The organism is Leisingera daeponensis, from assembly GCF_019801465.1.
GTDB lineage: Bacteria > Pseudomonadota > Alphaproteobacteria > Rhodobacterales > Rhodobacteraceae > Leisingera > Leisingera daeponensis_A.
Genome location: NZ_JAHVJA010000001.1, coordinates 838,361 through 892,774, shown reverse-complemented (window position 1 = coordinate 892,774; position 54,414 = coordinate 838,361). Strand labels below are relative to the sequence as shown.

The 54,414-nt window shown below is 63.6% G+C and carries 59 protein-coding genes (2 of these 59 only partly in view); 32 read left to right on the top strand and 27 right to left on the bottom strand.

Features of this window, described 5'->3' with window-relative positions; genetic code table 11:
- The 5 genes from clpX to KUV26_RS04370 form a co-directional block, all read left to right on the top strand.
- A protein-coding gene (clpX, locus tag KUV26_RS04390; protein WP_222507445.1) for an ATP-dependent Clp protease ATP-binding subunit ClpX crosses the window boundary here: on the top strand, nt 1-547 show its final stretch. It extends 722 nt beyond the left edge of the window; only the last 547 of its 1,269 coding nucleotides appear in the window; its start codon lies beyond the left edge, outside the window; the stop codon is at nt 545-547.
- 66 nt (nt 548-613) lie between these two features.
- Nucleotides 614-979, top strand: a complete 366-nt coding sequence (locus KUV26_RS04385) for a RidA family protein (RefSeq protein ID WP_222507444.1) — start codon at nt 614-616, stop codon at nt 977-979.
- Between the two features lie 132 nt (nt 980-1,111).
- Entirely contained in the window at nt 1,112-1,498 is a 387-nt protein-coding gene (locus tag KUV26_RS04380) for an NADH:ubiquinone oxidoreductase subunit NDUFA12 (protein ID WP_222507443.1), read from the top strand.
- 25 nt (nt 1,499-1,523) lie between these two features.
- Nucleotides 1,524-1,979, top strand: a complete 456-nt coding sequence (mlaD, locus tag KUV26_RS04375) for an outer membrane lipid asymmetry maintenance protein MlaD (protein ID WP_222502975.1) — start codon at nt 1,524-1,526, stop codon at nt 1,977-1,979.
- Complete coding sequence (locus tag KUV26_RS04370) at nt 1,976-2,338, top strand: DUF2155 domain-containing protein (RefSeq protein ID WP_222507442.1); 363 nt, start codon at nt 1,976-1,978, stop codon at nt 2,336-2,338. Before mlaD ends, KUV26_RS04370 begins: the two co-directional genes overlap by 4 nt.
- Here the strand turns inward: KUV26_RS04370 and aat are convergent.
- From aat to KUV26_RS04350, 4 genes are all read right to left on the bottom strand, one after another.
- Complete coding sequence (aat, locus tag KUV26_RS04365; RefSeq protein ID WP_222507441.1) at nt 2,302-2,934, bottom strand: leucyl/phenylalanyl-tRNA--protein transferase; 633 nt, start codon at nt 2,932-2,934, stop codon at nt 2,302-2,304. The genes KUV26_RS04370 and aat overlap by 37 nt on opposite strands.
- A 74-nt stretch (nt 2,935-3,008) precedes the next feature.
- Nucleotides 3,009-4,358 (bottom strand): acetyl-CoA carboxylase biotin carboxylase subunit, encoded by a 1,350-nt coding sequence (gene accC / locus KUV26_RS04360; RefSeq protein ID WP_222507440.1) that lies wholly within the window; start codon nt 4,356-4,358, stop codon nt 3,009-3,011.
- 9 nt (nt 4,359-4,367) lie between these two features.
- On the bottom strand, nt 4,368-4,865 hold the full coding sequence (accB, locus tag KUV26_RS04355) for an acetyl-CoA carboxylase biotin carboxyl carrier protein (RefSeq protein WP_222502979.1): 498 nt from the start codon (nt 4,863-4,865) through the stop codon (nt 4,368-4,370).
- A 157-nt stretch (nt 4,866-5,022) separates the two neighbouring features.
- On the bottom strand, nt 5,023-5,559 hold the full coding sequence (locus KUV26_RS04350) for a LuxR C-terminal-related transcriptional regulator (protein ID WP_222507439.1): 537 nt from the start codon (nt 5,557-5,559) through the stop codon (nt 5,023-5,025).
- A 95-nt stretch (nt 5,560-5,654) separates the two neighbouring features.
- Here KUV26_RS04350 and KUV26_RS04345 point away from each other — a divergent pair, with 95 nt between their 5' ends.
- Nucleotides 5,655-7,157, top strand: coding sequence for a class I adenylate-forming enzyme family protein (locus KUV26_RS04345; RefSeq protein ID WP_222507438.1), 1,503 nt, complete (start codon nt 5,655-5,657; stop codon nt 7,155-7,157).
- Nucleotides 7,158-7,316: 159 nt separating this feature from the next.
- On the opposite strand, the gene KUV26_RS04340 is transcribed toward KUV26_RS04345, so the two are convergent.
- The 5 genes from KUV26_RS04340 to KUV26_RS04320 form a co-directional block, all read right to left on the bottom strand.
- A complete protein-coding gene (locus tag KUV26_RS04340) occupies nt 7,317-8,072 on the bottom strand; it encodes an ABC transporter ATP-binding protein (RefSeq protein ID WP_222507437.1) in 756 nt (251 codons plus the stop codon).
- A gap of 12 nt (nt 8,073-8,084) precedes the next feature.
- A complete protein-coding gene (locus KUV26_RS04335) occupies nt 8,085-8,840 on the bottom strand; it encodes an ABC transporter ATP-binding protein (protein ID WP_222507436.1) in 756 nt (251 codons plus the stop codon).
- A gap of 12 nt (nt 8,841-8,852) precedes the next feature.
- Entirely contained in the window at nt 8,853-10,058 is a 1,206-nt protein-coding gene (locus tag KUV26_RS04330; RefSeq protein ID WP_222507435.1) for a branched-chain amino acid ABC transporter permease, read from the bottom strand.
- A 4-nt stretch (nt 10,059-10,062) separates the two neighbouring features.
- Nucleotides 10,063-11,085, bottom strand: a complete 1,023-nt coding sequence (locus KUV26_RS04325; RefSeq protein WP_222507434.1) for a branched-chain amino acid ABC transporter permease — start codon at nt 11,083-11,085, stop codon at nt 10,063-10,065.
- 126 nt (nt 11,086-11,211) lie between these two features.
- On the bottom strand, nt 11,212-12,558 hold the full coding sequence (locus KUV26_RS04320) for a substrate-binding protein (RefSeq protein WP_222507433.1): 1,347 nt from the start codon (nt 12,556-12,558) through the stop codon (nt 11,212-11,214).
- A gap of 231 nt (nt 12,559-12,789) precedes the next feature.
- Here KUV26_RS04320 and KUV26_RS04315 point away from each other — a divergent pair, with 231 nt between their 5' ends.
- The 5 genes from KUV26_RS04315 (at nt 12,790) to KUV26_RS04295 (ending at nt 18,989) form a co-directional block, all read left to right on the top strand.
- Nucleotides 12,790-14,088: a helix-turn-helix transcriptional regulator gene (locus tag KUV26_RS04315; protein ID WP_222507432.1), complete on the top strand. Its 1,299-nt coding sequence runs from the start codon at nt 12,790-12,792 to the stop codon at nt 14,086-14,088.
- A 92-nt stretch (nt 14,089-14,180) separates the two neighbouring features.
- Nucleotides 14,181-14,561, top strand: coding sequence for a response regulator transcription factor (locus KUV26_RS04310; protein WP_222507431.1), 381 nt, complete (start codon nt 14,181-14,183; stop codon nt 14,559-14,561).
- A 7-nt stretch (nt 14,562-14,568) separates the two neighbouring features.
- Nucleotides 14,569-14,886, top strand: coding sequence for a hypothetical protein (locus KUV26_RS04305; RefSeq protein WP_222507430.1), 318 nt, complete (start codon nt 14,569-14,571; stop codon nt 14,884-14,886).
- Nucleotides 14,886-17,564 (top strand): ATP-binding protein, encoded by a 2,679-nt coding sequence (locus tag KUV26_RS04300; RefSeq protein WP_222507429.1) that lies wholly within the window; start codon nt 14,886-14,888, stop codon nt 17,562-17,564. Before KUV26_RS04305 ends, KUV26_RS04300 begins: the two co-directional genes overlap by 1 nt.
- 84 nt (nt 17,565-17,648) lie before the next feature.
- Entirely contained in the window at nt 17,649-18,989 is a 1,341-nt protein-coding gene (locus KUV26_RS04295) for a FliM/FliN family flagellar motor C-terminal domain-containing protein (protein ID WP_222507428.1), read from the top strand.
- A 270-nt stretch (nt 18,990-19,259) separates the two neighbouring features.
- Here KUV26_RS04295 and KUV26_RS04290 read toward each other — a convergent pair whose 3' ends face one another.
- The 4 genes from KUV26_RS04290 to KUV26_RS04275 are packed head-to-tail and all read right to left on the bottom strand — an operon-like array spanning nt 19,260 to nt 21,446.
- A complete protein-coding gene (locus tag KUV26_RS04290; RefSeq protein ID WP_222507427.1) occupies nt 19,260-19,685 on the bottom strand; it encodes a TIGR01244 family sulfur transferase in 426 nt (141 codons plus the stop codon).
- A 10-nt stretch (nt 19,686-19,695) separates the two neighbouring features.
- The gene (locus KUV26_RS04285; protein ID WP_222502993.1) at nt 19,696-20,130 is read right to left on the bottom strand and encodes a DUF6691 family protein; all 435 of its coding nucleotides are present in this window, start codon (nt 20,128-20,130) and stop codon (nt 19,696-19,698) included.
- Nucleotides 20,130-20,558, bottom strand: coding sequence for a YeeE/YedE family protein (locus tag KUV26_RS04280; protein WP_222502994.1), 429 nt, complete (start codon nt 20,556-20,558; stop codon nt 20,130-20,132). The genes KUV26_RS04285 and KUV26_RS04280 overlap by 1 nt, the downstream gene beginning before the upstream one ends.
- A 24-nt stretch (nt 20,559-20,582) precedes the next feature.
- Nucleotides 20,583-21,446: an MBL fold metallo-hydrolase gene (locus KUV26_RS04275; RefSeq protein ID WP_222507426.1), complete on the bottom strand. Its 864-nt coding sequence runs from the start codon at nt 21,444-21,446 to the stop codon at nt 20,583-20,585.
- Between the two features lie 291 nt (nt 21,447-21,737).
- Here KUV26_RS04275 and KUV26_RS04270 point away from each other — a divergent pair, with 291 nt between their 5' ends.
- A complete protein-coding gene (locus tag KUV26_RS04270) occupies nt 21,738-21,953 on the top strand; it encodes a hypothetical protein (protein ID WP_222502996.1) in 216 nt (71 codons plus the stop codon).
- Nucleotides 21,954-21,980: 27 nt separating this feature from the next.
- Here KUV26_RS04270 and KUV26_RS04265 read toward each other — a convergent pair whose 3' ends face one another.
- Nucleotides 21,981-22,199, bottom strand: a complete 219-nt coding sequence (locus KUV26_RS04265; protein ID WP_222507425.1) for a hypothetical protein — start codon at nt 22,197-22,199, stop codon at nt 21,981-21,983.
- A 203-nt stretch (nt 22,200-22,402) separates the two neighbouring features.
- Between KUV26_RS04265 and KUV26_RS04260 the strand changes: the two genes are divergently transcribed.
- Both KUV26_RS04260 and KUV26_RS04255 read left to right on the top strand, forming a co-directional pair.
- Nucleotides 22,403-22,666 carry a DUF2312 domain-containing protein gene (locus KUV26_RS04260; protein ID WP_008553759.1) on the top strand — a complete coding sequence of 88 codons (264 nt, stop codon included), beginning with the start codon at nt 22,403-22,405 and terminating at the stop codon, nt 22,664-22,666.
- Nucleotides 22,667-22,820: 154 nt separating this feature from the next.
- A complete protein-coding gene (locus tag KUV26_RS04255) occupies nt 22,821-23,219 on the top strand; it encodes a RidA family protein (RefSeq protein WP_222507424.1) in 399 nt (132 codons plus the stop codon).
- Here KUV26_RS04255 and KUV26_RS04250 read toward each other — a convergent pair.
- Nucleotides 23,197-23,472, bottom strand: coding sequence for a hypothetical protein (locus KUV26_RS04250; RefSeq protein WP_222507423.1), 276 nt, complete (start codon nt 23,470-23,472; stop codon nt 23,197-23,199). The genes KUV26_RS04255 and KUV26_RS04250 overlap by 23 nt on opposite strands.
- 39 nt (nt 23,473-23,511) lie before the next feature.
- On the opposite strand from KUV26_RS04250, the gene KUV26_RS04245 reads away from it, so the two are divergent.
- Complete coding sequence (locus KUV26_RS04245) at nt 23,512-24,846, top strand: NAD(P)-dependent oxidoreductase (RefSeq protein ID WP_222507422.1); 1,335 nt, start codon at nt 23,512-23,514, stop codon at nt 24,844-24,846.
- Between the two features lie 54 nt (nt 24,847-24,900).
- Nucleotides 24,901-26,205, top strand: coding sequence for an NAD-dependent dihydropyrimidine dehydrogenase subunit PreA (gene preA / locus KUV26_RS04240; RefSeq protein ID WP_222507421.1), 1,305 nt, complete (start codon nt 24,901-24,903; stop codon nt 26,203-26,205).
- Between the two features lie 89 nt (nt 26,206-26,294).
- On the opposite strand, the gene KUV26_RS04235 is transcribed toward preA, so the two are convergent.
- Nucleotides 26,295-26,909, bottom strand: coding sequence for a TetR family transcriptional regulator C-terminal domain-containing protein (locus KUV26_RS04235; RefSeq protein WP_222507420.1), 615 nt, complete (start codon nt 26,907-26,909; stop codon nt 26,295-26,297).
- 269 nt (nt 26,910-27,178) lie between these two features.
- On the opposite strand from KUV26_RS04235, the gene KUV26_RS04230 reads away from it, so the two are divergent.
- From KUV26_RS04230 to KUV26_RS04190, 9 genes are all read left to right on the top strand, one after another.
- The gene (locus tag KUV26_RS04230) at nt 27,179-28,429 is read left to right on the top strand and encodes a Zn-dependent hydrolase (RefSeq protein ID WP_222507419.1); all 1,251 of its coding nucleotides are present in this window, start codon (nt 27,179-27,181) and stop codon (nt 28,427-28,429) included.
- Between the two features lie 131 nt (nt 28,430-28,560).
- Nucleotides 28,561-30,015, top strand: a complete 1,455-nt coding sequence (gene hydA, locus KUV26_RS04225; protein WP_222503004.1) for a dihydropyrimidinase — start codon at nt 28,561-28,563, stop codon at nt 30,013-30,015.
- Between the two features lie 60 nt (nt 30,016-30,075).
- Nucleotides 30,076-30,915: an ABC transporter ATP-binding protein gene (locus KUV26_RS04220; RefSeq protein WP_222507418.1), complete on the top strand. Its 840-nt coding sequence runs from the start codon at nt 30,076-30,078 to the stop codon at nt 30,913-30,915.
- A gap of 100 nt (nt 30,916-31,015) precedes the next feature.
- Nucleotides 31,016-31,273 (top strand): hypothetical protein, encoded by a 258-nt coding sequence (locus KUV26_RS04215; RefSeq protein ID WP_222507417.1) that lies wholly within the window; start codon nt 31,016-31,018, stop codon nt 31,271-31,273.
- A complete protein-coding gene (locus tag KUV26_RS04210) occupies nt 31,270-31,449 on the top strand; it encodes a hypothetical protein (protein ID WP_222507416.1) in 180 nt (59 codons plus the stop codon). The genes KUV26_RS04215 and KUV26_RS04210 overlap by 4 nt, the downstream gene beginning before the upstream one ends.
- On the top strand, nt 31,446-32,363 hold the full coding sequence (locus KUV26_RS04205) for an ABC transporter permease (protein ID WP_222507415.1): 918 nt from the start codon (nt 31,446-31,448) through the stop codon (nt 32,361-32,363). Before KUV26_RS04210 ends, KUV26_RS04205 begins: the two co-directional genes overlap by 4 nt.
- The gene (locus KUV26_RS04200; RefSeq protein ID WP_222507414.1) at nt 32,360-33,205 is read left to right on the top strand and encodes an ABC transporter permease; all 846 of its coding nucleotides are present in this window, start codon (nt 32,360-32,362) and stop codon (nt 33,203-33,205) included. The genes KUV26_RS04205 and KUV26_RS04200 overlap by 4 nt, the downstream gene beginning before the upstream one ends.
- 149 nt (nt 33,206-33,354) lie before the next feature.
- Nucleotides 33,355-34,341, top strand: a complete 987-nt coding sequence (locus KUV26_RS04195; protein WP_222507413.1) for an ABC transporter substrate-binding protein — start codon at nt 33,355-33,357, stop codon at nt 34,339-34,341.
- Between the two features lie 285 nt (nt 34,342-34,626).
- Nucleotides 34,627-35,523: a 4Fe-4S dicluster domain-containing protein gene (locus KUV26_RS04190; protein ID WP_261399718.1), complete on the top strand. Its 897-nt coding sequence runs from the start codon at nt 34,627-34,629 to the stop codon at nt 35,521-35,523.
- Here the strand turns inward: KUV26_RS04190 and KUV26_RS04185 are convergent.
- The 8 genes from KUV26_RS04185 to acs form a co-directional block, all read right to left on the bottom strand.
- The gene (locus KUV26_RS04185; protein ID WP_222507412.1) at nt 35,483-35,983 is read right to left on the bottom strand and encodes a flavin reductase family protein; all 501 of its coding nucleotides are present in this window, start codon (nt 35,981-35,983) and stop codon (nt 35,483-35,485) included. The two genes, KUV26_RS04190 and KUV26_RS04185, sit on opposite strands and share 41 nt — an antisense overlap.
- A gap of 74 nt (nt 35,984-36,057) precedes the next feature.
- Nucleotides 36,058-37,467, bottom strand: a complete 1,410-nt coding sequence (locus KUV26_RS04180; protein WP_222507411.1) for an exonuclease domain-containing protein — start codon at nt 37,465-37,467, stop codon at nt 36,058-36,060.
- A 2-nt stretch (nt 37,468-37,469) separates the two neighbouring features.
- The gene (locus KUV26_RS04175; RefSeq protein WP_222507410.1) at nt 37,470-37,988 is read right to left on the bottom strand and encodes a hypothetical protein; all 519 of its coding nucleotides are present in this window, start codon (nt 37,986-37,988) and stop codon (nt 37,470-37,472) included.
- Nucleotides 37,989-38,073: 85 nt separating this feature from the next.
- Entirely contained in the window at nt 38,074-39,897 is a 1,824-nt protein-coding gene (locus tag KUV26_RS04170) for a DUF294 nucleotidyltransferase-like domain-containing protein (RefSeq protein ID WP_222507409.1), read from the bottom strand.
- A 106-nt stretch (nt 39,898-40,003) separates the two neighbouring features.
- Nucleotides 40,004-41,788: a sodium:solute symporter family protein gene (locus KUV26_RS04165; protein WP_222503015.1), complete on the bottom strand. Its 1,785-nt coding sequence runs from the start codon at nt 41,786-41,788 to the stop codon at nt 40,004-40,006.
- 1 nt (nt 41,789) lies between these two features.
- Nucleotides 41,790-42,074, bottom strand: coding sequence for a DUF4212 domain-containing protein (locus KUV26_RS04160; RefSeq protein ID WP_222507408.1), 285 nt, complete (start codon nt 42,072-42,074; stop codon nt 41,790-41,792).
- A gap of 186 nt (nt 42,075-42,260) precedes the next feature.
- The gene (locus tag KUV26_RS04155; RefSeq protein ID WP_222503017.1) at nt 42,261-42,944 is read right to left on the bottom strand and encodes an adenylate kinase; all 684 of its coding nucleotides are present in this window, start codon (nt 42,942-42,944) and stop codon (nt 42,261-42,263) included.
- A 7-nt stretch (nt 42,945-42,951) separates the two neighbouring features.
- Nucleotides 42,952-44,913: an acetate--CoA ligase gene (acs, locus tag KUV26_RS04150; protein WP_222507407.1), complete on the bottom strand. Its 1,962-nt coding sequence runs from the start codon at nt 44,911-44,913 to the stop codon at nt 42,952-42,954.
- Between the two features lie 494 nt (nt 44,914-45,407).
- On the opposite strand from acs, the gene KUV26_RS04145 reads away from it, so the two are divergent.
- From KUV26_RS04145 to KUV26_RS04120, 6 genes are all read left to right on the top strand, one after another.
- Nucleotides 45,408-46,424 (top strand): C4-dicarboxylate TRAP transporter substrate-binding protein, encoded by a 1,017-nt coding sequence (locus tag KUV26_RS04145; protein ID WP_222507406.1) that lies wholly within the window; start codon nt 45,408-45,410, stop codon nt 46,422-46,424.
- Nucleotides 46,425-46,497: 73 nt separating this feature from the next.
- A complete protein-coding gene (locus KUV26_RS04140) occupies nt 46,498-47,148 on the top strand; it encodes a TRAP transporter small permease subunit (RefSeq protein WP_222507405.1) in 651 nt (216 codons plus the stop codon).
- 5 nt (nt 47,149-47,153) lie between these two features.
- Nucleotides 47,154-48,557 carry a TRAP transporter large permease gene (locus tag KUV26_RS04135; protein ID WP_222507404.1) on the top strand — a complete coding sequence of 468 codons (1,404 nt, stop codon included), beginning with the start codon at nt 47,154-47,156 and terminating at the stop codon, nt 48,555-48,557.
- 162 nt (nt 48,558-48,719) lie between these two features.
- Entirely contained in the window at nt 48,720-49,721 is a 1,002-nt protein-coding gene (gene dusA, locus KUV26_RS04130) for a tRNA dihydrouridine(20/20a) synthase DusA (protein ID WP_222507403.1), read from the top strand.
- Between the two features lie 86 nt (nt 49,722-49,807).
- A complete protein-coding gene (locus KUV26_RS04125; protein WP_222507402.1) occupies nt 49,808-50,662 on the top strand; it encodes a sulfite exporter TauE/SafE family protein in 855 nt (284 codons plus the stop codon).
- A 10-nt stretch (nt 50,663-50,672) separates the two neighbouring features.
- Entirely contained in the window at nt 50,673-51,470 is a 798-nt protein-coding gene (locus KUV26_RS04120; protein ID WP_222507401.1) for a hypothetical protein, read from the top strand.
- Nucleotides 51,471-52,050: 580 nt separating this feature from the next.
- On the opposite strand, the gene KUV26_RS04115 is transcribed toward KUV26_RS04120, so the two are convergent.
- Genes KUV26_RS04115 through ccmI form a run of 3 tightly spaced genes read right to left on the bottom strand, consistent with a single transcriptional unit; the run spans nt 52,051 to nt 53,996 of the window.
- Nucleotides 52,051-52,284 (bottom strand): DUF1289 domain-containing protein, encoded by a 234-nt coding sequence (locus KUV26_RS04115; protein WP_039169861.1) that lies wholly within the window; start codon nt 52,282-52,284, stop codon nt 52,051-52,053.
- A 3-nt stretch (nt 52,285-52,287) separates the two neighbouring features.
- Complete coding sequence (gene ruvX, locus KUV26_RS04110; protein WP_222503027.1) at nt 52,288-52,761, bottom strand: Holliday junction resolvase RuvX; 474 nt, start codon at nt 52,759-52,761, stop codon at nt 52,288-52,290.
- On the bottom strand, nt 52,758-53,996 hold the full coding sequence (ccmI, locus tag KUV26_RS04105) for a c-type cytochrome biogenesis protein CcmI (RefSeq protein ID WP_222507400.1): 1,239 nt from the start codon (nt 53,994-53,996) through the stop codon (nt 52,758-52,760). Before ccmI ends, ruvX begins: the two co-directional genes overlap by 4 nt.
- A gap of 188 nt (nt 53,997-54,184) precedes the next feature.
- Here ccmI and KUV26_RS04100 point away from each other — a divergent pair, with 188 nt between their 5' ends.
- Nucleotides 54,185-54,414, top strand: the 5' portion of a protein-coding gene (locus KUV26_RS04100) for a sarcosine oxidase subunit beta family protein (protein ID WP_222507399.1). The gene runs 1,015 nt beyond the window's last position; only the first 230 of its 1,245 coding nucleotides appear in the window; the start codon lies at nt 54,185-54,187; the stop codon falls past the right edge of the window.

The following is a 54,414-nucleotide window of genomic DNA, read 5'->3' as shown; positions in this document are numbered from 1 at the left end:
CAACATCCTGTTCATCTGCGGCGGCGCCTTTGCCGGTCTCGACAAGATCATCGCGCAGCGCGGCAAGGGCTCGGCGATGGGCTTTGGCGCCGATGTGCGCGACAATGACGAGCGCGGCGTCGGCGAGATCTTCAAGGACCTGGAGCCGGAAGATCTGCTGAAATTCGGCCTGATCCCGGAATTTGTCGGCCGTCTGCCGGTTCTGGCGACGCTGGAAGACCTGGATGAGGACGCGCTGGTCACCATCCTGACCCAGCCCAAGAACGCCCTGGTCAAGCAGTACCAGCGCCTGTTCGAGCTGGAAGACACCGAGCTGGACTTCACCGACGAGGCGCTGAGCGCGATTGCCAAGAAGGCCATCGACCGCAAGACCGGCGCCCGCGGCCTGCGCTCGATCATGGAGGATATCCTGCTGGATACCATGTTCGACCTGCCCGGCATGGACAGCGTCACCAAGGTGGTGGTGAACGAAGAGGCCGTGACCTCGGAAGCGCAGCCGCTGATGATCCACGCGGATGCAGAGAAAGAGCCGGCGTCAGCGGGCTGAGCGGCAGAAAGTTTGTATCGGGCGGCGCGGTGATTTCCGCGCCGCTTTCATGTTGAGGAGAGAAACATGATCAAGCGGATTTCTTCGGGCGGTGAGTTCGAGGCAAAGATCGGTTACAGCCGCGCCGTGGTGGCGGGCGGCTTCGTGCATGTGGCGGGCACCGTCGGGCAGGGCGACGATGTTGTCGCCCAGTGCAGATCGGCGCTGGAGACAATCGGCGCGGCGCTGGAGAAGGCCGGTGCCAGCTTTGCCGATGCGGTGCGGGTGAACTACTACCTTCCGGATGCAGCGGAGTTCGAACCCTGCTGGCCGGTCCTGGCGGAAACCTTCGGCGCCAACCCACCGGCGGCCACCATGGTGGAGTGCAACCTGATCGATCCCAAGTTCCGGATTGAGATTGAGCTGACCGCGCTGGCTCCGGCCGGCAGCTGACCTGCGGGGCGGCGCATCAGCTGCTGACGCAAAACTGCCATTTCCCGCCAAGTCTAAGCCTGGCAAGGTGCAAGCGACTGGACCTTGGCGGGAAATTGGGCCATATCAAGTCTGAAAAATCCGGAGGCACCCATGGGAATCCTGAACACTCTTCTGCGCGCTGTGACCTGGTGGAACGGTTCCACCCTGAACACCGCGATTTTCACCGCCCGCAAGGGGATCAAGGTGGGCGAGGATGATCAGGGCAATGTCTTCTACCGCAATGCGGACGACAGCAAGCGCTGGGTGATCTTCAATGGCGAGGCCGAGGCCTCCCGCGTGAGCCCGGACTGGCACGGCTGGCTGCACCGCACCTTTGACGAGGTGCCGAGCGAAAAGCCGCTGAAGCACAAGGCCTGGGAAAAGCCGCATCAGGAAAACCTGACCGGCACCATGATGGCCTATGCGCCGGCGGGGTCGATCCGCAAAGGCGGCGAGCCGAAAGAGCGCCGCGATTACGAGGCCTGGGTGCCCGAGTAAACACATCTGCCAAAAGGCTGATTTCATGTCCCATAATCCCACTGAAGTTTTTGCCGGCGGCATCGTGCTGGCGGCGGCCATCGGCTTTGCCGTTTATGCGGGGCAGGCTGCTGGCCTGTCGCGCGCCGGCTCCACCTATGATCTGACCGCCTCTTTCCGTTCGCTGGAAGGCGTCAGCGTTGGCACCGATGTGCGTCTTGCAGGCGTCAAGATCGGCACCGTCACCGGTGTCGGGCTGAACCCGGAAACGTTCCGCGCCGATACCGTGTTTTCCGTCAAGGAGGGCATCGAGATCCCCGATGACAGTGCGGTGGTGATTTCCTCCGAAGGCCTGCTGGGCGGCAATTTCGTGGAGATCATGCCGGGGGGCTCGCCCTTCGCCTTTGAGCCCGGCGATGAGATCGAGGACACCCAAGGCGCGGTCAGCCTGATCTCGCTGCTGGTGAAATTCGTCGCGGGCGGCGGCGAGGGCGACTCGTGAAGCGCCTTGCGGCAGCACTGACGGCTTTTGCGCTGGCCATGCCCGGCTGGGCGCAGGAGCAAGCCGAGCAGGGCACGGCAGCGGTGCTGCGGGCGCTGGACAAGGTCAACGGGCATTCCCTGGATGCTGAAGTTGCCATTGGCGGCAGTGCCGAGATGTTCGGCCTGCTAGTAAGCGTGCACGACTGCCGTTATCCGGCGGAGAACCCGACCGGGGATGCTTTTGCCTATTTGTCGGTGCGGGACCCGAAGAACGGCGCCGAGCATTTCCAGGGCTGGATGATTGCCTCCAGCCCGGCGCTGAACGCGCTGGACCACAACCGCTACGACGTCTGGGTCATCCGCTGCAAAAGCAGCTGAGGCGCCGGCACAGGCGGCTGCAAGAAATCCGCCTTCCTGTTCAGGGCTTCGCGGAGCAGCGCGCGGTAGCGTGCACGGGTGATTTCGATCCCGCCCATTGAGGCCAGATGCGCGGTCAGGAACTGGGTGTCGCACAAGGTGAAGCCCGCCTGCCGCAGCCGGTCGGTGAGATAGGCCAGCGCCACCTTGGAGGCATCGCGGCGGCGCGAAAACATGCTCTCGCCAAAAAAGGCGCCGCCGAGCGAAACGCCATAGGTGCCGCCGGCCAGTTCCCCCTCGTGCCAGACCTCCAGCGAATGGGCGTTGCCCATCATGTGCAGGTCGAGGTAGCGGTCCCGGATTTCTGAGTTGATCCAGGTCTCGGCCCGGTCGGCGCAGCCGTCCACCACGCCAGCGAAATCCCGGTTCACAGTGATCTCGAAGCCGCCGTTGCGGATGCGCTTGGCGAGGGACCGGGAAATGCGGAAGCCGTCGAGCGGCAGGATCCCGCGCCGTTTGGGGTCGACCCAGAACACTTCGGGGTCGTCGCGGTGTTCGGCCATAGGGAAGACACCGGCGGAATAGGCGTGCAGCAGGAGATCGGCAGTCAGGCTCATAGTGACGCCAGTATAAAGGGCAAAGGCAGGGAAAAGTAAAACGGGGCGCAACCTGCTGGTGCGCCCCGCGGGTTTCAGCCCGGCGTGTTCTCTTCCAGCCAGCGTTCCAGCCAGTGGATGCCGTAGTCGCCGGTGTGGATGTCCTGCTCCTGCAGCAGTGCATGGAACAGCGGCACGGTGGTGTCGATGCCGTCGATGATCAGCTCGCCCAGGGCGCGGTTCAGGCGTGCCAGCGCCTCGGTCCGGTCGCGGCCGTGCACGATCAGCTTGCCGATCAGCGAGTCGTAGTAGGGCGGGATCGAGTAGCCGTCGTAAAGCGCCGAATCCATCCGCACACCCAGGCCGCCGGGGGCGTGGTACTGGGTGATCTTGCCCGGGCAGGGCGAGAAGTTCGGCAGCTTCTCGGCGTTGATCCGCACCTCGATGGCGTGGCCGTTGATTTCCAGATCGTCCTGGGTGAAGGACATCGGCAGGCCTTCGGCCACCCGGATCTGCTCGCGCACCAGGTCGACGCCGAAGATGGCCTCGGTCACCGGGTGCTCCACCTGCAGGCGGGTGTTCATCTCGATGAAGTAGAACTCGCCGTCCTCATAGAGGAACTCGACGGTGCCGGCGCCGGAATAGCCCATTTTGCCGATGGCGTCGGCGCAGATCTTGCCGATCTTGGCGCGCTCTTCCGGGGTGATGCAGGGGCCAGGGGCCTCCTCGAACACCTTCTGGTGGCGGCGCTGCAGCGAGCAGTCGCGTTCCGCCAGGTGCACGCCGGTGCCTTTGCCGTCGCCGAAGACCTGGATTTCGATGTGACGCGGCTTCTGGAGGTATTTCTCCATGTAGACTTCGTCATTGCCGAACGCGGCCTTGGCCTCGGAGCGGGCGGTGGAGAAGGCTGAAACCAGCTCTTTCTCGTTCTTGGCCACCTTCATGCCGCGGCCGCCGCCGCCGGCGGTCGCCTTGATGATCACCGGATAGCCCATCTCGGCAGCGGCCTTCTTGGCCGCCGCGATGTCCGGCACGCCGCCTTCGGAGCCGGGGACCACCGGTATGCCGAGGTTCTTGGCGGTTTCCTTGGCGGTGATCTTGTCGCCCATGATGCGGATATGCGCCGCCGAGGGGCCGATGAAGGTCAGGCCGTGGTCTTCGATGATCTGCACGAAGTTGGCGTTTTCCGACAGGAAGCCGTAGCCCGGGTGAATCGCCTGGGCGCCGGTGATTTCGCAGGCCGAGATGATGGCCGGGATCGACAGGTAGCTCTGCGCGCCCGAAGGCGGGCCGATGCAGACCGATTCATCGGCCATGCGGACGTGCATCGCATCGGCATCTGCGGTGGAGTGGACCGCGACGGACTTGATGCCCATCTCGCGGCAGGCGCGGATCACGCGCAGGGCGATTTCGCCGCGGTTGGCAATCAGGATCTTGTCAAACATTGCAGACCCTTACTCGATGATGACCAGGGGCGACCCGAATTCCACGGCGGCGCCGTCTTCGACCAGGATGCGCTTCACGGTGCCAGCCTTGGGCGCCGGAATGTGGTTCATGGTCTTCATCGCTTCGACGATAAGCAGGGTGTCGCCTTCGCTGACTTTGGCACCGACCGAGATGAATGAGGGCGCGCCGGGTTCCGGCTGCAGGTAAACGGTGCCGACCATCGGGGAAGTCACGGCGCCGGGGTGGCTGGCCGGATCGTCATTTGCGGCTGCGGGGGCGGCAGCAGCCGGTGCGGCTGCGGCGGCAACCGGCGCGGGGGCTGCAGCAGGAACCTGTACCTGCATCGGGGCCGCTGCCATTGCGGTCTGGCGCGACACGCGCACGTTCAGGCTGTCATCATCGCCGTAGTCGCGTTTGACCTGCAGCTCGGTCAGGTCGTTTTCGCGCAGCAGCTCCGCCAGCGCCTTGATGAATGCCACGTCAGCTTCGTGAGTTTTGTTTGTCATATTGTCCTCAGCCAATTCCGACAGGCCCGCCGGTTAAGGCGGGCGGGAAATTAGGGCGCTTATAGGGCAAGGATTACCGCAAGGAAAGCACTCCTGAACTGGGCCGTAACATGAGGGCTATGGCGCGGATTCGCAATCGCCGGCGGGAAATTCCTGGTCAGAGGGGCATCCCGGACAGTTTCGCTACCAGTTCCGGCAGTTTGCGGGCACCGAATTTATGCAAAAGATGCGCCCGGTGGCTTTCCACGGTGCGGTAGGACAGGTCCAGCTGCTTGCCGATTTCCTTGGCGGACAGCCCCTTGCAGGTCAGAATTGCCACCTCCCGCTCGCGCGGGGTTAGGGAGACCACGGGGCGGTCCTCGGAGATGTCGGCAAATGACCAGATCCCGGTCTGAAACGGCGCCTCCGGCGTCACCGAGCGGCCCCGCACCCGGCACCAGAACAGGGCGCCGGACCGCCGCCGCATGATCCGTTCGTCGCTGTAGCTGCCGGTCTGCGCTTCGGGCCGCTGCAGCAAGGCGCCGATGCGGTTGAAATCCTCCTGGCTCGGATAGAGCTCCGCCACCAGCATGCCGGCGTAGTCGGACGGCGTGCCGCCGAAGGTGGCGGCGAATTGCAGGTTGCACCGGGTGATGACGCGGCGTTCCAGAACGGCAAGGCCCACAGGGGCATGGTCAAAGGCAAGATCGCTCATATGCTACTAATACGCAGGTATTTCTGCGGAATTGAAGGGGCTTGGGTTTGCGCGGCGGTTTCAGGCCGCGGCCGCAAGCCGGAGAGGAGCAACGGATGAACGTAGCGGAATGGCTGGCAAGGATGGCAGCGGCGGAGGGCGCGCGGCCGGCGCTGTACCTGGGGCGGGAACCGGTTGCGGATTACGCGGGGTTCCATGCGCGGGCGGCCTCGGTCGCGGGCTGGCTGCAGGCGCAGGGCATCACGCCCGGGGACCGGGTTGGCATTTTCATGAAGAACTGCCCGGATTACCTGATCGCGCTTTACGCCATCTGGTATGCCGGAGCGGCGGCAGTGCCCATCAATGCCAAGCTGCACGGCAGGGAGGCAGAGTTTATCCTTGAAAACTCCGGCGCCGGGCTGGTGTTCACGTCGCCGGGGCTGACAGAGGCGGTTGAGGACACAAACGCCAAGGTGTGCTGCGTTGACATCACCGGCACGGAGTATGCGGACGCCTTGCAGGCTGATCCGGTGGCGGAACCCGCGTCGCGCCAGCCGGGGGATCTGGCCTGGCTGTTTTACACCTCCGGCACCACCGGGCGTCCCAAGGGAGTGATGATCACCCACCGGATGCTGATGAACATGGCCATCGCCTATTTCGCCGACGTGGATCAGGTGAGCGCAGAGGACCACGCGCTGTATGCGGCACCGATGAGCCACGGCGCGGGGATCTATGCGATCCAGCATGTTCTGGCTGGCGCGCGCCATATCTGCCCGGTGTCCGGCGGCTTTGACGAGGCGGAGATTTTCGATCTGGCCGCGCATTTCGGGCGGGTACACATGTTTGCGGCGCCCACCATGGTCACGCGGATGACCTCGGAGGCCAAACGGCTGGGCCGCACGGGCGAGGGGCTGCGCACCGTCGTCTATGCCGGCGGGCCGATGTATGTGGCGGATATCATGGAGGCAGTGGCGCATTTCGGCCCGGTCTTTGTGCAGGTCTACGGTCAGGGCGAATGCCCGATGGCGATTACCGCGCTGCCGCGCCATGACGTGCAGGACCGCACGCATCCGCGCTGGCGTGAAAGGCTGGCCAGCGTCGGCCGGGCACAGAGCGTGGTGGAGGTGCGGATCGGCACACCGGAGGGTGCGTTCCTGCCCGCAGGCAGCCATGGAGAGATCATGGTGCGCGGCGATGCGGTGATGCCGGGCTATTGGGACAACCCGGTGGCTACCGCCGGGGCGCTGATCAACGGCTGGCTGATGACCGGCGACATGGGGGTGCTGGACGGGGACGGCTACCTCACCCTGCAGGACCGGTCCAAGGACATGATCATCACCGGCGGCTCCAACGTTTATCCGCGCGAGGTGGAGGAAGTGCTGCTGATGCACCCTCAGGTGCGAGAGGTGTCGGTCGTGGGCCGGCCCCATGCCGACTGGGGCGAGGAGGTGGTGGCCTTTGTCGTGGGAGACGCGCCGGAGGCGGAGCTGGACGACCTTTGCAACAGCCGGATCGCCCGGTTCAAGCGGCCCAAGGCCTATCTGCGCATCGACACGCTGCCCAAGAATAACTACGGCAAGGTGCTGAAAACCGAGCTGCGCGCCAAGTTTCAGGGTTAGCCCGGGGCGCTGCCCTAGCCCCGGGGATGTTTCAGGCAAGAGCTACACCGGAGCCCGGAGCGTTTTTCTGGCCACAGCGTGCAAAAAGAGGCCGGCCCTGGGCGGGGCCGGCCTTAGGCGGATAGCAGCGGCAGGGAGCCGCTGCCATTGGAGCCATTGTCAAATCGCCAGGTACTCGGCGCGCAGCTCCTCGTTTTCCAGAACCTCGGCAGCGGTGCCGTCAAAGACGATGCCGCCGGTATCGAGGATCACCGCACGGTCCGCCAGTTCCAGGGCGCGGACCGCATTCTGCTCGACAATGATAGTTGTCATGCCCTGTTCCTTGATGTGGATGAGGGTTTTTTCGATCTCGTCGACGATCACCGGGGCGAGACCCTCGTAGGGTTCATCCAGCAGCAGCACCTTGATGTCGCGGGCCAGCGCGCGGGCGATCGCCAGCATCTGCTGCTCGCCGCCCGAAAGTGTCACGCCCTCCTGCTTGCGCCGTTCGCCGAGGCGGGGGAACAGGTCATAGAGCCGTTCCAGCGACCAGCCGATCGGCGGCGTGATCTGCGCCAGCTGCAGGTTTTCCTCCACCGTCAGGCCGGGAATGATGCGGCGGTCCTCCGGCACCAGCCCCAGACCCGCGGCTGCGGCCTCATAGGATTCCATGGTGTGCAGGGGCTTGTGGTCCAGCCAGATTTCGCCCCGGGTCACCATTGGGGAACCTGTGCGGGCGATTGAGCGCAGGGTCGAGGTCTTGCCCGCGCCGTTGCGGCCCAGGAGCGCGAGGATCTCGCCCTCATGGACGTTGAAGTTGATGCCCTGCACGATGTAGCTCTCGCCGTAATAGGCATGTACATCCCAGACCGACAGGAAGGCCGGGGCGGTGGAGGCCGCATTGGCGTTCTTGGAGAAATCGGGTTTGCCGTTCATGGTGGTTCCTCCTTACGCCGACTCGCCCAGATAGGCTTCACGCACCTTCGGATTGCCGCGGATGTTCTGCGGGTCGTCTTCGACCAGGGGGGTGCCCTGAGCCAGCACAGTGATCCGGTTGGCCAGCGAGAACACCACATGCATGTCGTGCTCGATGATGGCGATGGTGATGTCGCGCTCCTCGGAAATCTGCTTGAGCAGGTCGATGGTGTTGTTGGTATCGGCCCGGGCCATGCCTGCAGTGGGCTCATCCAGCAGCAGCAGGCGCGGTTCCTGGCTCAGGCACATGCCGATCTCCAGCCGCCGCTTGTCGCCGCGGGACAGCGCGGCGGCGTGCATGCCGCGCTTGTCCGCCATGTTCATCTCTTCCAGCATGTGCTCAGCACGCTCCAGGATGTCATTCTGCTTGAGAACCGCGGACAGCGCGTTCAGCTCGAATGCGCCGTCCCGCTTGGCGAAGCAGGGGATCATCATGTTTTCCAGCACGGTCAGGTCGCCGAAGATCTCAGGCGTCTGGAACACGCGGGAAATGCCCATCTGGTTGATCTCATAGGGTGCGCGGCCCAGCACGGACTGGCCGTCGAACATCACCGATCCGGTGTCGGGGATCAGCTTGCCGACCAGGCAGTTCAACAGGGTGGACTTGCCTGCGCCGTTCGGCCCGATGATCGCATGGACCGAGTTTTCCTTTACGCTGAGGTTCACGTCGGACAGCGCTTGCAGGCCGCCGAACCGTTTCCCCACGTCTTTGACTTCAAGGATACCCATTGGTCTGTCTCCTTATTCCGCGGGGTTGGTTTCATGGGCGGCGGTGCTGCTTTTGGCCTTGCGGCCGCGGATCCAGTTCACCAGCCGCTGTCCGCCTTCGACCAGCCCGCCGGGCAGGAAGATCACCACCAGCATGAACAGGATGCCCAGCGTCAGGTGCCAGCCCTTGCCGATGAAGGGGTGGATCAGGAACACCACGGCGTCCTCCATGCCATCCGGCAGGAAGCTGAACCAGCTGTGCAGCACGTAGTCGTTGATCTTGGAGAAGATGTTTTCGAAGTACTTGATGAAGCCTGCGCCCAGGACCGGGCCGATCAGAGTGCCGGCGCCGCCCAGAATGGTCATCAGCACGACCTCGCCGGAGGCGGTCCATTGCATCCGCTCGGCGCCCGCCAGCGGATCCACCGCAGACAGAAGCCCGCCGGCCAGCCCGGCGTACATGCCGGAGATCACAAAGGCGGCCAGCGTGTAGGGGCGGCTGTTGAGGCCAGTGTAGTTCATCCGCTGCTGGTTCGATTTCACCGCCCGCAGCATCATTCCGAAGGGGGAGCGGAAGATGCGGATGGCTAGGTAGAAGCAGGCGAGCATGATCACGGCGCACAGGTAGTAGCCCGCGTTGAACTGGAACTCCCAGGCGCCCAGATCCAGCTTGTAGGTCGCCCGCATGCTGAGCCCGAAAAGATGCGGCAGGTCGGGCAGGCGGTCGGGGTTGTGGAACCATTGCGGATCGTCGGCATAGACCTGAAGCCCGGTTTCGCCGTTGGTCAGGTTGAATTTGGGGTTGGAGAGAACCGAATAGGCCAGCGCGTAACTCATCTGCGCAAAAGCAAGCGTCAGGATGGAGAAATAAATTCCCGAGCGGCGCAGGCTGACGTAGCCGATGAGCAGAGCGAAGACGCCGGAGACGGCGATCGACAGCAGGATGCCCGGTAGCACGTTGTAGCCCAGCAGTTTGAACATCCAGACACAGGAGTAGGATCCGACGCCGAGAAAGGCGGCGTGGCCGAAGCTGAGGTAGCCGGTCAGGCCGAACAGGATGTTGAAACCGATCGCGAAGATGCCGAAAATCACGAACTTCTGCATCAGGTCCGGATAGCCGGCGTTGAATTGCGCAAGCCCGGAGGCTGAGGGGAAGGGGTTCAGCAGGAAGGGGGCGAGCATCACCATAACCGCCACGATGATGAGAACGCTGGTGTCTTTTTTGTTTAATCCGAACATGGCCTTAGTCCTCCATCACGCCTTTGCGCCCCATCAGCCCGCGCGGTCTGGTCAGCAGCACGGCGATGGCGACGAGATAGATGATGATCTGGTTGATTCCGGGCAGGGTGGTGGTGGCCCAGGTGGTGGAGGCAAAGCTTTCCAGGATGCCCAGCAGGAAGCCGGCCAGCACGGCGCCGGGCAGGGAGCCCATGCCGCCGACGACGACCACGACGAAGCTGAGAACGAGGAAATCCATGCCCATGTGGTAGTTCGGCGGGTTGATCGGGGTGTACATCACCCCCGCCAGTCCGGCGACAGCGGCGGCGATGCCGAACATGATGGTGAAGCGGCGGTCGATGTTGATGCCCAGCAGTCCGACCGTCTCGCGGTCGGCCATGCCCGCCCGGACCACCATGCCGAATGTGGTGAACTGCAGGAAACAGAAGATGCCGCCGATGATCAGCACGGCAAAGGCGAAATACACCACCCGCCAGACCGGGTAGATGATGTCCATGCCGATAACGGCGCCGAGGTTCATCACCCCGTTCAGCGCGTCCGGCGCCGGGGTCTGGATCGGGTTGGCGCCGTAGAAGTACTTGACCACTTCCTGCAGCACGATGGCGAGGCCGAAGGTCACCAGGATCTGGTCCGCATGGGGGCGCTTGTAGAAATGCTTGATCAGGCCGCGCTCCATCACATAGCCGACGCCGATCATGATCGGGATGGCGAAGAGGATCGCCAGCGGCACTGCCCAGTCGACGATGGAGCCGCCGATGTCGGGGCCGAACCAGGCCTCGACATAGGGGGTTTTCACCTTCAGCGGGTTGCCGAGGAAATCGGTCTGCGTTTCATCGACGGTTTCGAAGCTGAGGTTCAGAATGCGCTGCAGGGTGACGGCGCAGAAGGCGCCGATCATGAACAGCGCCCCGTGGGCGAAGTTCACCACGCCCAGCGTGCCGAAAATGAGTGTCAAACCCAGCGCGATCAGCGCATAGGCCGAGCCTTTGTCCAGCCCGTTCAGGATTTGCAGGAGAATGGCGTCCATAGGTCCCACCGTGCGTCAGGTTTGGGAGGCCCGTCCGGCGGGGGGCGGACGGGCCGGTTCGGGCAGCCGGAATCCGGCCCGGAATCCGGTCCGGATATTTTTAAGTTCCAATGCCCGGTTGCTGGCTTAAGCGCCCGGGTTGCATTCGCCCAGGCTGCCGCCGGCGAACATCGGATGGTCCGGTGCGTATTCCACCTGCGCCCGCGGGGTGACCTCGACCACTTCCAGCAGGTCGAACTCGGAGGTCGGGTTCTCCTTGCCGCGCACCACAAGAACGTCCTTGAAGCACTGGTGGTCCTCGGCGCGGTAAAGGGTCGGGCCGTTGCCGAGGCCGTCGAACTCGTAGCCTTCGAGCGCCTCTGCCACTGCACAGGGGTTGAAGCTGCCGGCCCGTTCCACCGCATCGGCATAAAGCAGGGTCTGCACATAGCAGGTATGCGCAGCCTGGCTCGGCGGGAACCCGTATTTGGTGCCGAAGGATTTCACGAAGGCCTTGGAGCCCTCATCCTGCAGCGTCCAGTGCCAGTTTGTGGAGCCGTGGATGCCCTTGACGTTGGCGCCCGCGCCCTTGGCCATCAGCCGCGAGTAGAGCGGCACCACGATTTCGAAGTTCTTGCCGTTCACCTGCTTGTCGCGCAGGCCGAACTGCACCGCGTTGGTCAGCGAGTTGACCATGTTGCCGCCGTAGTGGTTCAGCACCAGCACGTCGGCGCCGGAGTTCAGAACCGGGGCGATGTAGGAGGAGAAGTCGGTTGCCGCCAGCGGTGTCTTCACCGTGTTCACCGTCTGCCAGCCCATTGCTTCGGTGGCGGCCTTGATCGATTCTTCCTGCGACCAGCCCCAGGTGTAGTCGGCAGTCAGATGATAGGCCTTGCGGTCGGTGCCGTAGAGGTTCTTGAGCACCGGCGCCAGTGCCGCGCCGGACATGTAGGCGTTGAAGAAATGGCGGAAGCCGTTGGCTTTCTTGTCCTTGCCGGTGGTGTCGTTGGAATGGGTGAGGCCCGCCATGAAGATCACGCCTGCCTCCTGGCAAAGGCCCTGAACGGCGATCGCCACACCGGATGACGAGCCGCCGGTGATCATCACCGCGCCGTCCTTTTCGATCATCGACTTGGCGGATGCGCGGGCGGCGTCCGATTTGGTCTGGGTGTCACCGGTGACGTATTCGACCTTCTTGCCCAGGATGCCGGAGCCCTGCAGCGCCTTGGAGCTGAAGGTGTTCATCATGCCGCCGTCGCCGCCGCCGTTCAGATGCTCGACCGCCAGTTCATAGGCGCGCAGCTCGTCGGCGCCCTCGTCTGCGTAGGGGCCGGTCTGCGGGACGTTGAAGCCCAGGGTCACTGAGCTCCCGGTCGGTTCATTGGTAAAGGCCGCCGCGGAAGAGGCGGTAAAGATGGTCGGCAGCGCCACGCCGGCGCCGGCAAATGCGCCGGACTTCAAGACTCCGCGACGCGAAACGTCAAATTTAGTCATGTATTCCTCCCTGATAAGATTGGTGCCTTGCAGCTCCTCACTTCTGCGCGGTACCAGCACTTTGCGTGCAAAATCAGTATGGGAGGCTCATGTAAATTCAGGCAATAAAACCCTTTTACAGCTTGAAAATTCTGTAAATAACTGAACAGATAATTTGGGTGATCTGTAAACAAACTTATTTTGCGTTGCAGAAAGTCTTTGAAATGGAAGTGTTTTGAGAGGCCCGCACGCATGGCACGCGACACCCTGACCGGCAGCCGGATCCGCGAGCGCAGGCTGATCCTGGGCATGCGCCAGGCCGAACTTGCGCGGGAAGCGGGGATCTCTGCCTCCTATCTGAACCTGATCGAGCACAACCGCCGCAGAATCGGCGGTAAACTGCTGGTCGGTATTGCCGGTGTGCTGGGGGTGGAGCCGTCGATGCTCAGCGAAGGCGCGGAGGCGGCGCTGATCTCGACCCTGCGGGAGGCGGCGGCGGACAGTGGTGTGCCGGTGGCGGAACTGGACCGGGTAGATGAGTTTGCCGGCCGCTTTCCAGGCTGGGCAGAGGTGCTGGCAGCCGGCCACCGCCGCATCGCCGTCCTGGAGCGGACGGTGGAGACGCTCTCGGACCGGCTGACCCACGACCCCAATCTGGCCGCATCCGTGCATGAGGTGCTGTCGACCGCGGCGGCGATCAGGTCCACAGCGTCGATTCTGGCGGAAACAGGCGAGCTGGAGCAGGAATGGCGCGACCGGTTTCACAAGAATCTCAATGAAGATTCGCTGCGCCTGTCGGAAAGCAGCCGGGCGCTGGTGGGTTTCCTGGATGAGGGCGCCGCCGGCGCCGACCGCCGCGGCATGCCGCAGGAGGAAGCCGAAGCCTACCTGCAGGCAAACCGGTTCCATTTCCCGGAGCTGGAGGAGGAACGGGCGGAGCCGCAGGATCTGGTGCGGGAGGCCCCGGAGTTGGTCAGCGAGGCGGCCCGCAGCCTGGCCCGCGCTGCGCTGGCGCAGTACCAGGCAGACGCCCGCGCGATGCCGCTGCAGGCACTGGAGCGCGAACTCCGCGCCGGCGGGCTGGACCCGGCGGCGCTGGCGCAGCACTTCGGGTGCGGCCTGCCAGCGGTGCTGCGGCGGCTGGCCGCGCTGCCGGAGGAGGTGCTGGGGCGGGAGGCCGGGCTGGTGGTTTGCGATGCGTCGGGAACGCTGCTGTTCCGCAAGCCGGTCACCGGCTTTGCGATGCCGCGCTTCGGGGCGTCCTGCCCGCTGTGGCCGCTTTACACAGCGCTGGTGAACCCGAATGTTCCGGTGCGGCGCAATGTCGTGCAGCACGGGCGCAACGCGGCAGCCTTTGATTGCATGGCGGTGGCCTGGCCGCAGAAACAGCCCGATTTCGGAGAAGATCCCCTGTACCGGGCCGTGATGCTGATCCTGCCCGGTGCCAAGGACGCTCAGGATCCGCAGCCGGTCGGAGCCAGCTGCAGGATTTGCCCGCGCCAGGCCTGCCCGGCCCGGCGCGAACCGTCGATCCTGAAGGAAGAGTTTTGACACTCATGCCGGCAGGCGGCTAACCTGCGGAAAAATAACCGCGTGCCCGGGCTGTCCAGGCTGCAGGGCCGCGCCGGGAGGAAAGACTGCTGATGGGCAGGCATGTAGTTCTGATAGAAGATGAACCGAATATCACGGAGGCTATCCGGTTTTTGCTGATGCGCGACGGCTGGAGTGTTGATGCGCACAGCGATGGCGCGACCGCGGTGGAGGTGATCCGTGACGCCGCTCCAGACCTGGTGATTCTGGATTTGATGCTGCCGGGAAAAAGCGGTTTGGAAATCGTGCGGGAGGTCCGCGCGGTTGAGGGCTTGCAGGCCCTGCCTGTGCTGATGCTGACCGCCCGCGGACAGATGCGGGACCGTGAGATGGCGGAGAAAGCGGGGGTGACCCGGTTCATGACAAAGCCCTTCTCCAACGCCGAGGTTCTGACAGCGGTGCGCGACCTGCACGCGCAGGCCGGGCAGGGATAAGGGCGCGATGGCCATGGGGAGCGGCGATGAACAGGCGGGCACCCGCTCGGAGCGTCAGACTTACCGCCGCCGCCGGCTGATGGACATTTCCCGGTTGCTGCCGGTTCTGGGGGCGTTGCTTTTGGCGCTGCCGCTGTTGTGGCCCGAGGCGTCCTCACATCCGGCAGCGCGCGGCGGGGTCAGCATGTCAGCTGCCATCATTTATGTCTTTGCCGTCTGGATCGGCCTGATCGCAGCTTGCTTCGTGTTCAGTCTGGCGGTGCAGCGGTGGGCGGATCACTGGACCGGCGGCCCGGATGAGGCAAGCGGGGCGGAGGACGGCTGATGGCCTCGCTCAATGTGCTTGCGTTTGTGTGCCTGGCCTATGTCGCCTTCCTGTTCTTTATCGCGTTCTGGGCGGACCGCATGGCAACGCGCGGCAAGAGCGCGGCCTGGATGCGCTCGCCGCTGATTTACACGCTGTCGCTGTCGATCTACTGCACTGCCTGGACGTTTTACGGCGCTGTTGGATATGCGGCGCGCTCGGGGCTGGAGTATGTGACCATCTACCTGGGGCCGTCGCTTGTGATGATCTGCTGGTGGTGGGGCCTTCGCAAGCTGGTGCGGATCGGCCGCAGCCAGCGGATCACCTCCATCGCTGACCTCTTGTCGTCGCGCTATGGCAAGTCCAATCTTCTGGCCGCAGGGGTGACCATTCTCGCGGTGATTGGCGTTACCCCTTATATTTCGTTGCAATTGCAGTCGGTTACCCTGTCTTTCGCCATCTTTGCCGAGGCCGATCCGCTGCGGGGGTACAACGAAACCTCGATTGTTTTCTGGGTGGCGGCCGGGCTGGCAGTGTTTGCGATTCTTTTCGGCACCCGCAACCTCAACGCCAACGAGCGCCATCACGGCGTGGTGACAGCGGTTGCTCTCGAAGCGATCGTCAAACTGGCGGCGCTGCTGGCGGTCGGGGTTTTTGTCGTCTGGGGGGTTGCCGGCGGTGTCGGCGAAACCCTGGCCCGCATCGACGCCTCGCAGATCGGCCAGTGGAATGTTGATGGAAGCCGCTGGGCCACAATCACTTTCCTGGCCGCCGCGGCCTTCATCTGCCTGCCGCGCATGTTCCAGGTGATGGTGGTGGAGAATGAGGACGAACGCCACCTTCGTATCGCCTCCTGGGCATTTCCCCTGTATCTGTTGCTCATTTCAATGTTCGTGGTGCCGATTGCCGTAGTCGGGCTGGATTTGCTGCCTGCCGGATCGAATCCCGACATGTTCGTGCTGACGGTTCCGTTGCAGCAGGGCCAGCAAGGGCTGGCAATGCTGTCGTTCCTCGGCGGGTTTTCCTCAGCCACGTCTATGGTGATCGTGGCGGCGATGGCGTTGTCGACGATGGTGTCGAACCACATCGTGATGCCGGTCTGGCTGCGGCTGCAGAGCCGGCGGGCGTCAGTTTCGGGTGATGTGCGCGACGTCGTGCTGCTATCGCGCCGGGTGTCGATCGCCGCGATCATGGCGCTGGGATATTTCTACTACCACCTCTCCGGCGGTGTTGCGGCGCTGGCCGCCATCGGGCTCATCTCCTTTGCGGGGGTGGCGCAACTGCTGCCTGCGCTGGTGGGCGGGTTGTTCTGGCGCGGCGCCACCCGCAGCGGAGCATTGGCCGGTCTGACGGTTGGCTTCGGGATCTGGCTTTACACGATGCTGCTGCCCGCCCTTGGGGGCGGCCTGCTGCCGGAGCACATCCTGCGCCACGGCCTTTTCGGGCTCAGCTGGCTGCGCCCGTCGGCGCTGTTCGGAATCGAGGGGCTGGATCCCACGGTCCACGCGGTGATGTGGTCGATGAGCCTCAATGCGCTGGTGTTCTGCCTGGTTTCGCTAATGAGTTTCCCCAGCCCGCTGGAGCGGCTGCAAGGGGCGCAGTTCGTCAATGTGTTTGACCATTCCGCAGGGCCGCGCGGCTGGACCGGTTCGGTGGCGCAGTGCGAAGACCTGATGATCATGTCGCAGCGGATTCTGGGCGCCACGGAGGCGCAGGCGTTTTTTGACCGCGAGCGGCAGCGCCAGGGCGGGCGCGGCCCGCTGCCGGAGCCTACGCCTGCGTTTCTGGAGCGGCTGGAACGCGAGCTGAGCGCCTCGATCGGGGCGGCCGCGGCACATGCGATGATTGGGCAGATCGCCGGCGGCTCTTCGGTTTCGGTGGCGGATTTGCTGGCGGTTGCGGATGAGACCGCGCAGATGCTGGAGTATTCCAGCCGCTTGGAGGCGCAGTCCGCGGAGTTGTCAGCAACGGCTCGGAAGCTAAGGGAAACAAACGAAAAACTGACGCAGCTGTCTGAGCAGAAGGACGCCTTTCTGAGCCAGGTCAGCCACGAACTGCGCACGCCGATGACCTCAATCCGCGCGTTTTCCGAGATCCTGCGCGACGCCGGGCAGCTGAGCGCGCAAGAGCAGCGGCGTTATGCCGGGATCATTCACGATGAAACACTGCGGCTGACCCGGCTGCTGAATGACCTGCTGGACCTCAGCGTGCTCGAAAGCGGCCAGGTCAGCCTCAACATCACCGCTGGCGGCCTGTCAGAGGTGCTGGATCACGCCGTTTCTGCCGCGCTGGCCGGGTCGGAGCGGCCGCTGACGGTCAAGCGCTGGCCGGATGCGGAAGGCTTCCGGATTTCGTCCGATCTCGACCGGCTGGCGCAAGTGTTCATCAATCTGATCGCCAACGCCCAGAAATACTGTGACGCGGATCAGCCGGAGCTGACGGTGTCGGCGTCGGCATCCGGCGGATGGCTGCATGTCGAATTCACCGACAACGGCAGCGGTGTGCCTCAGGATGCCCAGCAAATGATCTTTGAAAAATTTGCCAGGGTCAGCCCGGAACGGGCCGGCGGGGCCGGGCTGGGGCTGGCGATCTGCCGGGAAGTCATGCAGCGGCTGGGTGGTGATGTGTCTTATCTGCCGGGTCGCGGCGGAGGTGCCTTCCGGGTTTCCTTGCCTGCCGCAGGGGAAAAGGCTGCTTAACCGGAAGCGGAATACAGAAGTTGTTAACCCCCTTTCGGTTAAAACCGGGGAAACGGGACGCGCAAGGGGCAGGTACAACAGCCTATGTCTGAGACAGAAGCAGCAGAGGCGGGCAGCGGCAGGCAAAGTGTGCTTGCACGCAAGCTGGCAGCGGCCAAGGAAGGTGCCGGGGGGCTGAGCAGTTCCCTGACGCTGAAGGCCTTGCGCCGGTCGGTTGCGCGCGCGGCTGCGGACCTGTGCGACCTGCCGCTGGCAGTGCTGGCCGCGCGACAGTCCAACCGGGATTCCGATGACTTGGCCGGGCAGCTTTCGGATAAGGATCTTCTGGTTGTGCTGGATTGCCCGCAGGGCCGCCTTGGCGCAGCCAGCATGGATGCCGCCACAGTGACTGCGCTGATCCAGCAGCAGACCATCGGCGCCGTGATCGGAAAGGCGCCGGATGAACGCCACTACACGCCGACCGACGCCGCGATGACCTCCGAATTCCTGGAACGCAGCTTTGCCAAGGTGGTGGCAATGCTTGACGGGCATGCGGATCAGGCGCTGTTTTCCGGGTATCGTTTTGGCGCTCAGGTCGAAACCGTGCGCAGCCTGGTGCTGGGCATGGAAGCGGATGACTACCGGCTGATCGAGCTGAACCTGGATCTGGCCTGCGGCACGATGCAGGGGGTGATGAAGCTGATTCTGCCCGAGCCCACGCCAGAGGAGCTGCAGGGCGGCCCGGGCAGCGGCAACGGCCCCTCCTTGGGCAGCAATCTGGATTCCATTCGGGCGGAGCTGACGGCGGTGCTGTGCAAGATGCGGGTTCCGCTGCAGGAATTTGCCGGTCTTCAGATTGGCGATACCATCCCGTTGGACGCGGCCTTTCTCTATGAAACGGATCTTCTGACCATCGGCGGCAAGTCTGTTGCCCAGGGCCGACTTGGCCAGATGAATGGTGCGCGGGCGGTGCGTCTGACCTCGCCCAAGTCCAAACAGGCAAGCAACCCCGCTGCAGAAGCCATGGCGTTTTCCGAAGGCGGCGGCATGGAAGCGCTGCCAGGTTCGGCGCCGGCGCTTGGCATGGATATGGGGATTGCCGCGCAAGGGCTTCAGGATCCGATGGGTGACATGGGGATGCCCGGACTGGACGGCGGGGCGGCAATGGACGCATCGGCGCTGGATGCGGGCGCCGGGGAGGAGTTGCCCACTCTTGACGGCGAAGGGCTGGAGGCCGGTTTCGGCGGAGATTCCGGAGGCGGATTCGACAGCGGCGGCGGCCTGAGCATGGATGGATTGGACGGCGGCTTTGCCGATTTGCCTGACCTGTCGGATCTTCCCGACCTGCCGGATCTGCCCGGAGGTGATCTGGGGGATTTCGCCGCGGGCGATCCGGAAGAGATCTCTCAGCTGGCCGGTTTGGACGGCGCGCTTCCGGAAGGATGAACCGCTGCCTTCGGTTCCGGGTTGCGGCCATGCAAACGCCGGTTCTTTGCTCCTGCAGGTGCGGCCGGTGCAGTGCCGTGAGGCGCCAAGCTGGTGCCGCTGTGTGCAGGGCTGAACATTTCTGAACTTGGCAAACAGCGGCTGCAATAGGCAAACGGCTTGCGCGGCGTTGCGTCAGGCGCGTCGCGCAAGCCCTTGTTTGCGAACATTTTCAGAATTGCCGGAGAGCGCGGGGCGCGGCCGGGCCTGACGGCGGTTTCGTGCCGTTGCTTATCTGCCGGACAGTGATTCAAGCGCAGGACGCAGCCCGTCCAGCTGATATCCTGCGGCTTGGGTTTTCTGCAGGATGTCGTCGGCGGCCATGTCGCCGGCCTGGCTCAGGGCCCACGCAACCGAACAGCGGGTGCCGGAGGCGCAATAGGCCAGAACCGGGCCTTCGCAGCCTTCATACAGTTCGCGCTGCAGGGCCACGTTCTCCGGCGTCATCGTCTGATGCGTGAGGGGCAGAGCCTCGAACCGCAGGCCGACGGCCTCCGTTGCGGCACGGATTGCTTCGGCCTGATGGCTGGGCGGCACTTCTTCGTCCGGACGGTTGCAGATCACCGTTTTGTAGCCGGCAGCGGCAATGGCGGGCAGGTCCTCGGCCGAGATCTGAGGCGAGACCGAATAGCGGGGGGTGATTACGCGTGCATCCATGCGCGAGTCTTTACGCGTTTGCTGCGCCCCGGTCCAGATGCCGGCTGAGTTTGGGAGCGGCTATCATGCCGCAGGCCATTGCCGCCAGGAACAGCGCGCCCTGCCAGCCGTTGTAGCTGAGCGAGGCCATTGCCGGGCCGGGGCAGAGGCCCACCAGTCCCCAGCCGATGCCGAACAGCACCGAACCAACGGCAAGCCGCCTGTCCAGCTCCGCCGAAGGAGGGGAAGGGAAGCTGCCGCCAGCGGCGGGTTTGCGCCCTTCGGTCAACCGCCAGGCGAATGCCATCGGCAGCAGCGCGCCGCCCATCACGAAGGCCAAAGTCGGGTCCCAGCTGCCAAAGATATCCAAAAACCCCTGGACCTTGGCGGTATCGGTCATCCCCGACACCATCAGCCCGGCGCCGAACAAACCGCCTGCGGTAAGAGCCAAAACAGTCCGCAGCATCAGATCACCCCCAGAATTTGGCGCAGCACCGCCAAGGTAAGGATGCCGGCCAGCATGAAGACGGCGGTGGCCGCAATCCCGCGCAGGGACAGGCGGGAAATGCCGCAGACCCCGTGGCCCGAGGTGCAGCCATTGGCGACGCGTGTTCCAACGCCCACCAGCAGGCCGGCCAGCACCAGTAGCCCGGCATTTCCGGTCACTTGGGTGTCGGGCGTGCTGCCTGTCAGCAGCCCGATCAGCAGCGGCACGCCGATCACCCCGGCGATGAAAGCAGACCGTTCGGCTGCGGTGTTGCGGCCGCTGCCGTCCAGCAGCCCGCCCAAAATGCCGCTGGCGCCCATGATACGCCCATTGCCTAGCAGGTATACCGCTCCGCCAAGCCCGATCAGCAATCCGCCGCCCAAGCCCCAGATCCAATCTGCTTCCATGCGTGGCCTCCGTTATCTTCGCGGTCAGAGCTTGTTGACCGGGATTTTCAGGAACACATCGCCCTGTTCGTCCGGTTCCGGCATTTGGCCTGCGCGCATGTTCACCTGCAGCGAGGGCAGGATCAGACGCGGCATGCCCAAAGTTGCATCGCGGGCGTCGCGCATCTCGACGAATTCTTCGATGCTGCGGCCTGAGCCGACATGCACGTTCAGAGCCTTCTGCTCGCCCACGGTTGTTTCCCAGGCGTAATCATCGCGCCCGGGGGCCTTGTAGTCGTGGCCGACAAACACGCGGGTTTCATCCGGAAGCGCGAGGATCTTCTGGATCGAGTTGTAGAGATCCGCTGACGAGCCGCCGGGGAAATCGCAGCGGGCGGTGCCGAAATCCGGCATGAACAGCGTATCGCCGACAAAGGCTGCATCGCCGATCACATAGGTGAGGCAGGCCGGGGTATGCCCGGGCGTGTGCAGCACTTCGCCCCTGATCTGGCCGATCATGAAACTGTCGCCCTCGCGGAACAGCCTGTCGAACTGGCTGCCGTCGCGCTTGAATTCGGTGCCTTCATTGAACACTTTGCCGAAAGTGTCCTGAACCACCGTGATCTGGTCGCCGATCCCGATCCTGCCGCCGAGCTGCTCCTGCAGATACGGCGCGGCGGACAGGTGGTCGGCATGGACGTGGCTTTCCAGAATCCATTCCACCCGCAGGCCTTCCTTCCTGATCCAGGCGATGACCGTATCCGCTGATGCGGTGCAGGTGCGCCCCGCGGCCTGGTCATAATCCAGGACCGAATCAATGACGGCGCAGGCGGATCCTTCCGGTTCGCGCACCACATAGGAAACGGTGTTGGTGGCTTCGTCGAAGAAGGCTTTGACTGCGGGTGTCATAAGGTGCTCTCCCTTAGTTTCGCAATTCATATAACGATTTCAGAATGTGTTTCAAGCGTGCGCGCGGCTGCCGCCTGAGGCGTTTTGGAATCATCGGCTCCGGATGATTTAAGTCAAGGCGCAGGGAATCCGGCCTATGCTAAGGGCAGTACGTGACAAGACTGCCTGCAAACCGGCAGACGGCCGTTAATTCTGCACAAATCGGCGGCGGTACGCCTAAATTTTACGGGTGTTCACACGCCTGTTGTGAAAAACCGGGATAACCTCATCATGAGACAGGGAGGTCCGCCAATGACACGAGAAGATCTGCTGCACACCGTCGAAAACCTGGAAACCCGGATCCGCGAGGAAAGCGGCGCTGCCCGGCTGGCCATGCGGCCGGAGTTCATCCGTTTGCTGGACTATATGCGCAGGACCGGCGCGGAGGTTCCCGGCCGCTTGCGCCGGCTGGAGGCAGCCCTGTGCGAGGAAGCGGTTGAGGAAATGTTCGACAACGTTCCGGTCTGACCGGCTGTCTGGGCTGGCTCTGGCGGGTCAGCCCAGAAAGATACCGACCATCACCAGCATCAGACCCAGAACCGAAAGCAGCAGTGCGCCAAGATTGTAGGGCAGCACCGACTGCACCGCGGCGCGCAGCGCCTTGTCGTCCAGGTTTTGGCGGCGGGCGCGGGCGACTTTGAAGATGCACCAGATCAGTCCCAGCAGGCCGGCAACTGAAACTGCGGCTCCGGTCCAGACAATGAGATCGAACATTGGCGTGCTCCCGCGGGGTAAAGGCTGAGTTGCGCCTAGCCGATCCGACCTGCGCGCGCAAGCGCTGCAACCGCGGCAGTGGCTGGGCGGAGGTTTTTCACGTTTGTGCCGGCTCCGCCGTTTTCCCTTCTTGCGGCGCGGCGGGCAGGGCGCTATCCCCTTGCGCTGACAGCAACTGACAGCATGTGCCGACGGAGCCGCAGATGGATATCACCGAAGACGAAAAGAGCGAAAACTACCGCGTGACCGCTGGCGAACTGCGCCAGTTCATCGAACGGTTCGAGCGGCTGGACGAAGAAAAGAAAACCATCGCCGAACAGCAGAAAGAGGTGATGGCCGAAGCCAAGGGCCGTGGCTACGACACCAAAGTGATGCGCAAAATCATCGCTCTGCGCAAACGCGACGAGAACGACATCGCAGAAGAAGAGGCGGTGCTGGAAATGTACAAGGAAGCGCTCGGCATGTAAGCTGCGTTTTCAAGTTGAACTGATCAGCCGCGCAGGTCCCGAACCTGCGCGGCTTTGTCTTTTGGGACCTGCAGGCAGGAAACTTTAAGCTTGAAATAAATGGGACGGCGGCGCTAAGGTCAGCCCAGGCAGTTATCAGAAAAGGAGTTCCGCCATGCCGGCCATCAGCGTGCATCCCGAAGGGTGGAAGCCCGCAAAAGGCTATGCCAACGGCATGGTGGCAGAGGGCAGGCTGCTGTTCGTCGGCGGTCAGATCGGTTGGACCGCGGATCAGGTGTTTGAGGCTCAGGACTTCATCGGGCAGATGAGCCAGGCACTGCGTAACATTCTTGAGGTGGTCGAGGCCGCGGGCGGTTCAGCTGAGGATATCACCCGGCTCACCTGGTTTGTGACGGACAAGGAAGAATACCTGGCCCATCAGGCGGAAGTGGGCAAAGCCTACCGCGCAGTGATGGGCTATCATTTCCCGGCGATGACCATGGTGGTTGTTTCCGCCCTGGTAGAGGATGACGCCAAGGTGGAAATCGAAGCTACAGCCGTGCTGCCGTCGTGACGTCGCGCTTGGCGCGCGGGCAGGGCGGTTTTCGGCGGCCCTTGGCCATTGAAAGGGGCTGAACAAACCCGCAGTTTCCAGGGAACTTCAGCACTTCACGGGTCATGCCGAACCAGTCAGGCTGATTTTGGCTGAAGGCGTATCCGGAATAAGGTTGCAATTTCAACTTGTTGCTGGCCGCTCCTTCGGGGCGGCCATTTTCTGTGCAGCTGCATGAAATTTTACCAGTTGATAAAAAATACGACTGTGGCACTCTGTTAGCAATAACAACAGAAAATCAGGGAGACACCCAATGGCTTCCAGCCATCAGGCATCCGGCATTCAGGCAGCGCGGCTTGACGCTGTCGGCATTGCCGAGAACTTCTCGGACCTGCACCCAGCCTATGACGCGCATGAGGCCGCCGTGGCGGCGGACCGCTGCTATTTCTGTTATGATGCGCCCTGCATGACCGCATGTCCGACCAGCATCGATATCCCCCAGTTCATCCGGGAAATTCAGGCAGGCCACCCCGAAAGCGCGGCCAGGACCATTCTGGAGCAGAATATCCTTGGCGGCATGTGCGCCCGTGTCTGCCCGACCGAGACGCTGTGCGAAGAGGCCTGCGTTCGGGAGGCGGCCGAGGGCAAGCCGGTCGAGATCGGCCGCCTTCAGCGTTATGCCACCGACACGCTGATGGAAAAGGGAACGCATCCCTTCACCCGCGCTGCATCCACCGGCAAGAAGGTTGCCGTAGTCGGAGCCGGTCCTGCGGGGCTGTCGGCGGCGCACCGCCTGGCGATGCTGGGCCATGACGTGGTGGTTTATGACGCCAAGTCCAAACCCGGCGGCCTCAACGAATTCGGCATTGCCGCCTATAAGTCCACCAATGATTTCGCGCAGCGCGAGGTCGATTGGCTGCTGAAGATCGGCGGCATCACGATGGAATACGGCAAGAAGCTGGGTGCGGATCTTTCGCTGGACGGGCTGACCTCAAGCTGTGACGCGGTGTTCCTGTCCATCGGGCTTGCCGGAGTCAACGCCCTGCGCGCGCCGGGTGAGGACAAGAACGGCGTGCGGGATGCGGTGGAGTTCATTGCCGAGCTGCGGCAGGCGGACGACCTGACGGCGCTGCCGGTGGGCCGCAACGTGGTGGTGATCGGCGGCGGCATGACCGCAGTGGATGCCGCGGTGCAGTCCAAACTGCTGGGTGCGGAAAACGTCACCATCGCCTACCGCCGCAGCCGCGACGAGATGGGGGCGAGCCGGTTCGAGCAGGATCTTGCGGCCTCCAAGGGTGTCAAGCTGATGTTCAATGTCATGCCAAAGGCGGTGCATGGCAACGGTGCGGCAGCCGAGATCGAATTGGAGTATACTGAAGTCACGGACGGCAAGGTGTCCGGCACCGGCGAAACGGTGCGGCTGGCCGCGGATCAGGTGTTCAAGGCAATCGGCCAGACGCTGGAAGGCCAGCCCGATGCGCTGGCGCTGGAGGGCCGCAAGATCAAGGTCGATGCCAACGGGCGCACATCGGTTGCCGGGGTCTGGGCCGGGGGCGATTGCGCTTCGGGCGGCGAGGACCTGACCGTAACGGCTGTGGCCGAGGGCCGCGACGCTGCAATGGACATTCACTCCAGCCTGATGGGCTGAGCCAGCTGCGGAGCGGTTGAACCGCTCTGCGCTAGCCTTAAGAGGAGAGATCAAATGACTGATCTGACAACAGAATTTCTGGGCATCAAATCCCCTAACCCGTTCTGGCTGGCGTCGGCGCCGCCGACCGACAAGGAATACAACGTCCGCCGCGCTTTCGAAGCCGGCTGGGGCGGCGTGGTTTGGAAGACTCTCGGCGCGGAAGGCCCGCCGGTGGTCAACGTGAACGGCCCCCGCTACGGCGCGATCTGGGGGGCGGACCGCCGCCTGCTGGGCCTAAACAATATCGAGCTGATCACTGACCGGCCATTGCAGACCAACCTCGAGGAAATCACCCGGGTCAAGAAAGACTACCCGGACCGCGCAGTGATCGTTTCGATCATGGTGCCCTGCGAAGAACAGGCCTGGAAGGATATCCTGCCGCAGGTCGAAGCCACCGGCGCCGACGGGATCGAGCTGAATTTCGGCTGCCCGCACGGCATGGCCGAACGCGGCATGGGCTCTGCCGTGGGGCAGGTGCCGGAATATATCCAGATGGTCACAGAGTGGTGCAAGAAATACTACTCCAAGCCGGTGATCGTGAAGCTGACCCCGAACATCACCGACATCCGCCACCCGGCACGGGCGGCGCATGCGGGACATGCCGATGCGGTCAGCCTGATCAACACCATCAATTCGATCACCTCGGTCGATCTGGACAATATGGCACCGGAGCCGACCATCGGCGGCAAGGGCACCCACGGCGGCTATTGCGGCCCGGCGGTGAAGCCGATTGCATTGAACATGGTGGCGGAAATCGCCCGCGATCCGCAGACGCGCGGCCTGCCGATCTCTGCCATCGGCGGGGTGACCACCTGGCGCGATGCGGCTGAGTTTATGGCGATGGGCGCGGGCAACGTGCAGGTCTGCACTGCGGCAATGACTTATGGCTTCAATGTGGTGAAGGAGATGATCTCCGGCTTGTCGAATTGGATGGACGAGAAGGGCTACACCTCCACACAGGACTTCATTGGCATGGCGGTGCCGAATGTGACCGACTGGCAGTATCTCGACCTCAACTATGTGACCAAGGCGCGGATCAGTCAGGACGACTGCATCAAGTGCGGCCGCTGCTACGCCGCCTGCGAGGACACCTCGCATCAGGCGATTGCGATGAGCGAGGACCGGGTTTTCACCGTGAAGGACGACGAATGCGTCGCCTGCAATCTTTGCGTGAACGTCTGCCCGGTGGAGGGCTGCATCACCATGGAAGAAGTGCCGGCCGGTCAGATCGACGAACGCACCGGCGAAGTGGTCTCCGGCGAATACGCCAACTGGACCACGCATCCGAACAACCCGTCGGCAACGGCCGCGGAGTGACCTGATACGCGCCCCGAAGGGCGCGTGCCTCAGGCGGGGGATTTGGAGCAAGACGAAACGGCGGTCCGGAAGGGCCGCCTCTTACTGTGTCAGGGTTTGGGTGTAAGCATCCGCCGGTACAGGGTTTCCAGGTACTCCGGCGCGGCGTCGAACGGGTCTTCCTCGCCCATCAGCGTGCGGACCTGGGCGTCGAAATCCGCGTAGTGCTGCGTCAGCGACCAGATCGAGAACAGCAGGTGTTTGGGGTGTGCCCGGTTGATCCGCCCGGAATCCATCCAGCCTTGCAACAGCTGTGCCTTTTCCTCCACCAGCACGTTCAGGTCGGTGGCGATCACGTCATGCAGGCGTGGCGCCCCCTGCACGATCTCGTTGGCATAAAGGCGGCTTTCCCGCGGGAAATCCCGGCTCATCTGCAGCTTTCGCCGCACATAGGCGAGGATTTCTTCCAGCGGCTCGCCCTCCGGGTCCAGGCTGCGCAGCGGATCGAGCCAGGTATCGAGCAGCGCCGTCATCAGCTCGTTGAAAATCGCTTCCTTGGAGGGGAAGTAATAGAGCAGGTTCGGCTTCGACAACCCGGCCGCCTTGGCGATCTGGTCCACGGTCGACCCTCGGAAACCATGGCTGGAGAACACGTCCAGCGCCGCTTCCAGGATGGCAGCGCGATTCTTCTTCTGAATGCGGGTGGGCGCGCGGTCTGCGGGCATGGTCGTCCTTGTCTGGTTCTGCCGCCTGCGGCCGGTGAGAGCACGGAATTTAACCTGTTTCCGGCAAAGGTGCCGTTTTTTGCAAGGGTCTTGCGGCAATTTCTTGACTGGTGGTGAACCCGTGATAGCGTGAGTTTGACCAGTTGGTCAAATCAATGTCCGGATTGCGCACGGCCCGGCTTGGTAAAGGACCAGCATTCGAAGCCACCCAACACGGCGTCAAGCCGGAGCCAGCCTGCAAAGACGGGCGCACAGGGAAGGAAGCTGAGATGACGTCGCTTGGACAGAATCTGAAAATCAATGGCGACAGGCTGTGGGACAGCCTGATGGAGATGGCCAGGATCGGCCCCGGCGTGGCGGGCGGCAACAACCGCCAGACGCTGACGGATGAAGACGGCGAAGGCCGCGCGCTGTTCCGGAAATGGTGTGAGGCGGCGGGCTGCACCATGGGGCTGGACCAGATGGGCAACATGTTTGCTATGCGCGCAGGCAACGACCCGGAGGCGCTGCCGGTCTATGTCGGCTCGCATTTGGATACCCAGCCGACCGGCGGCAAATATGACGGGGTTCTGGGTGTGCTGGGCGGGCTGGAACTGATCCGCTCGCTGAATGACATGAACATCAGGACCAAACATCCGATCGTGGTCACCAACTTCACCAATGAGGAAGGCACGCGGTTTGCCCCCGCGATGCTGTCGTCGGGCGTGTTCGCCGGCGTGCATACTCAGGACTGGGCCTACGGTCGGGAGGATGCCGAAGGCAAGAAATTCGGCGATGAGCTGAAGCGCATCGGCTGGCGCGGCGAGGAGGAAACCGGTGCCCGCAAGATGCACGCGTTCTTTGAGCTGCACATCGAGCAGGGGCCGATCCTGGAGGCCGAAGGCAAGGACATCGGCGTCGTGACCCACGGCCAAGGCCTCAGCTGGACCCAGGTGACGGTCACCGGTAAGGACGCGCACACAGGCTCCACGCCGATGCCGATGCGTCGCAATGCGGGCCTTGCGATGGCGCGTATTCTGGAAGAAGTCGACAAGATCGCCTGGTCGCATGCTCCCCATGCCGTGGGAGCGGCAGGCCATATCGACGTCTACCCGAATTCGCGCAACGTGATCCCGGGCAAGGTGGTCTTCACCGTTGATTTCCGCAGCCCGGAGCTGGGCGTGATCACCGATATGGAAAACCGCTTGCGCGAGAAGGCCGCTGAGATCGCTGAGGCGATGGGGGTTGAGATCGCGTTCGAAAAGGTCGGCGGCTTTGACCCGGTGGCCTTTGACGAGGGCTGCATTGCCGCGGTGCGCAATGCGGCCGAACGGCTCGGTTACTCGCATTTGGATATCATCTCTGGCGCGGGGCATGACGCCTGCTGGATCAACCGGGTGGCGCCGACCGCGATGGTGATGTGCCCCTGCGTTGACGGGCTCAGCCACAACGAGGCGGAAGAGATCAGCAAGGAATGGGCCGAGGCCGGCGCCAATGTGCTGTTCCACGCGGTGGTCGAAACAGCGGAGATCGTTGAATAGGGGGCGCTGCCCCCGCGGCCCTTTGGGCCGCTCCCCCGGAGTATTTCCGGAAAGATGAATGAAGCTGCGCCAGACAGCGGAAGAGACAAGTGGAGGCGTGAAAATACGCCCCGGTTCAGGGAGTTGTAACCATGAGTAAAGTCATCCGGAACGGCACAATCGTGACTGCCGATCTGACTTACAAGGCCGATGTGCTGATTGAGAACGGGGTGATCACCCAGATCGGCCCGAACCTGAAAGGTGATGAGGAGCTCGACGCCACCGGCTGCTATGTGATGCCGGGCGGGATTGATCCGCATACCCACTTGGAGATGCCCTTCATGGGCACCTACAGCTCTGACGATTTCGAGAGCGGCACCCGCGCAGGCCTGGCGGGCGGCACCACCATGGTGGTGGATTTCGCGCTGCCGAACCCGGGGGAGAGCCTGCTGGACGCGCTGAAGCGCTGGGACAACAAGTCGACCCGCGCCAACTGCGACTATTCCTTCCACATGGCGGTCACCTGGTGGGGCGAGCAGGTCTTTGACGACATCAAGACCGTGATCCAGGAGCGCGGCATCAACACCTTCAAGCACTTCATGGCCTACAAGGGCGCGCTGATGGTGAACGATGATGAGCTTTACGCCTCGTTCAAGCGCCTATCGGAATTGGGCGGCATCGCGCTCGTGCATGCCGAAAACGGCGATGTGGTGGCGGAACTGCAGGCCAAGCTGATGGCGGAGGGCAACACCGGCCCCGAGGCGCATGCCTATTCCCGTCCGCCGCAGGTGGAGGGCGAGGCGACCAACCGGGCCATCATGATTGCTGACATGGCGGGCGTGCCGCTCTATGTCGTGCACACCTCCTGCGAGGACAGCCACGAGGCCATCCGCCGGGCCCGGATGCAGGGCAAGCGGGTCTGGGGCGAGCCGCTGATCCAGCACCTGACCCTGGATGAGAGCGAGTATTTCAACAAGGATTGGGATCACGCCGCCCGCCGGGTGATGTCGCCGCCATTCCGCAACAAGCAGCATCAGGACAGCCTTTGGGCCGGTCTGCAATCGGGCTCCCTGTCCGTCGTGGCGACCGACCACTGTGCCTTTACCACCGAGCAGAAGCGCACTGGCGTTGGCGATTTCACCAAGATCCCGAACGGCACCGGCGGGCTGGAAGACCGGATGCCGATGCTGTGGACCCACGGTGTCGAAACCGGCCGATTGACCCCGAACGAATTTGTGGCCGTTACCTCAACAAACATCGCCAAGATCCTGAATTGCTATCCGAAAAAGGGCGCAGTCCTGGTCGGCGCCGACGCCGACCTGGTGGTCTGGGACCCTGAAAAGCGCAAGACAATTTCGGCGGATACCCAGCAGTCCTCGATCGACTACAACGTGTTCGAGGGGCATGAGGTGAAGGGCCTGCCGCGCTTTACCCTGACCCGCGGCCATGTGGCGGTGCATGACGGCGAGATCAAGTGCCAGGAGGGCCACGGCAAGTTCGTCGCCCGGGAGGCCAACACCACGGTGAACAAGGCGCTGTCGACCTGGAAGGAGCTGACGGCGCCGCGCCCGGTGGAGCGCACCGGTATTCCGGCAACAGGCGTGTAAATCAGGAGCGGGCTGCCGGTAACGGCGGCCCGTTTTCCTGTGTGAAATCAAGGCGAAGATATGAATATGGAACCGACCACCCAGGCAATCCGTCCCGAGGCCGCGGCGCCCGCACCAGCCCCCGCAGACTGCGTGATCGAGGCCCGGAACCTGGACCTGACCTTTCAGACCAACGACGGGCCGGTGCATGCGCTGAAGGACGTGAGCCTGGAGATCAACAAGGGCGACTTTGTCTCCTTCATCGGGCCTTCGGGCTGCGGCAAGACCACCTTTCTGCGCTGTATCGCGGCGCTGGAGACACCCACCGGCGGCAGCCTGTCCGTAAATGGCATGACCCCGGATGAGGCGCGGCGCAACCGGGCTTATGGCTATGTGTTTCAGGCGGCAGGGCTTTACCCGTGGCGCACCATTGCGAAGAACATCAAGCTGCCGCTGGAGATCATGGGGTACTCCAAGGCGGAGCAGGAAAGGCGCGTTAACCAAGTCCTGGAACTTGTTGAATTGTCAGGCTTTGGCGGCAAGTTTCCCTGGCAGCTGTCGGGCGGGATGCAGCAGCGGGCGAGTATCGCGCGGGCGCTGGCGTTTGACGCGGATATCCTGCTGATGGATGAGCCCTTCGGGGCACTGGACGAGATCGTGCGCGACCATCTGAACGAGCAGCTCCTGAAGCTGTGGGCGCGGACCAACAAGACCATCGGCTTTGTCACCCACTCGATCCCCGAGGCGGTGTATCTGTCCACCAAGATCGTGGTGATGTCGCCGCGGCCCGGGCGGATCCATGACGTGATCGACAGCACGCTGCCCAAGGAGCGGCCGCTGGATATCCGTGACAGTCCGGAGTTCATCGAGATCGCCCACCGGGTGCGCGAGGGCCTGCGGGCGGGGCATGGCAATGACTGAGTTCGCCAGAACGACCCGCCGGAACCCGGGGGCGGCATGCGTTCACCCCCTGTACATCCCCTGTGCACCGGGCGGCTGCCAGATTGGGGAATCCTAACGCATGGACAACCACCAAAACAAATCTTCGGTAACTGAAGTTGACGGTTCAGAGGAGAGCGTTGCCCGAAACCTACTCTCGGGAGTGCGTACACGCCTGTTTTTCTGGCTTTGCGGGGCCCTTGGAGGGAGCTATCTGACGATTTCAGATTTCTATGATGGTGATTATTGGGGCGTTCTCGCTTTTGGATGGATGCCACCGTTCTTTGCCTATCAATCTGCTAAAACTCTGACGGAAATGCGGAGGGGAGCGCGGTCATGAAGAAGAACGGGCCAAAGTATTTTTCTGTTGTGGGAGTTATGTGGCTGGTGTTGGGCCTTGCTACCCTCTTCGTTGGAAAAGAAACGCTTGCGCTTATGCAAATTGGGCTAGGAATTGCCTGTCTGGTAGTTGCGGCTTTCAAAAATCGTTCTGCGCGGAGGGAGGCACAGCCATGAAAAGCCTCATTGCTGTTCTCACTGTCCTCGCCGCCATCATTGCCCTTTGGTACGCAGCCTGTGTGCCGATGAACATCAAGGGGGTGCTGGATCAGGCCGAGCGGGCAGGGGCCGAAGTCACCCCCGCCACCGCCAAGGCGCGCCGGGACATGAGCGAGATCGGGCTGGTGGCGAAGAACACATTTGCCATCAATGAGACCTGGGTGCAGGACCGCCCGCGGCTGCCCGCGCCGCATCAGGTGGCGGTGGAGCTGTGGGAAACCACGGTGGAGAAGAAGATCACCTCCAAGCGCAGCCTGATCTATCACGCGCAGGTGACGCTGAGCGCCACTTTGCTGGGATTTGCCATCGGCACCGGACTGGGCATCCTGCTGGCGGTGGGCATCGTGCATAGCCGGGTGATGGATATGTCGGTGATGCCCTGGGCGATTGTCAGCCAGACCATCCCGATCATCGCGCTGGCGCCGATGATCATCGTGGTGCTCTATTCCATCGGGGTGCAGGGGATTATCCCGAAGGCGGTGATCTCCGCCTACCTCAGTTTCTTCCCGGTGGTTGTCGGCATGGTGAAGGGTCTTCGGGCGCCCGATGCGATGCAATTGGATTTGCTGAAAACCTATAATGCCAACACCAACCAGGGGTTCTGGAAGCTGCGGCTGCCGTCCTCGATGCCTTATCTGTTCGCGTCGCTGAAGATCGGCATTGCCGCCTCGCTGGTGGGCGCCATCGTGGGTGAACTGCCGACCGGGGCGGTTGCGGGCCTTGGCGCGCGGCTCTTGGCGGGCAGCTACTATGGGCAGACCGTGCAGATCTGGTCGGCACTGTTTGCAGCGGCGATCCTGGCGGCAGCGCTGGTGGCGCTGCTGGGGCTGATCGAAAAACTGGTGCTGAACCGGATGGGGGTGCGGGCATGATACTGGTGATCCTTGCAATCCTTGTTTGGTGTTTGGGCTGGTGGCTGAACAGCCGGCTGGCAAACAGCCCGGCCTCGAAAACCCGCGCGGTGCAGCTGCTGGTGCCGGCCATCTTCGGCATCACCGTGCTGCTGGTCTGGGAGCTGCTGGTCAGGGGGCTGGAGGTGTCGCTGGTGATCCTGCCTGCGCCGTCGGTGATTGCGGAGCGGTTCATGGCGAGCCTGCCGATCCTGTGGGAGGACTTTGCCCAGACCATCCTGAAGGGCGCACTTGGCGGCTATGTGATCGGCTGCGGCGCGGCCTTCCTGACCGCGATCCTGGTGGACCGCAGCGATTTCCTGCGCCGCGGGCTGCTGCCGGTGGGGAATTTCGTGGCCGCGCTGCCGATTGTCGGCACCGCGCCGATCCTGGTGATGTGGTTCGGGTTCGACTGGCAGTCCAAGGCCGCGGTGGTGGTGGTCATGGTATTCTTTCCGATGCTGGTGAACACGGTGGCGGGCCTGCGCGAAACCTCGGCCATGCAGCGCGATCTGATGCAGACCTATGCGGCGACCTACTGGCAGAGTTTCTTCAAGCTGCGGCTGCCGGCAGCGCTGCCGTTTGTGTTCAACGGCCTCAAGATCTCCACCACACTGGCGCTGATCGGGGCGATCGTGGCGGAGTTCTTTGGCTCGCCCACCGTCGGCATGGGCTTCCGCATTTCCACCAGTGTCGGCCAGCTTGCGCTGGACATGGTCTGGGCGGAAATCGTGGTGGCGGCGCTGGCCGGGTCGGCCTTTTACGGGCTGGTGGCGCTCATTGAGAAGAGCTTCACCTTCTGGCACCCGTCGCAGCGGGGATAACAAGCAGAAGCCGTCCCGCAAGGTGCGGGGCGGCTTTGCCGGAAATTTGCGCGGGGCGCCCGCAAGGGCAGGCCTGATAAAGAAAAAACTTTGAACGAATGACCGAACCCGGGCAAGCTTCACATCATAATCAATAGGGAGAACGAGACATGAAACATATTTTGACTGCGGCGGCTTTGGCGCTGGGGGCAACCGGGGCGGCGCAGGCGGCGGACGATGTGACGCTGCAGCTGAAATGGGTGACCCAGGCGCAGTTCGCGGGCTACTACGTGGCGCTGGACAAGGGGTTCTATGAGGAAGAGGACCTGAATGTCACCATCCTGCCGGGCGGCCCGGATATTGCGCCGACCCAGGTGATCGCCGGCGGCGGTGCCGATGTGACGGTGGAATGGATGCCCGCGGCTCTGGCGGCCCGTGAAAAGGGCCTGCCGCTGGTCAATATCGCGCAGCCGTTCAAATCCTCCGGCATGATGCTGACCTGCTGGAAGGATGCCGGCATCGAAAGCCCCGAGGACCTGAAGAACCGCACCCTGGGGGTCTGGTTCTTTGGCAACGAATTCCCCTTCATGAGCTGGATGAGCCAGCTGGGCATCGGCACCGATGGCAAGGACGAAAACGGTGTCGAGGTGCTGAAACAGGGCTTTAACGTCGATCCGCTGCTGCAGCGCCAGGCGGACTGCATCTCGACCATGACCTATAATGAATACTGGCAGGTCATTGACGCAGGCGTGTCGCCGGACGAGCTGATCACCTTCAAATATGAGGACCAGGGCGTCGCGACGCTGGAGGATGGCCTTTATGTGCTGGAGGAGAACCTTGGGAACCCTGAGTTCGCGGACAAGATGGAGCGTTTTGTGCGCGCCTCGATGAAGGGCTGGAAATACGCCGAGGAGAACCCCGACGAAGCGGCGGAGATCGTTCTGGACAATGATGCCTCCGGGGCTCAGACCGAAGAGCATCAGAAGCGGATGATGGGCGAGATCGCCAAGCTGACCGCTGGCAGTAATGGCGCGCTGGATCCTGCGGACTACGAGCGGACCGTGTCGACCCTCATGGGCGGCGGCTCTGATCCGGTGATCACGAAAGAGCCTGAAGGTGCCTGGACGCATGTCATAACGGATGCGGCTTTGAAGTAAGGCGCCCAAACTGAAGCAGACCTTGCAGCCCCGCCGGATGATCCTCCGGCGGGGTTTTCGTGAATCGGGATTGGTTTTGTTAAAACTGCAACAAAAGGGCCGTGTTTTCAAATTACTCGCTATAGGTGTTTAAAAATGTGTTAATGTTGTCTTATGGGAGAGTTGTGCGGACAGATCTCTGAACGGCAAGGGCCTGCTGGCTGTACGCCACAGCATCTGTGCCTTTGTTCTCAGCCTGAAGCAGCCGACTGCAGGTCCAGATATGCAGTCAAGGGGCGCTCCGCATTGCGGGATGTCGCCAGCCGGAGCAGCACACTGCCGCTGATGCCGTTGTGCCAGGCCGCGCACAGCCGCAAGCTGGAAACCGGCCGGGCGCAGATACTGGCGCTTTACGAGGTCGAGCCCCACGGGCTGGAAGATGCCGGCGCGCTGCACAGCGATGTGGTTCCGGTTGCGGTCTGCCGTCTGGAGAAGATCACACATGCGGATCTGTTGCATGCTTTGGCCGGCGGTTTCGATGTCATCTACCTGAAGGCCTGCACTGCGCCGAAGGGGCTGGAGCAGCAGAGCCTGGAAGTGGAACTGGTTCAGGCGCTTGGCGGCCTGGGCCGCATCCTGCTGTTTGATGGTGCTGCCGGGGTGGACCGGCAGCTCGCAGCACGGCTGCTGCCGTTTCCCTCGGTGGCGCCGGAGGTGCTGGCGGTGGGCAGCCGCCGCGATACCGCACGGGCCAGCGCCGCGGCGCTACTGCCGCCCAGCATCGGCCATGTGGCGCTGCCGGAACAGGCCCCCTATGGCACTCTCGACCTCTGCGGAGACCTGTGCACCCATTGCAACAGCTGTGTCTGGGTTTGTCCCTCGGACGCACTGAGCCTGACCGAAAGCGGAAGCGAAATCAGTTTTACAGGCTCCCTGTGCTTTCAATGCGGCTTGTGCGTGTCGATCTGCCCGCCAAGAGCCCTGAACCTGGCACCCGGCATGGATCTGACGGTCCATGCGGAACTGCCGCATCTGCTGGAGGGGCCGGAAGGGCCGGACGCAGGCACTATGGCTCCGGCCGAGGGACGGTTCTCAGATGGGAGTGGCGCCGCGGTTTTTGATCAGGCAGGTGAAGCAGCTCTGCCTTTCGAGGAGACCGGCTTCAGCCCTGTTCAAGAAAGCCGCCGTACAGGCCGCGTTTGAAGATCAGGCCCTTCCCCGGACGGGTGGTGACACGGGCCACCTCGCCGATGATGATGGTGTGGTCGCCTGCCGGATGGGCCGCGTAGCGGCGGCAATCGAACCGGGCGATCACCCCCTCCAGCGCCGGTGCGCCAAGGGCGTTGGGCCGCCAGGCGGCATCACTGAAATCTTCGCCGTTGGCGGCAAAATGCTTTGCCAGGCTCAGCTGGTCCTCCGCCATCACATGAATGGCGAAATGCTCTGCCGCGGCAAAGGCATCATGGCGCAGCGAAGCCTTGGCCGGGCACCACAGCATCAGCGGCGGGTCAAGGGAGACGGAGGTGAAGCTGTTGACGGTGATGGCCAGCGGGCCGCGCGGCGTCTGGGTGGTGACAACCGTCACCCCGGTGCCAAAGCAGCCGAGCGCATCGCGGTAGGCCCGGGCGGTGTCCGGCCCGGGAATAAAGCTGGTGTCGGCCATCTCGCGCGCCTTTTGTTCGTTCCGGGCCGTGACCTGCCACGCATGGCCGCGATTGTCTAGCCTCGCTCCGGTCCCTAATTCATGTCCTCAATGAGCCGGCCGTGTTTGCGGGTTTGTTCCAGAACCGCGCCAAAGGTGGTCAGGCCGCGGGCTTCCAGCATCGGCAGCATCCTGCAGAACACTTCTGCAGTGGCGCGGGCGTCGCCCATGGCGGTGTGGCGCAGCGCAGGGGGAATGGCGACATCCAGCCGGTCGCACAGCGCGTCCAGCGTGTGGTTCTGGGAGGCGCCGAACAGAATGGCGCTCAGCAGCACCGTGTCCAGAACCGGCTGATCCCAGGTGACACCGGACCGCTTGGCATGGCGGTGCAGGAATGCCATGTCAAAGGGCGCGTTATGCGCCACGATCACGGCATCCGAGGCAAAGCGGTGGAAGTCGCGGGCGGCGTTGGCGATGCCCGGCCGCCCCCGCACCATGACATCGGTGATGCCATGCACCCTGCTGGACGCGGCGGGAATGGGGCGGCCCGGGTTCACCAGGGTCTCAAAGGATTCGCTCTCGATGATCCGCCCGCGCACCACCCGCAGGGCGCCGATCTGGACGATCTCGTCCTTGTGCGGCAGAAGGCCTGTTGTTTCGGTATCGAACACCACGTAGCTGAGGTTCGAGAGACTGCGGCTGCCCAGGTCCGTATGGTCGCCGTCGAGCAGGGCAAAGTCATACACCAGCGGGCGGGCGTCCGCGGGGGCAATCCCGGCATGGGCGCCTTCGAACAGGATGATATAGCCCGGGGCGCCGCCCAGCGGTTTCAGCAGCAGGTCAAAGACCTGGGCGCCGCTGGCGCTTTTGACTTCGGCCCGGACCTCCTTGCCGCTGCGCACCAGTCGGCCGTAAGCGGCCTCCAGCCCTGTGAGGTCCAGAAAATCCGACAGCGGGGCATTCAGCCGCGGCGGCGCTTCCTGGGCCAGCACCGCGGCGGCCTGGCCGTCATACAGAACGATCTGATGCGCCGGGCTGGCCATCACGGTGGCAATGGGAATGTCGGTCAGCAGTGCTGCAAGGCGGGATTTCTCGGCTTCCAGGTGTTCGGTTTCGCGGGCGATGGCCTCAGCCGCGTCCAGTGCCGAGGCGCCGAGCTTGCCGGCCAGCCCCTCCGCGGCAGCAGCGAGATCGCCCAGGTAGCGCGCGCCGTGGGTGTCCAGTTCCTTGCTGACTCCGGCATGGGCGCGGGCACGCATGCCCGCGGCCAGACGCTCAATTGGTTTGGCGACGTTCTCGTCGAACAGCAGCCAGACCGCAGCGCAGAGGCCGAGCAGGGCGAAGCTGCTGAGCAGCCCGGAGAACAGGAAGGCATCCGTCAGCTCCGGCCGGTCTGCGCGGCTGTAGCCCAGCCACAAGGCGCCGGTGGTGACGGCGATGCCGCCAAGGGCGAGCAGGCAGAAGAACAGGAATATCCTGAGCCGCAGGCTGAGGCGCGAGTGCATGGCTATCCTCCGCAGGCAATGGTCAGAATCGCGTCATCTGCCTCGCCGGCAACCCAGTCCAGCCCCTTGGGCAGTCCGGTGCCGGAAAACACGGTGGTGCCGGACGCCAGCGCGCGCTGCCATTTGTTGCAATCCAGGACAGCGGGCCGTTTGCTGACCGGTGCCCAGCGGCCGAAGAAATAGAGATCGGCCAGAAACACCTGGGGATGCGCCTGATGGCTCTTCATGGTGGCGGTATCGACGGCGGCAAAGCGGTCAATGTAAGGGACAACCTGGGTCCAGGGCCGGTAGAAGCTCTGGTTCCTGATCGTTTCCGCCACCACCAGCCCCTTCGGCAGAGCGGCCTTGGTGCGCGGGTACCAGCCGTATTCGGAGGCAATGGTGGCCGCGATCATCGCCAGGCCTGCCGCCACCGGCGCTATCCAGCGCGGCAGCCTTCCTTTCAGAGCCCGGTTCAGCAGCATCACCACGCCGGCCGCGGCAATGCCTGCAAAAATCACCGCAATCAGTTCCAGAAACATTTGCTCTCCCCGCAGGCCCGCGGCCTATTCATCATTCTCACATTTTTCACGCCGCAGGCTCCCGGATTTTCTGCAAGTGCAGCCCTCAGCTCAGCATTCCCTTACCGTGCCCCGCCGCGGATTGCATTGTTTTTACCACAACAAAGGCGTCGCGCAGATGGCTTCTCTCAAAATCCGACAGGTCGGAAGGGGCCAGATAGTTGTCCGGCGCCTGGCCGTTGCGGATCTGTGCCGCCTGATGCTCAAGCCGGGTCTGGGCGATCAGGTCATAGGCGTCCAGCAGGTCCCGCGCACCGGAGGGGCTGAGTACGCCTGCGGCCTCTGCCGCTTCCAGCCGGACGCGGGTGTTGACCCCGGCCAGCTGGCCCTGCAGGGCATAAATCCGGCCCAGATCAACCACGGGCACAACCCCGTTGTGCTTCATGTCCAGCGTGTTGCGGTGCTCGCCCGAGCGGATGGTGGCCAGCCCGCGCAGCAGGCCCAGCGGCGGTGCGTGCTTCAGCGAGTTGGCGGTCATATGGGCGGTGAAGATCGAATTGGCGCAGGCGGCTGCCAGGGTCTCCTGCTGCAGAACGGCAAACAATGCGGCATCGCCGCCGATGGGCCGCAGGTCGAACATCACCGAGGCCAGCATTTGCGCCTCCGGGTCCGGCTTTGCGATCCAGCCGCGGAAATAGTCGCGCCAGACCTGCAGCGGCTGCCGCCAGCGGGGATTGGAGGCCATCATGTCTCCGGGGCAATAGACATAGCCGCAGGTGTTGAGCCCGTCGCAGACAAATTTGGCGAGCTGCTCGAAATAGGCCTCATCGCCCGCGGCCAGATCATCGGACAGGATCAGGCAATTGTCCTGATCGGAGACGCCGGTCTGCTCGCGCCGCCCTTGCGAGCCGCAGGCGAGCCACAGGTAGGGCACCGGGGCGGGTCCCAGTTTATCCTCCGCCAGCGCCAGCAGGCGGCGGGTCGCGGTGTCAGCGATGTCGGTGATCAGGCGGGTGACCACCTCGTGCCGGTTGCCGCCCGCCACCAGCTGCACCAGCAGGCGGGGGATTTCAGCGGTGACTTTGGCCATTTCCTCAGCCGAGTCGGCACGGGCGATGCTGGAGACCATCTCGCCCGAGCTGACCGCCTGGAAGCGGGTGAGGTCGGTCTGGGTGACGATGCCGGCCAGCCGCCCGGCCTCGACCACCGGGATGTGGCCGATGCCATGTTCCATCATCATGTGCAGCACGTCGGAGCCGATGGCCGACGGGGGCAAGGTCAGCGGGGCCGGTGTCATCACGGAGTGGACAGGGGTGGAGATGGGTTTGCCCGCAGCAAGGATTTTTCCTGTCAGATCGCGGGTAGTGAGGATGCCTTGCAGCGTTTCGCCGTCGGTGACGCAGACAGAGGAGATGCGGCGGTCGCGCATCAGCTGCGCCGCACCCTGGCAGGTGAGGCCGCTGGAGCAGGTGACCGGATCGCGGGCCATGATGGTTTCCACCCGCGTGGTTGCGAGGCTGGTGCTGTCCCGGCTGCCGGGACGGCGGCGGTCGAAGAATTTTGCGACACTCGGCTGGCTGGCCATCAGGGCGTCGAAGTCCGCCTTGGGCAGAAGCAGCAAGAGCGTCTCTGCTGTGGCCTGAGCTGAGGTCACCGCCCGGCCGCCGCGGGTCAGTCCGCGCTCTGCGAAGGAATTGCGGGGGCCGAGAATGGAGACGGGAATGCCGTTCTCATCGGTCACTTCCACTTCGCCGGTGTGGACCAGGTAAAGCCCCTGCAGCTCCTCGTTCAGCGCATAGACGGGGTCGCCTGCAGCGGCCTCAATCATGCGGAACTTGGGGGCCAGCTCCTGCAGCAGGGCCGGTTCCAGGCTGTCGTAGGGGTGGACCGAGGTCAGGAAGCGGAGCAGCGCGGCGTCAGAGAGGGGCATGGTCGTACCTGCGTGGCATCAGGAAAAAATGGTCCCGCCGAGTGTGAACCGGACGGGACCATGAGGAAAGGGGCGGGCCGCCGGGAAGCAGCCCGCCCAGGGGAGTTTAGTGGTCCTGTGCGGCGCCGGCTCCGCGCGGGATGCGGACGCTTTCCACCAGTTCCTCAATCTCGGCGGGGATCGCCTCGGTCGATTTCGACACGAAGTAGGCCACCGCGAAATTCACCATCGCGCCGATCGCACCGAAGGAGGTGGATTTGACGGTGCCCAGCAGCGGGTCCGCATCGGTGAAGGAGTTGGTGTCCGGGATGAACAGCCAGCCCTTGTGCAGGAAGATGTAGACCAGGGTCACGATCAGGCCTGCCAGCATGCCGGCCACGGCGCCCTTGTTGTTCACCTTGGTGAAGATGCCCATCATCAGCGCCGGGAAGATCGAGGCAGCAGCCAGGCCGAAGGCCAGTGCAACAGTCTGCGCGGCAAAGCCCGGCGGGTTCAGACCCAGGTAGGTTGCCACACCGATGGCCACGGCCATGGCGATCCGGGCCGACAAGAGCTCGCCCTTTTCCGAGATGTTCGGGTTGATCGAGCCCTTGATCAGGTCATGCGACACGGCGGACGAGATCGCCAGCAGCAGGCCCGCAGCGGTGGACAGAGCAGCCGCCAGGCCGCCAGCCGCCACCAGGCCGATCACCCAGCCCGGCAGGTTGGCAATCTCGGGGTTGGCCAGAACCAGGATGTCGCGGTTGAAGTTGGTCAGCTCATTGCCGGCCCAGCCGTTTGCCGCGGCAGTTGCCTGCAGATCGGCGTTCTGGTCGTTGTAGTACTGGATCGCACCGTCGCCGTTTTTGTCTTCCCAGCCCAAGAGGCCGGTCTGCTGCCAGGTCGCCATCCAGTCGTACTTGGGATCTTCTTCGATCTGCTGCACGGTCACGGCGCCGCCTTCGATGCCGCCGTTGGGCCACATCATCTCGGTGATGTTGAGACGCGCCATGGCACCGACAGCCGGGGCGGTCAGATACAGCAGCGCGATGAACACCAGCGACCAGCCGGCCGACCAGCGGGCGTCCGCCACGCGCGGCACGGTGAAGAAGCGCATGATGACATGCGGCAGGCCCGCGGTGCCGATCATCAGCGACAGGGTGAACAGCACCATGTTGAAGGTGTCGCCGTGATGCGCGGTGTACTCGTTGAAGCCCAGCTCGGTCACGATGGCGTCCAGCTTGGCCAGCAGCGGCTCGCCGCTTGCAGCGTGGTCGCCGAACAGGCCCAGGGCCGGGATCGGGTTGCCGGTCAGCTGCAGCGAGATGAAGATGGCCGGGATGGTATAGGCCATGATCAGCACGCAGTACTGCGCCACCTGGGTGTAGGTCACGCCCTTCATGCCGCCGAACACGGCGTAGGCAAAGACCACACAGGCGCCGATCAGCAGGCCCGCAGTGTTGGAGACCTCGAGGAAGCGGCCGAAGGCCACGCCGACGCCGGTCATCTGGCCGATCACGTAGGTGGTCGAAGCCACGATCAGGCAGATTACAGCCACCACGCGCGCGGTCGGGGAGTAGAACCGGTCGCCGATGAACTCGGAGACGGTGAACTTGCCGAATTTGCGCAGGTAGGGGGCCAGCAGCAGCGCCAGTAGCACGTAGCCGCCGGTCCAGCCCATCAGGAAGGTCGAGTTGTCATAGCCGGTGAATGCAATGAGGCCCGCCATCGAGATGAAGGAGGCCGCCGACATCCAGTCGGCTGCGGTTGCCATGCCGTTGGTGACAGGGTGAACGCCCCGGCCCGCGGCATAGAATTCAGATGTGGAACCCGCGCGGGCCCAGATCGCGATGCCGATGTAGAGCGCGAAAGAAGCGCCCACAAACAGCAGGTTGATGGTAAACTGGTCCATCTTATTCTTCCTCCACGCCGTATTCGCGGTCCAGCTTGTTCATCCGGAACGCGTAGAAAAAGATCAGCCCCAGGAACACCAGGATCGAGCCTTGCTGGGCGAACCAGAAGCCCAGATCGCTGCCGCCGACCTTGATGCCCGCGAGCATCGAGCGCAGCAGGATGCCGAAGCCGAATGAAACAACAGCCCAGATTACAAGGCTGACTAGAATGATGCGCACGTTCGCCGCCCAATAGCCTTTATCGGCTTCGGCGGTTTTTGCCGCATTTGTGGTTTGATCCGCCATGGCGGCTCCTCCTCCTTTTCCTCCTGAGCCGCCGCGGGGAACCGGGCGGACTCTCTCCATTTGCCTGCTGCCGGATCAGGGCGCGCAGGCATGACTCCTCCGGTCCGCCAGGGCGGTGCCGTCGGGTATTCCAATGTCCGGGGGACGGGGTCCTGCGGGTTCAGCGCAGGCCCCGTTTCTTGGTTGTTAGCTGGTGGCCTCGGTCACGATGGCCGCCATGTCCTGGGCGATGTCGTCGATACCGCCCATGGCATTGGTGCTTTGCAGAACATCCTTGCCGCCGTAGTAGCTGATCAGCGGCGCGGTCTGCGCGTGATAGGCTTCCAGCCGGCTGGCAACGGTTTCCGCATTGTCATCGGCGCGGCGCTTCATTTCGGTGCCGCCGCACTTGTCGCATTTGCCGGCCGCGGCGGGCTGCTTGAAGCTGTCGTGATAGCCCTCGCCGCAGCCTGCGCAGGTGTAGCGGCCGGAAATCCGCTCGACCATGGCCGCATCGTCCACCTCAAGGCTGATCGCGGCGTTGATCTTCTGCTGGGTTTCCGCCAGCAGCTCGTCCAGCGCCTCGGCCTGCACAGTGGTGCGGGGAAAGCCGTCGAGGATCACGCCCTTGGCGCAGTCCGGCTCTGCCAGACGGTCGCGCAGGATGTTGATCACGATCTCGTCGCTGACCAGCTGGCCCGCTTCCATCACTGCCTTGGCGGCGAGGCCGGCGGGCGTGCCTGCGGCAACCGCCTCGCGCAGCAGGTCGCCGGTCGAGAGCTGCACGTAGCCGAACTTTTCCTCCAGCATCCGCGCCTGGGTGCCCTTGCCGGCGCCCGGAGGCCCCAGCAGGATCAGAACGGCGGGACGGGTCATGACTGCCATATTCATTTCTCAATCACCCCTTGTTCGCGCGGTTTTCGATCAGGTCCTCGACCACAGAAGGGTCGGCGAGGGTCGAGGTGTCGCCCAGGGAGCCGAAGTCGTTCTCGGCGATCTTGCGCAGGATGCGGCGCATGATCTTGCCGGAGCGGGTTTTCGGCAGGCCGGGCGCCCACTGGATCACATCGGGGGAGGCAATCGGGCCGATCTCGGTCCGTACCCAGGCGCGCAACTCCTTGCGCAGGTCCTCGGACGGCTCGCGGTCGTTCATCAAGGTCACATAGCAGTAGATGCCCTGGCCCTTGATCTCATGCGGGTAGCCGACCACCGCGGCCTCGGCCACGGCGGCATGGGCCACCAGTGCGCTTTCGACCTCGGCGGTGCCCATGCGGTGGCCGGAGACGTTGATCACGTCATCGACACGGCCGGTGATCCAGTAGTCGCCGTCCTCGTCGCGGCGGCAGCCGTCGCCGGTGAAGTAGTAGCCCTTGTAGTCGGAGAAATAGGTCTTCTCGAACCGCTCATGATCGCCCCAGACCGTGCGCATCTGGCCCGGCCAGCTGTCCTTGATGCAAAGCACGCCCTCAACGCCGTTGCCTTCGATCTCGACACCGGACTGCGGGTCCAGAACCACCGGCTGAATGCCGAAGAACGGTTTCATCGCCGCACCAGGTTTGAGCGTGTGGGCGCCCGGCAGCGGGGTCATCAGATGGCCGCCGGTCTCGGTCTGCCACCAGGTATCGACGATCGGAACGGTGCCTTTGCCGACAACGTTGTGGTACCACTCCCAGGCTTCCGGGTTGATCGGCTCGCCGACGGTGCCCAGCACCTTGAGAGCGCTCAGATCGCAGCTTTCCACCCATTTGTCGCCCTGTCCCATCAGCGCGCGCAGCGCGGTGGGGGCGGTGTAGAATTGGTTCACCTTGTGCTTTTCGCAGACCTGCCAGAAACGCGAGGCATCGGGGTAGGTCGGCACGCCTTCGAACATCAGCGTGGTGGCGCCATTGGCCAGCGGCCCGTAGACGATATAGCTGTGGCCGGTCACCCAGCCTACGTCCGCGGTGCACCAGTAGATATCGCCGTCATGGTAATCAAAGGTGATCTCATGGGTCATCGCGGCATAGGTCAGGTAGCCGCCGGAGGTGTGCACCACGCCCTTGGGCTGGCCGGTGGAGCCGGAGGTGTAGAGGATGAACAGCGGATCCTCGGCGTTCATCTCGGCGGGCGCGCAGGTTTCATCCGCCTCCAGCGCCATCTCGTTATAGTCGTAGTCGCGCCCGTCCACCCAGGTGGTCTGGCCGCCGGTGCGCTTGACCACCAGGCATTTCACGCTGTCCTTGGTGTGCAGCAGGGCGGCGTCGGCGTTGGATTTCAGCGGGGTCTTGCGGCCGCCGCGCGGCGCCTCGTCCGCGGTGATGATCACCTTGGCGTCGCAGCCGTTGATCCGCGCGGCGAGCGCGTCGGGAGAGAACCCGGCAAAGACAATGGAGTGGATGGCTCCGATGCGGGCGCAGGCCAGCATGGCATAGGCCGCTTCGGGGATCATCGGCAGGTAGATCACCACCCGGTCACCCTTGCGCACCCCCATGTCCCGCAGGATGTTGGCCATCCGGCAGGTGCGGCGGTGCAGCTCCTTGTAAGTGATGTGCTGCGCGGCCTCTTCCGGATCATCCGGCTCCCAGATGATCGCGGTCTGATCGCCGCGGGTCTCCAGGTGGCGGTCGATGCAATTGGCGGAGACATTCAGAGTGCCGTCAGCATACCAGTTGATCGAGACATTGCCGAAGTTGTAGTTCACGTCCTTCACCTGGGTGAAGGGCTTGATCCAGTCGATGCGCTTGCCTTGCTCGCCCCAGAATCCTTCGGGGTCCTTCAGAGAGGCTGCGTACATCTCCTGATACTTGGCGGCATTCACATGCGCGCGGGCAACGGTTTCGTCCGACGGCGGATAGACAGCGTCTGCATGCAGCGCGTTCATTCGGTTTCCTCCCAGAATTCTGTTGGCAAGACAAACGACAACGCTGTGCCGTGGCTGTCAAACCGTTTCCTCCTGGGATCAGATATTACCGCAGTCTGAAAATTTGTGAATAAAATGCTGTGGCCAAAGGATTTATCTGTAAATGAATTTCAAGACGATCAAGGTGCCTGTAAAGAAAATTGTATGCACAGGCATTCTGCCGCTTGTTTTAACAGGTTTTCCTGTAAATCGGACTGGCTGGTGTTTGCGCTCCCATTCCGATCTTGCAGCCCGGGGGCGGCGTACTGCCGCAGGCGGCAGCGGCTTTGCGCCTGCGGCATATTGTGCCACCGCAGCAAGAATGCTGCCCGGAGGGGCGGTGCGAGTCGCTGCGTCACCTTTGCTGCCGGGGGGCTTGGCAGGCCGCAATCGGACCGTTAGCCTGACTGCCAAGCGTCCAGGCCGGATTTGCCTTTCCCGGCAGTGACAAGGGCGCAATTCGGGAGAGTTACATCATGAACAGATATCTGACTGCCGCTGTGGCGGCTGCCGCGGGTTTTGTCATCGCCGGGGAAGCTGCGGCCACCGAGTGGAACGTGTCCCTGTGGGGCAAACGCCGCGCCTTCACCGAACATGTCGAGAAGCTGGCCGAGCTGGTCAGCGAGAAGACCAACGGCGAGTTCACCCTGAACATCAGCTATGGCGGCCTGTCGAAGAACAAGGAGAACCTCGACGGCATCTCCATTGGCGCTTTCGAGATGGCGCAGTTCTGCGCCGGCTACCACCGCGACAAGAACCCCACCATCACAGTGCTGGAACTGCCGTTCCTGGGGGTGAACACACTGGAAGAGGAAGTGGCGGTCAGCCACGCGGTCTATGCCCATCCGGCAGTGCAGGAGGATCTGGCCCGCTGGAACGCCAAGCTGCTGATGACCTCGCCGATGCCCCAGTACAACATCGTCGGCACCGGCGAGCCGCGGGATGAGCTGGCAGAGTTCAAGGACATGCGGGTGCGCGCCACCGGCGGCATCGGCCAGGCGTTCTCCGCCGTGGGCGCGGTGCCCACTTCGGTGACCGCGACGGAGGCCTATAACGCCATGGAGTCCGGCGTCGTCGACACCGTCGCCTTTGCCCAGCACGCGCATCTCAGCTTCGGCACCATCAACAAGGCCGACTGGTGGACCGCAAACCTGAACCCCGGCACCGTGAACTGCCCGGTGGTGGTCAACACCGATGCCTATGAGGCCCTCAGCGATGCCGAGCGCGAAGCGCTGGACAGCTCTGTGGATGAGGCGATTGCCCATTACCTGGAAAACTACGGCGCGCTGCTGACCAAATGGGACAGCGTGCTGGAGGAAAAGGGCGTCGAGAAGGTGATGATCTCCGACGAGCAGCTGGCCGAGTTCCGCAAGGTGGCCGCCGATCCGATCCGCGAGCAGTGGATCAAGGACATGAGTGCGCAGGGGCTGCCGGCGCAGGAGCTTTATGACCTTGTGCAGAAAACCCTGAACGACGTCCGGTCCGGCAGCTAAGGCCTGAACCGACCCAAAGGGCCGGACGTACAGTTCCGGCCCTTTCTGTATAAACAAAGGACGGGGGCAGGGCATGGCAGGCAGCGCGGCGGTGCTGGAAGATGGCAGCCTGGTCAGCAGGCTGGACAGGCGGTTGCTGAAGGCGGAGAAACTCCTGGCGCTGATCAGCGGCCTCGCGGTGTTTTCGCTGATGATCCTGGCGGTGGTTTCGGTCGGCGGGCGCAATGCAATCAACGCGCCCTTGCCCGGCTATGTTGACTGGATCGAACAGATCATGCCGCTGATCGCCTTTATGGGCATCGCCTATGTGCAGCGCGAGGGCGGCCATATCCGCATGGACATTTTCATCGGTGCGCTCCGCGGCCGGGCGCTGTGGCTGTTCGAGCTGGTCTCGGTGCTCCTGATCCTGCTGCTGATCCTCGCGCTGGTCTGGGGCAGCTGGTCGCATTTCCTGCGCTCCTTCGACTTTGCTGCGCCGCTGTGGAGCCGCGACAGCTCCATCGACATCGGCCTGCCGATCTGGCCTGCCAAGCTGCTGGCGCCGGTGGCGTTTGCGGTGCTGGCGCTGCGGCTGCTTCTGCAGGTCTGGGGCTACGGCCGCGCGCTGGTTCTGGGGCTGGAAACACCGCCGGCAGTGCCGTTGGTTCAGAGCGCGGCGGAACAGGCCGCGGCAGAGGCGGAGCAGCTGGCCGGGCATGACACCAATGGCAGCGGGCAAGGGTAGGTCAGATGGAACCGATTGAAATCGGCCTCTGGGTCACAGGCGGCCTGCTGGCGATGGTGGTGCTGGGGATGCGGGTGGCCTTTGCCGCCGGCCTTGCGGGGCTTGCCGGCCTCATTTGGATTTTCTGGGCCAAGTTCGGCTATGATCCGGCCCGGTTCGCGAAGGCGCTGACCATTGCCGTCAAGACCGCAGGGCAGGTGCCGCATTCCAAAGTGTCCAGCCAGGCTCTGAGCCTCATTCCAACCTTCATCCTGATCGGCTACCTGGCGTATTATGCGGGTCTGACCCGCGCGCTGTTCACCGCCGCCAAGCGCTGGATTGCCTGGCTGCCCGGCGGGCTTGCGGTCTCCACTGTTTTCGCGACGGCGGGATTTGCGGCAGTGTCGGGCGCGAGCGTGGCCACCTCCGCCGTTTTTGCCCGCATCGCTATCCCGGAGATGCTGGAGATCGGCTACAACAAGCGCTTTGCCGCAGGCGTGGTGGCGGCGGGCGGCACGCTCGCCTCGCTGATCCCGCCCTCGGCGATCCTGGTGATCTATGCCATCATCGTCGAGCAGGACGTGGGCAAGCTCCTGCTGGCCGGTTTCATACCCGGTGCGTTTTCCGCAGTGATCTACGGCCTTTTGATCGTCGGCATCGCGGTGGTATTCAAATCCGTCGGCCCGCCGGTCAAGGGCTTCACCTGGGGCCAGCGGTTCGCTTCGCTGCCCGGGGCGCTGCCGATCATCCTGGTGGTCGTGATCATCATCTGCTTTGTCTACAACCCCTTCGGCGGCGACGCCTGGGGCACCCCGACCGAAGGCGGCGCCATCGGTGCCTTCATCGTGTTTCTTTACGCGCTGAAGGAAGGCATGAAGTGGACCGAGCTGAAATCGGCGCTCTTGGAAACCGCGAAGCTGACGGTGATGATCTTCACCATTATCTGGGGGGTTCTGATCTATGTGCGGTTCCTCGGCTTTGCGGATCTGCCGGGAGCGTTTTCGGACTGGACCACCTCTTTGGAGATGAGCCCGATGGTGATCCTGATCTGCATCCTGCTGGCCTATGCGGTCTTGGGCATGTTCATGGACGCGATCGGGATGCTGCTGCTGACCCTGCCGGTGGTTTACCCGGCGGTGATGGCGCTGAACGGCGGCGAGAGTGTTGCCGCGGCCGACAGCGCCTTTGGCATGAACGGCACCATGTGCGCGATCTGGTTCGGTATCCTGGTGGTGAAAATGGCCGAGTTCTGCCTGATCACCCCGCCGATCGGGTTGAACTGTTTCGTCGTGGCAGGCGTGCGCCCTGACCTGAGCGTGCAGGACGTGTTCCGCGGCGTGATGCCGTTTTTTGTAGCGGACGCGGTGACCATCGCGCTGCTTGTTGCTTTTCCGGGGATTGTTTTATACCTGCCGTCACTGGCCGGGTAGGGAAGGGCGCTCAGGGTCCACCAAAGCAGATGCACGCGTCAGACCCGTCTTCACATGATTCCTGCCTGCCAGCGCCCGGCGCCGGCTGCTTGTGCTCACGCGAAGGCGGCTCCGAAGCAGATCGGCTTGGCAGGCGGCGGCTCAGGGCCTATATGGCGCGGCATGAAAGATTTTACCCCACTGCACCAGGCCGCGCGTTTGAGCGTCGCGCCGATGATGGACTGGACCGACCGGCACTGCCGCTATCTGCACCGGCTGCTGAGCCGCGAGGCGCTGCTCTATACCGAGATGGTGACCGCGCCGGCGCTGGTGCGCGGCGGCGCGCTGCATTTGCTGGAGTTCAATCCGCAAGAGCATCCGGTGGCGCTGCAGCTGGGCGGCTCGGACCCGGAGGAGCTGGCAGAGGCGGCTCGGCTGGGTGCCGAGGCAGGCTATGATGAGATCAACCTCAACTGCGGCTGCCCCAGCGACCGGGTGCAATCCGGCGCCTTCGGGGCGGTGCTGATGCAGACGCCGGAACTGGTCGCCGATTGCGTCGCTGCGATGCGCGCGGCTGTGGACGCCGAAGTGACCGTCAAATGCCGCATCGGCGTCGATGAGCAGGAGCCGGAGGAGGTGCTGCCGGATTTCCTGGAGAAGATCCGCGCGGCGGGCTGCATCCGGGTGACGATCCACGCCCGAAAAGCCTGGCTGCAGGGGCTGTCCCCAAAAGAGAACCGGGACATTCCGCCGCTGGATTATGACCTGGTGCACCGGATGAAGGCGGCGTTCCCGGATCTGCACATCTCGATCAACGGCGGCATAACAACGCTGGCAGAGGCCAAGGCGCATCTGGACCGCGGTTTGGACGGGGTCATGGTGGGGCGGGCGGCCTATCACCAGCCGGCCGATGTGCTGTGCGCGGCGGACCCGGAAATTTACGGCACCGGCGCGTTGAGCGATGCAGGTGATGCCGTGCGGCAGATGCTGCCCTATATCGAGGCGCGGCTCAGCGAGGGGGCCAAGCTCAACCAGATCACCCGCCACATGCTGGGGCTGTTTGCGGGCAAACCAGGGGCGCGGCAATGGCGGCGGAAGCTGTCCGAGGGCGCCTGCCGGGCCGGGGCCGGTCCGGATCTGGTGCAGGAGGCGCTGGCACAGGTGGAGACCCGCGCCGCAGCGTGACTGTACGCCTCACGCGCTAGTGCCTTGTGCAGGCGGGGAACCGCCGCTAACCCTTTGCCGGAGAAGCAAAGCCCGAGGTACCCCGCATGACCGATCCTGCCATCACCGCAGCCCTGCTGCCGGAACCAGCCCTGCTGATGCAAATGGCCGGGCTTCTGGTGGTGATCGGCGCCTTCGCAGGCGTGCTGGCCGGCCTCCTGGGTGTTGGCGGCGGCATCGTGCTGGTGCCTGCTTTCTTTTATGCGTTCCAGACGCTGGGCTATGGCGGCGATCAGCTGATGCAGATCTGCCTGGCGACCTCTCTGGCAACGATCATCGTGACCTCGCTGCGCTCTGTCATGAGCCACAACAAGAAGGGCGCGGTGGATTGGGAGATCTTGCGCGGCTGGGGGATTGGCATCGCCCTTGGGGCTGGGGTGGGCGTTCTTGCGGCCTCCGCCCTGCGCTCCACCGTGCTGCAAGGGGTGTTCGGGGGGCTGGCGCTGGTCATTGGCTGCTACCTTGGGCTGGGCCGGTCCGAGTGGCGGCTAGCGGAAGCCATGCCCAAGGGCGGCAAGCGGATGGTGCTGTCGCCTGCGGTCGGGTTCCTGTCGGTGCTGATGGGGATTGGCGGCGGCAGCTTCGGGGTGCCGCTGATGACCCTGCACGGGGTGGCGGTGCACCGGGCGGTGGCCACAGCTGCGGGCTTTGGCGTGATCATCGCGGTGCCGTCGGTGGCGGGTTTCCTGCTGCTGGAGGTGGACCCGTCCGCGCGGCCGCCCTTCACCATCGGCGCGGTCAATCTGGTCGCCTTTTTCATCGTGATTGCAATGACGCTGATCACCGCGCCCTGGGGGGTGAAGCTGGCCCATGCGATGGATCCGAAGCCCTTGAAGCGGGTGTTCGGGGCCTTCCTGGTGCTGGTGGCGCTGAACATGCTGCGCAAGGCCTTTGGCTACTGAGGGTGTGAAGATGCAGGATCCGTTTACACAGTATCAGGACAAGGGCTGGGTGCGGTTCGGCCATGATCCGCAGATCGCGGCCTGGGCGGCGGATGCCCTGCCGCACGGAGTGGCCTCGCTGGAGGATCCGGCCTGCGCCGAGTGGTTCCAGTGCGAGCGCACCTGGTTCATCGGCGTTGATGCACTGCCGAATGATGCGCAGGGCCGTTTGCCCGATGGGCCGCCGCTGGCGGGGGTGCCGATTGAGTTTATTACGCAGAACCACGGCCCGATTCCGGACCTGCACCGGGCGCAGGTGTCCTCGGTTTTTCCCGGCTATCCGCGCCCGCGCCCGGGTGAGGGCGAGGCCGCCTTCCGCTACCGAGTCAAACGCGACGCGGCACATGTGGACGGGGTGAAGATGTATGGCGAGCACCGCCGCCGCAAGGTGGAGGAGCCGCATGCCTGGGTGCTGGGCATCCCGCTGAATGACAGCAGCCCGGATGCGGCGCCGCTGTCGGTCTGGGAGGGCAGCCACCGCATTATGCGGCGCGCCTTTGCCGCCGCGTTCGAGGGGGTATCGCCTGCGGACTGGGCGGACGTGGATGTGACCGATGCCTACACGGCAGCCCGCGCCGAGGTGTTCGAGACCTGCCCGCGGATCACCGTTCACGCCAAGCCTGGTGAATCCTATTTGATGCACCGGCTGTGCCTGCACGGGGTTGCGCCCTGGGCTGAGGGGGCAAGCGCGCCGGTGGAGGGCCGGATGATCGCCTATTTCCGCCCGGAGTTGGCGGATTGGACCAAGGGGTGGCTGGCGGAGGGGTGAGGTTGTAGTTTCTTGCCTCAACAGTCAGCCGCTTGCTAAGCACATTCAGAGCGTGTCGTGAGATTGTTTCAACACTGGGCGGACTTAGGAAGTAGAGGTTCTTCAAATGCCAAGCCAAGCAGAGTTTGCTGAGTACTTAAAGAACAAAGGAGGGCTGCCGTGGCTTGCAAAGCTATTTGTTATTGCTTCGGCTGTCCAAGCTGGCTTGGTTTACTATGTGGTATATGAGCCTGACTACTACCTGCAAAGTAGATCAAGTTATCTTGTCCCATACTTGGTGTGGTCGTTTCTGCCTTTGCTGGCAGGGGTGGGTTTCTATGACGTGAAGAGGTTTGTTTCCCGAGGCTAGATTGGCCGCGAAAAACTGCTAGTTTCCACCGCTACGGCGTTACTTAACCGCTAGGCTTTCGCCCTCTGCAGATAGGTCAGCAATCCTATCCCAATGTTTCGCGCGCGAAACATTGGGTCAGTGCTTATTCCGCATGGTTTGCAAACGGTTACCTCACCGCTCGCCGCGTTAGCTGTTTGATTACGCATGTCCGAGAAGCTCAAAACCGGTTCCCACTTTTGAGCGACATGCTTAACTGCGCTTTAACCTCGCGCCACGTCCGCCGCGGCGCTTGACCAGTTTGCTGGCGCGGGCGGGCAGGTCGTTCATGATGCCTGCGCGTTCCTCGTTGGTCATCTTGGACCAGTCGCGGATCTCGTCGATGGAGCGGTAGCAGCCGGTGCAGATACGGGCCTCGGGGTGGACGACGCAGATCTTGATGCAGGGGGATTGGATCTCGTCCCGTTTCCAAACGTCGTCAGTCATCATTCACCCGTTCTTCAAATGCCGCATCCGGTCCAATGCGCCTTGCAAGATATAGGAGGCCGCGACGTGGTCGATAACCTCTGCGCGGCGTTTGCGTGTCGTATCCGCCTCAAGAAGCGCTTTTTCTGCCGCCACGGTGCTGAGGCGCTCGTCCCAGAAGCTGATCGGCAAATCGGTCAGTTGCATCAGATTGCGGGCAAAGGCGCGGGTGGATTGGCAGCGCGGGCCCTCGGTGCCGTCCATGTTGCGGGGCAGGCCGAGGAGGATGCCGCTGATGTCGCGGGCTTGGATGATTTCCAAGAGGCGCGCGGCGTCTGCTGAGAACTTCTTGCGCTTCACGGTTTCCAGCGGCGTCGCCACCGCGCCGATACGGTCGGAGACGGCAACGCCGATGGTCTTGGTGCCGAGGTCCAGCCCCATCAGCGCGCTCATCGGCGGCAGGGCGGCGGCGAAATCTTCGAAAGCGTCGTGGATCATTCTGTAAGTCCTGCCTGCGCAGCTATGGTTTCCAGCAGTGCCAGCGCCTCTGTGTCGGCTTCGAACGCACCGCGGGCCTCGTCATAGACGGTGCGGGCGCGTTCGGTTTCGCCCAGCACCGACAGGGCGCCGATCAGGCGGGCCCATTCCTCGGCCGAGCCGCCCTCGTTGGCGAGACGGTCTGACAGCCGGCTGACCATGCCGCGGATCATTTCCTGCTGTTCCTCAGCGGACAGCTCGGTGGCAGAGGACATGTCTTCGGCGCTGGGGCCGGGCAGGGCGGGGGCAGTGCCGCCGCCGGGGGTGATGGGGCGGTATTCGACCCCGGCCCGGAAGGCCATTTCCTCGATCTGGCCCTGAATGCCCTTGACCCAGGGCGCGTCCGCCGGGCCGTCGCGCAGGGTCGCGGCCCATTCGCGATAGGCGAGGTCGGGGCGGCCGATCTGGCCCAGCATCAGGCCCCAGTAGTAACGGGCGGGGCCGTGTGCTGGGTCTATTGCGCGGGCCTTCTGCAGGTCGGTCTGCGCCTCGGGGGAGACATAGCCGCCGGCCGCCATGATCTTCAGTTCGGCCAGCTCGGTGAAGTCGCGGGCGTTCACTTTGCCCCCGGCCAGCCGGATATAGTTGGTCTTGGCTTCATAGGCGGCCTTGAAGTTGCCGAGATTGGCTTCGTGCTGGGCCAGCAGGGCCTGGCCCTGGGCATCGTCTTCGCGCTCGCCTGCGGTCTTACGCAACTGTTCGACCAGCTTGATGTAGCCTTCTTCCACCTGCGGCTTCCCGATTGCCGGAACTTCGGCCTCGGCCTCGGCCTGAGAGGGCCGGTTCTCGGCGCGTTCGCTTGCCATCCGGATGCGGTCCTGCAGGCCCAGGTCGCTGTAGCCCGGCGCGCCCAGCTGCCAGTAGAGGCCCAGGGTTCCGCCGGTGATCAAGACAGCCGCAGCGATGGCAAAGCCCAGCGACAGCCCCCGCGGCTGGGACGGGCCGGACTTTCTTTTTTGCACCTGGGCGTCTGCGGCCAGGATGCGGCGGGAGATCTCGGTGCGGATGCGTTCGGCGTCGGCTTCGGCGATCACGCCGCGGGCCAGATCCTTGTCGACTTCACGCAGCTGCTGGCGGTAGACCCTCAGGTCGTAGGCCGCGGCCGGCTCGCCTTGCTCACGGGCGCGGATGAGGATCATTGCCAGCAGCAGGGCTGCCGATAAAGCGATTAGGGCGGTGACTGTCCAGAAAACCATGCCGTCTCCGAAGTTTGGCTTTCATCTATATGCGGGTACCGGCGAACAAAAGGGCCAATCTGCCGCGGCCTGTCGTAAAGCGTCTGTTACATATGTCGCAATAACGCAGAAACAGGGCGATAAACGGCGCGGGGCTGCCATGCGTTTCGGGCATACCCGCTAACAGACACGAACCATCGGATTCGCTCATGAAACGCTATTCAGTCTTTGCTGTTGCGCGGGAAGCCCTGCGCTATCACACCGGATGGGAGCGCGCCTGGCGCTCGCCGGAACCCAAACGCCACTACGATGTTGTCATCGTCGGGGCGGGCGGGCATGGCCTCGCCACTGCCTACTACCTGGGTAAGAACTTCGGCATTACCAATGTCGCAATTATCGAGAAAGGCTGGCTGGGTGGCGGCAATACGGGCCGGAACAC

Excerpts from the sequence above, each read along its gene's own strand:
- KUV26_RS04245 (WP_222507422.1), top strand. The coding sequence starts at position 23,512 with ATGGCTTCCAGCCATCAGGCATCCGGCATTCAGGCAGCGCGGCTTGAC.
- KUV26_RS04185 (WP_222507412.1), bottom strand. The coding sequence starts at position 35,983 with ATGGCCGACACCAGCTTTATTCCCGGGCCGGACACCGCCCGGGCCTAC.
- mlaD (WP_222502975.1), top strand. The coding sequence starts at position 1,524 with ATGTCCCATAATCCCACTGAAGTTTTTGCCGGCGGCATCGTGCTGGCG.
- KUV26_RS04385 (WP_222507444.1), top strand. The coding sequence starts at position 614 with ATGATCAAGCGGATTTCTTCGGGCGGTGAGTTCGAGGCAAAGATCGGT.
- KUV26_RS04145 (WP_222507406.1), top strand. The coding sequence starts at position 45,408 with ATGAACAGATATCTGACTGCCGCTGTGGCGGCTGCCGCGGGTTTTGTC.
- KUV26_RS04255 (WP_222507424.1), top strand. The coding sequence starts at position 22,821 with ATGCCGGCCATCAGCGTGCATCCCGAAGGGTGGAAGCCCGCAAAAGGC.
- KUV26_RS04140 (WP_222507405.1), top strand. The coding sequence starts at position 46,498 with ATGGCAGGCAGCGCGGCGGTGCTGGAAGATGGCAGCCTGGTCAGCAGG.
- KUV26_RS04290 (WP_222507427.1), bottom strand. The coding sequence starts at position 19,685 with ATGGATGCACGCGTAATCACCCCCCGCTATTCGGTCTCGCCTCAGATC.
- dusA (WP_222507403.1), top strand. The coding sequence starts at position 48,720 with ATGAAAGATTTTACCCCACTGCACCAGGCCGCGCGTTTGAGCGTCGCG.
- KUV26_RS04350 (WP_222507439.1), bottom strand. The coding sequence starts at position 5,559 with ATGAGCGATCTTGCCTTTGACCATGCCCCTGTGGGCCTTGCCGTTCTG.
- KUV26_RS04120 (WP_222507401.1), top strand. The coding sequence starts at position 50,673 with ATGCAGGATCCGTTTACACAGTATCAGGACAAGGGCTGGGTGCGGTTC.
- KUV26_RS04340 (WP_222507437.1), bottom strand. The coding sequence starts at position 8,072 with ATGAACGGCAAACCCGATTTCTCCAAGAACGCCAATGCGGCCTCCACC.
- KUV26_RS04305 (WP_222507430.1), top strand. The coding sequence starts at position 14,569 with ATGGCCATGGGGAGCGGCGATGAACAGGCGGGCACCCGCTCGGAGCGT.
- KUV26_RS04210 (WP_222507416.1), top strand. The coding sequence starts at position 31,270 with ATGAAGAAGAACGGGCCAAAGTATTTTTCTGTTGTGGGAGTTATGTGG.
- KUV26_RS04310 (WP_222507431.1), top strand. The coding sequence starts at position 14,181 with ATGGGCAGGCATGTAGTTCTGATAGAAGATGAACCGAATATCACGGAG.
- KUV26_RS04235 (WP_222507420.1), bottom strand. The coding sequence starts at position 26,909 with ATGCCCGCAGACCGCGCGCCCACCCGCATTCAGAAGAAGAATCGCGCT.
- KUV26_RS04300 (WP_222507429.1), top strand. The coding sequence starts at position 14,886 with ATGGCCTCGCTCAATGTGCTTGCGTTTGTGTGCCTGGCCTATGTCGCC.
- KUV26_RS04320 (WP_222507433.1), bottom strand. The coding sequence starts at position 12,558 with ATGACTAAATTTGACGTTTCGCGTCGCGGAGTCTTGAAGTCCGGCGCA.
- KUV26_RS04125 (WP_222507402.1), top strand. The coding sequence starts at position 49,808 with ATGACCGATCCTGCCATCACCGCAGCCCTGCTGCCGGAACCAGCCCTG.
- KUV26_RS04265 (WP_222507425.1), bottom strand. The coding sequence starts at position 22,199 with ATGTTCGATCTCATTGTCTGGACCGGAGCCGCAGTTTCAGTTGCCGGC.
- KUV26_RS04335 (WP_222507436.1), bottom strand. The coding sequence starts at position 8,840 with ATGGGTATCCTTGAAGTCAAAGACGTGGGGAAACGGTTCGGCGGCCTG.
- KUV26_RS04220 (WP_222507418.1), top strand. The coding sequence starts at position 30,076 with ATGAATATGGAACCGACCACCCAGGCAATCCGTCCCGAGGCCGCGGCG.
- KUV26_RS04170 (WP_222507409.1), bottom strand. The coding sequence starts at position 39,897 with ATGCCCCTCTCTGACGCCGCGCTGCTCCGCTTCCTGACCTCGGTCCAC.
- KUV26_RS04295 (WP_222507428.1), top strand. The coding sequence starts at position 17,649 with ATGTCTGAGACAGAAGCAGCAGAGGCGGGCAGCGGCAGGCAAAGTGTG.
- acs (WP_222507407.1), bottom strand. The coding sequence starts at position 44,913 with ATGAACGCGCTGCATGCAGACGCTGTCTATCCGCCGTCGGACGAAACC.
- KUV26_RS04330 (WP_222507435.1), bottom strand. The coding sequence starts at position 10,058 with ATGTTCGGATTAAACAAAAAAGACACCAGCGTTCTCATCATCGTGGCG.
- KUV26_RS04285 (WP_222502993.1), bottom strand. The coding sequence starts at position 20,130 with ATGCTGCGGACTGTTTTGGCTCTTACCGCAGGCGGTTTGTTCGGCGCC.
- KUV26_RS04230 (WP_222507419.1), top strand. The coding sequence starts at position 27,179 with ATGACGTCGCTTGGACAGAATCTGAAAATCAATGGCGACAGGCTGTGG.
- KUV26_RS04270 (WP_222502996.1), top strand. The coding sequence starts at position 21,738 with ATGACACGAGAAGATCTGCTGCACACCGTCGAAAACCTGGAAACCCGG.
- accB (WP_222502979.1), bottom strand. The coding sequence starts at position 4,865 with ATGACAAACAAAACTCACGAAGCTGACGTGGCATTCATCAAGGCGCTG.
- KUV26_RS04315 (WP_222507432.1), top strand. The coding sequence starts at position 12,790 with ATGGCACGCGACACCCTGACCGGCAGCCGGATCCGCGAGCGCAGGCTG.
- KUV26_RS04195 (WP_222507413.1), top strand. The coding sequence starts at position 33,355 with ATGAAACATATTTTGACTGCGGCGGCTTTGGCGCTGGGGGCAACCGGG.
- KUV26_RS04345 (WP_222507438.1), top strand. The coding sequence starts at position 5,655 with ATGAACGTAGCGGAATGGCTGGCAAGGATGGCAGCGGCGGAGGGCGCG.
- KUV26_RS04280 (WP_222502994.1), bottom strand. The coding sequence starts at position 20,558 with ATGGAAGCAGATTGGATCTGGGGCTTGGGCGGCGGATTGCTGATCGGG.
- preA (WP_222507421.1), top strand. The coding sequence starts at position 24,901 with ATGACTGATCTGACAACAGAATTTCTGGGCATCAAATCCCCTAACCCG.
- KUV26_RS04160 (WP_222507408.1), bottom strand. The coding sequence starts at position 42,074 with ATGGCGGATCAAACCACAAATGCGGCAAAAACCGCCGAAGCCGATAAA.
- KUV26_RS04155 (WP_222503017.1), bottom strand. The coding sequence starts at position 42,944 with ATGAATATGGCAGTCATGACCCGTCCCGCCGTTCTGATCCTGCTGGGG.
- KUV26_RS04180 (WP_222507411.1), bottom strand. The coding sequence starts at position 37,467 with ATGCACTCGCGCCTCAGCCTGCGGCTCAGGATATTCCTGTTCTTCTGC.
- KUV26_RS04115 (WP_039169861.1), bottom strand. The coding sequence starts at position 52,284 with ATGACTGACGACGTTTGGAAACGGGACGAGATCCAATCCCCCTGCATC.
- KUV26_RS04135 (WP_222507404.1), top strand. The coding sequence starts at position 47,154 with ATGGAACCGATTGAAATCGGCCTCTGGGTCACAGGCGGCCTGCTGGCG.
- KUV26_RS04380 (WP_222507443.1), top strand. The coding sequence starts at position 1,112 with ATGGGAATCCTGAACACTCTTCTGCGCGCTGTGACCTGGTGGAACGGT.
- KUV26_RS04165 (WP_222503015.1), bottom strand. The coding sequence starts at position 41,788 with ATGGACCAGTTTACCATCAACCTGCTGTTTGTGGGCGCTTCTTTCGCG.
- KUV26_RS04175 (WP_222507410.1), bottom strand. The coding sequence starts at position 37,988 with ATGTTTCTGGAACTGATTGCGGTGATTTTTGCAGGCATTGCCGCGGCC.
- KUV26_RS04200 (WP_222507414.1), top strand. The coding sequence starts at position 32,360 with ATGATACTGGTGATCCTTGCAATCCTTGTTTGGTGTTTGGGCTGGTGG.
- KUV26_RS04260 (WP_008553759.1), top strand. The coding sequence starts at position 22,403 with ATGGATATCACCGAAGACGAAAAGAGCGAAAACTACCGCGTGACCGCT.
- hydA (WP_222503004.1), top strand. The coding sequence starts at position 28,561 with ATGAGTAAAGTCATCCGGAACGGCACAATCGTGACTGCCGATCTGACT.
- ccmI (WP_222507400.1), bottom strand. The coding sequence starts at position 53,996 with ATGGTTTTCTGGACAGTCACCGCCCTAATCGCTTTATCGGCAGCCCTG.
- ruvX (WP_222503027.1), bottom strand. The coding sequence starts at position 52,761 with ATGATCCACGACGCTTTCGAAGATTTCGCCGCCGCCCTGCCGCCGATG.
- KUV26_RS04205 (WP_222507415.1), top strand. The coding sequence starts at position 31,446 with ATGAAAAGCCTCATTGCTGTTCTCACTGTCCTCGCCGCCATCATTGCC.
- KUV26_RS04215 (WP_222507417.1), top strand. The coding sequence starts at position 31,016 with ATGGACAACCACCAAAACAAATCTTCGGTAACTGAAGTTGACGGTTCA.
- KUV26_RS04325 (WP_222507434.1), bottom strand. The coding sequence starts at position 11,085 with ATGGACGCCATTCTCCTGCAAATCCTGAACGGGCTGGACAAAGGCTCG.
- KUV26_RS04275 (WP_222507426.1), bottom strand. The coding sequence starts at position 21,446 with ATGACACCCGCAGTCAAAGCCTTCTTCGACGAAGCCACCAACACCGTT.
- aat (WP_222507441.1), bottom strand. The coding sequence starts at position 2,934 with ATGAGCCTGACTGCCGATCTCCTGCTGCACGCCTATTCCGCCGGTGTC.
- accC (WP_222507440.1), bottom strand. The coding sequence starts at position 4,358 with ATGTTTGACAAGATCCTGATTGCCAACCGCGGCGAAATCGCCCTGCGC.